The sequence below is a fragment of the Paraburkholderia silviterrae genome (assembly GCF_004353915.1).
Classification (GTDB): Bacteria; Pseudomonadota; Gammaproteobacteria; order Burkholderiales; family Burkholderiaceae; genus Paraburkholderia; species Paraburkholderia silviterrae.
On the sequence record NZ_SMRP01000040.1, the window covers coordinates 1 to 56,226 of the forward strand.

The 56,226-nt window shown below is 66.7% G+C and carries 42 protein-coding genes and 3 pseudogenes; 19 read left to right on the forward strand and 26 right to left on the reverse strand.

The genetic code is table 11. From position 1 onward, the window contains the following. A pseudogene (locus EYW47_RS41180) lies at positions 1–390 on the forward strand (hypothetical protein); the annotation flags it as partial. A gap of 16 nt (positions 391–406) precedes the next feature. Here the strand turns inward: EYW47_RS41180 and EYW47_RS36805 are convergent. Continuing rightward, on the reverse strand, positions 407–826 hold the full coding sequence (locus EYW47_RS36805) for a HypC/HybG/HupF family hydrogenase formation chaperone (RefSeq protein WP_133199726.1): 420 nt from the start codon (positions 824–826) through the stop codon (positions 407–409). 414 nt (positions 827–1,240) lie between these two features. On the opposite strand from EYW47_RS36805, the gene EYW47_RS36810 reads away from it, so the two are divergent. Next, positions 1,241–2,140, forward strand: a complete 900-nt coding sequence (locus EYW47_RS36810) for a peptidylprolyl isomerase (protein WP_165976782.1) — start codon at positions 1,241–1,243, stop codon at positions 2,138–2,140. A 145-nt stretch (positions 2,141–2,285) separates the two neighbouring features. On the opposite strand, the gene EYW47_RS36815 is transcribed toward EYW47_RS36810, so the two are convergent. Then, positions 2,286–4,970: a heavy metal translocating P-type ATPase gene (locus tag EYW47_RS36815; RefSeq protein WP_133199728.1), complete on the reverse strand. Its 2,685-nt coding sequence runs from the start codon at positions 4,968–4,970 to the stop codon at positions 2,286–2,288. A 280-nt stretch (positions 4,971–5,250) separates the two neighbouring features. Here EYW47_RS36815 and EYW47_RS36820 point away from each other — a divergent pair, with 280 nt between their 5' ends. Together EYW47_RS36820 and EYW47_RS36825 are read left to right on the forward strand one after the other, a co-directional pair. Next, positions 5,251–6,666 carry a DUF1254 domain-containing protein gene (locus EYW47_RS36820; protein WP_133199729.1) on the forward strand — a complete coding sequence of 472 codons (1,416 nt, stop codon included), beginning with the start codon at positions 5,251–5,253 and terminating at the stop codon, positions 6,664–6,666. A 355-nt stretch (positions 6,667–7,021) separates the two neighbouring features. Then, on the forward strand, positions 7,022–10,834 hold the full coding sequence (locus EYW47_RS36825; protein ID WP_133199730.1) for a DUF748 domain-containing protein: 3,813 nt from the start codon (positions 7,022–7,024) through the stop codon (positions 10,832–10,834). A 36-nt stretch (positions 10,835–10,870) separates the two neighbouring features. Here the strand turns inward: EYW47_RS36825 and pdxR are convergent, their stop codons facing one another. Beyond that, entirely contained in the window at positions 10,871–12,403 is a 1,533-nt protein-coding gene (gene pdxR, locus EYW47_RS36830) for a MocR-like pyridoxine biosynthesis transcription factor PdxR (RefSeq protein WP_377785103.1), read from the reverse strand. 149 nt (positions 12,404–12,552) lie between these two features. Here pdxR and EYW47_RS36835 point away from each other — a divergent pair, with 149 nt between their 5' ends. The 4 genes from EYW47_RS36835 (at position 12,553) to EYW47_RS36850 (ending at position 17,027) form a co-directional block, all read left to right on the forward strand. Continuing rightward, complete coding sequence (locus EYW47_RS36835) at positions 12,553–13,665, forward strand: ABC transporter ATP-binding protein (protein WP_133199732.1); 1,113 nt, start codon at positions 12,553–12,555, stop codon at positions 13,663–13,665. A gap of 50 nt (positions 13,666–13,715) precedes the next feature. Further along, positions 13,716–14,759, forward strand: coding sequence for an ABC transporter substrate-binding protein (locus tag EYW47_RS36840; RefSeq protein ID WP_133199733.1), 1,044 nt, complete (start codon positions 13,716–13,718; stop codon positions 14,757–14,759). Between the two features lie 126 nt (positions 14,760–14,885). Then, a complete protein-coding gene (locus EYW47_RS36845; protein ID WP_165976783.1) occupies positions 14,886–16,172 on the forward strand; it encodes an ABC transporter permease in 1,287 nt (428 codons plus the stop codon). A 15-nt stretch (positions 16,173–16,187) separates the two neighbouring features. Beyond that, positions 16,188–17,027 (forward strand): ABC transporter permease, encoded by an 840-nt coding sequence (locus EYW47_RS36850; protein WP_133199734.1) that lies wholly within the window; start codon positions 16,188–16,190, stop codon positions 17,025–17,027. Between the two features lie 64 nt (positions 17,028–17,091). Here EYW47_RS36850 and EYW47_RS36855 read toward each other — a convergent pair whose 3' ends face one another. The 6 genes from EYW47_RS36855 to EYW47_RS36880 all read right to left on the reverse strand — a co-directional run bounded on the left by EYW47_RS36855 (position 17,092) and on the right by EYW47_RS36880 (position 24,236). After that, positions 17,092–18,591 (reverse strand): amidase, encoded by a 1,500-nt coding sequence (locus EYW47_RS36855; RefSeq protein ID WP_133199735.1) that lies wholly within the window; start codon positions 18,589–18,591, stop codon positions 17,092–17,094. A 223-nt stretch (positions 18,592–18,814) separates the two neighbouring features. Then, the gene (locus EYW47_RS36860) at positions 18,815–20,272 is read right to left on the reverse strand and encodes an efflux transporter outer membrane subunit (protein ID WP_133199736.1); all 1,458 of its coding nucleotides are present in this window, start codon (positions 20,270–20,272) and stop codon (positions 18,815–18,817) included. Positions 20,273–20,366: 94 nt separating this feature from the next. Next, the gene (locus EYW47_RS36865) at positions 20,367–21,512 is read right to left on the reverse strand and encodes an ABC transporter permease (protein WP_205710220.1); all 1,146 of its coding nucleotides are present in this window, start codon (positions 21,510–21,512) and stop codon (positions 20,367–20,369) included. Beyond that, the gene (locus tag EYW47_RS36870) at positions 21,512–22,486 is read right to left on the reverse strand and encodes an ABC transporter ATP-binding protein (RefSeq protein WP_133199763.1); all 975 of its coding nucleotides are present in this window, start codon (positions 22,484–22,486) and stop codon (positions 21,512–21,514) included. The genes EYW47_RS36865 and EYW47_RS36870 overlap by 1 nt, the downstream gene beginning before the upstream one ends. Positions 22,487–22,503: 17 nt before the next feature. Then, complete coding sequence (locus tag EYW47_RS36875; RefSeq protein ID WP_133199737.1) at positions 22,504–23,556, reverse strand: HlyD family secretion protein; 1,053 nt, start codon at positions 23,554–23,556, stop codon at positions 22,504–22,506. Continuing rightward, a complete protein-coding gene (locus EYW47_RS36880; protein WP_133199764.1) occupies positions 23,553–24,236 on the reverse strand; it encodes a TetR/AcrR family transcriptional regulator in 684 nt (227 codons plus the stop codon). The genes EYW47_RS36875 and EYW47_RS36880 overlap by 4 nt, the downstream gene beginning before the upstream one ends. A 277-nt stretch (positions 24,237–24,513) precedes the next feature. Here EYW47_RS36880 and EYW47_RS36885 point away from each other — a divergent pair, with 277 nt between their 5' ends. Next, positions 24,514–25,116, forward strand: a complete 603-nt coding sequence (locus EYW47_RS36885) for a response regulator transcription factor (protein ID WP_028222556.1) — start codon at positions 24,514–24,516, stop codon at positions 25,114–25,116. Positions 25,117–25,461: 345 nt separating this feature from the next. On the opposite strand, the gene EYW47_RS36890 is transcribed toward EYW47_RS36885, so the two are convergent. After that, positions 25,462–25,821, reverse strand: a complete 360-nt coding sequence (locus EYW47_RS36890) for a hypothetical protein (protein WP_133199738.1) — start codon at positions 25,819–25,821, stop codon at positions 25,462–25,464. A 321-nt stretch (positions 25,822–26,142) separates the two neighbouring features. Continuing rightward, entirely contained in the window at positions 26,143–27,813 is a 1,671-nt protein-coding gene (locus EYW47_RS36895) for an acyl-CoA synthetase (RefSeq protein ID WP_133199739.1), read from the reverse strand. A 184-nt stretch (positions 27,814–27,997) separates the two neighbouring features. Between EYW47_RS36895 and EYW47_RS36900 the strand changes: the two genes are divergently transcribed. Together EYW47_RS36900 and EYW47_RS36905 are read left to right on the forward strand one after the other, a co-directional pair. Continuing rightward, complete coding sequence (locus EYW47_RS36900) at positions 27,998–28,732, forward strand: Crp/Fnr family transcriptional regulator (protein WP_133199740.1); 735 nt, start codon at positions 27,998–28,000, stop codon at positions 28,730–28,732. A 176-nt stretch (positions 28,733–28,908) separates the two neighbouring features. Then, positions 28,909–29,259 (forward strand): DUF4148 domain-containing protein, encoded by a 351-nt coding sequence (locus EYW47_RS36905; RefSeq protein ID WP_240764078.1) that lies wholly within the window; start codon positions 28,909–28,911, stop codon positions 29,257–29,259. Between the two features lie 82 nt (positions 29,260–29,341). Here the strand turns inward: EYW47_RS36905 and EYW47_RS36910 are convergent, their stop codons facing one another. The 3 genes and pseudogenes from EYW47_RS36910 to EYW47_RS42255 all read right to left on the reverse strand — a co-directional run. Then, positions 29,342–29,974, reverse strand: a complete 633-nt coding sequence (locus tag EYW47_RS36910) for a LysE family translocator (RefSeq protein ID WP_133199742.1) — start codon at positions 29,972–29,974, stop codon at positions 29,342–29,344. Between the two features lie 202 nt (positions 29,975–30,176). Continuing rightward, positions 30,177–31,904, reverse strand: a complete 1,728-nt coding sequence (locus EYW47_RS36915; protein ID WP_133199743.1) for a peptidoglycan D,D-transpeptidase FtsI family protein — start codon at positions 31,902–31,904, stop codon at positions 30,177–30,179. A gap of 181 nt (positions 31,905–32,085) precedes the next feature. After that, positions 32,086–33,288 (reverse strand): annotated as a pseudogene (locus tag EYW47_RS42255) (cache domain-containing protein); the annotation flags it as partial. A gap of 500 nt (positions 33,289–33,788) precedes the next feature. On the opposite strand from EYW47_RS42255, the gene aepX reads away from it, so the two are divergent. From aepX to EYW47_RS36935, 3 genes are all read left to right on the forward strand, one after another. Continuing rightward, positions 33,789–35,501, forward strand: a complete 1,713-nt coding sequence (gene aepX / locus EYW47_RS36925) for a phosphoenolpyruvate mutase (RefSeq protein ID WP_133199744.1) — start codon at positions 33,789–33,791, stop codon at positions 35,499–35,501. After that, entirely contained in the window at positions 35,498–36,691 is a 1,194-nt protein-coding gene (aepY, locus tag EYW47_RS36930) for a phosphonopyruvate decarboxylase (RefSeq protein ID WP_133199745.1), read from the forward strand. The genes aepX and aepY overlap by 4 nt, the downstream gene beginning before the upstream one ends. A gap of 790 nt (positions 36,692–37,481) precedes the next feature. Then, positions 37,482–38,561 (forward strand): 2-aminoethylphosphonate aminotransferase, encoded by a 1,080-nt coding sequence (locus EYW47_RS36935; RefSeq protein WP_133199746.1) that lies wholly within the window; start codon positions 37,482–37,484, stop codon positions 38,559–38,561. 19 nt (positions 38,562–38,580) lie between these two features. Here the strand turns inward: EYW47_RS36935 and EYW47_RS36940 are convergent, their stop codons facing one another. The 3 genes from EYW47_RS36940 to EYW47_RS36950 are packed head-to-tail and all read right to left on the reverse strand — an operon-like array spanning position 38,581 to position 41,751. Continuing rightward, positions 38,581–40,065, reverse strand: a complete 1,485-nt coding sequence (locus EYW47_RS36940; RefSeq protein WP_133199747.1) for a YfcC family protein — start codon at positions 40,063–40,065, stop codon at positions 38,581–38,583. 22 nt (positions 40,066–40,087) lie between these two features. Then, positions 40,088–40,855, reverse strand: a complete 768-nt coding sequence (locus tag EYW47_RS36945) for an IclR family transcriptional regulator (RefSeq protein WP_133199748.1) — start codon at positions 40,853–40,855, stop codon at positions 40,088–40,090. Positions 40,856–40,863: 8 nt separating this feature from the next. Then, on the reverse strand, positions 40,864–41,751 hold the full coding sequence (locus EYW47_RS36950; protein ID WP_133199765.1) for an N-formylglutamate amidohydrolase: 888 nt from the start codon (positions 41,749–41,751) through the stop codon (positions 40,864–40,866). Positions 41,752–42,219: 468 nt separating this feature from the next. Between EYW47_RS36950 and EYW47_RS36955 the strand changes: the two genes are divergently transcribed. Next, a complete protein-coding gene (locus tag EYW47_RS36955; RefSeq protein WP_133199749.1) occupies positions 42,220–43,320 on the forward strand; it encodes a porin in 1,101 nt (366 codons plus the stop codon). A 42-nt stretch (positions 43,321–43,362) separates the two neighbouring features. Here EYW47_RS36955 and EYW47_RS36960 read toward each other — a convergent pair whose 3' ends face one another. From EYW47_RS36960 to EYW47_RS36975, 5 genes are all read right to left on the reverse strand, one after another. Beyond that, positions 43,363–44,595: a PepSY-associated TM helix domain-containing protein gene (locus EYW47_RS36960; RefSeq protein ID WP_133199750.1), complete on the reverse strand. Its 1,233-nt coding sequence runs from the start codon at positions 44,593–44,595 to the stop codon at positions 43,363–43,365. 320 nt (positions 44,596–44,915) lie between these two features. Beyond that, positions 44,916–45,065 (reverse strand): hypothetical protein, encoded by a 150-nt coding sequence (locus EYW47_RS41185; protein WP_165976784.1) that lies wholly within the window; start codon positions 45,063–45,065, stop codon positions 44,916–44,918. Between the two features lie 139 nt (positions 45,066–45,204). Then, entirely contained in the window at positions 45,205–45,792 is a 588-nt protein-coding gene (locus tag EYW47_RS36965) for a nucleotidyltransferase family protein (RefSeq protein WP_133199751.1), read from the reverse strand. Between the two features lie 100 nt (positions 45,793–45,892). After that, positions 45,893–47,557, reverse strand: coding sequence for an FAD-dependent oxidoreductase (locus EYW47_RS36970; protein WP_133199752.1), 1,665 nt, complete (start codon positions 47,555–47,557; stop codon positions 45,893–45,895). A gap of 481 nt (positions 47,558–48,038) precedes the next feature. Next, positions 48,039–49,331: an aspartate carbamoyltransferase gene (locus tag EYW47_RS36975; RefSeq protein ID WP_133199753.1), complete on the reverse strand. Its 1,293-nt coding sequence runs from the start codon at positions 49,329–49,331 to the stop codon at positions 48,039–48,041. Positions 49,332–49,625: 294 nt separating this feature from the next. On the opposite strand from EYW47_RS36975, the gene EYW47_RS36980 reads away from it, so the two are divergent. The 4 genes from EYW47_RS36980 (at position 49,626) to dapA (ending at position 52,662) form a co-directional block, all read left to right on the forward strand. Continuing rightward, positions 49,626–50,630 carry a M23 family metallopeptidase gene (locus EYW47_RS36980; protein WP_240764080.1) on the forward strand — a complete coding sequence of 335 codons (1,005 nt, stop codon included), beginning with the start codon at positions 49,626–49,628 and terminating at the stop codon, positions 50,628–50,630. Next, positions 50,623–50,985 (forward strand): hypothetical protein, encoded by a 363-nt coding sequence (locus EYW47_RS36985; protein WP_133199754.1) that lies wholly within the window; start codon positions 50,623–50,625, stop codon positions 50,983–50,985. Before EYW47_RS36980 ends, EYW47_RS36985 begins: the two co-directional genes overlap by 8 nt. Before the next feature lie 76 nt (positions 50,986–51,061). Continuing rightward, positions 51,062–51,490, forward strand: a complete 429-nt coding sequence (locus EYW47_RS36990) for a bactofilin family protein (RefSeq protein WP_133199755.1) — start codon at positions 51,062–51,064, stop codon at positions 51,488–51,490. A gap of 317 nt (positions 51,491–51,807) precedes the next feature. Continuing rightward, complete coding sequence (dapA, locus tag EYW47_RS36995; RefSeq protein WP_133199756.1) at positions 51,808–52,662, forward strand: 4-hydroxy-tetrahydrodipicolinate synthase; 855 nt, start codon at positions 51,808–51,810, stop codon at positions 52,660–52,662. Positions 52,663–52,818: 156 nt separating this feature from the next. On the opposite strand, the pseudogene EYW47_RS37000 reads toward dapA, so the two are convergent. The 4 genes and pseudogenes from EYW47_RS37000 to EYW47_RS37015 form a co-directional block, all read right to left on the reverse strand. Then, positions 52,819–53,052, reverse strand: a pseudogene (locus tag EYW47_RS37000) (DUF2866 domain-containing protein); the annotation flags it as partial. Positions 53,053–53,289: 237 nt separating this feature from the next. Beyond that, the gene (locus EYW47_RS37005) at positions 53,290–53,487 is read right to left on the reverse strand and encodes a DUF3562 domain-containing protein (protein ID WP_133199758.1); all 198 of its coding nucleotides are present in this window, start codon (positions 53,485–53,487) and stop codon (positions 53,290–53,292) included. Between the two features lie 202 nt (positions 53,488–53,689). After that, positions 53,690–54,751, reverse strand: a complete 1,062-nt coding sequence (locus EYW47_RS37010) for an alkene reductase (protein WP_133199759.1) — start codon at positions 54,749–54,751, stop codon at positions 53,690–53,692. Between the two features lie 92 nt (positions 54,752–54,843). After that, the gene (locus EYW47_RS37015; protein WP_133199760.1) at positions 54,844–55,173 is read right to left on the reverse strand and encodes an ArsR/SmtB family transcription factor; all 330 of its coding nucleotides are present in this window, start codon (positions 55,171–55,173) and stop codon (positions 54,844–54,846) included. Positions 55,174–56,226: the final 1,053 nt, after the last annotated feature.

A 56,226-nucleotide genomic window follows, 5' to 3' on the forward strand; every position in this document is an offset into this window, starting at 1 on the left:
CCGCGCGCGCCGGCCCGCGCACCGGCGCCGCGGCCCAGCGCGCCCGCCGTGGCGCCGGCGTCCGAACCCACCGAAGTGCCGCCGACGAGCGGCGTCGCGCAAGCAGGCGCGGCTTCGGGCGCTGCCGTGCCGCCTGAGATCCAGCGCATGTTCGGCGAGCCGCCGGTGATCGGCGCTTCGGGTGCCTCCGGCGCGGCGGCGGGGCAGCCGCCGCATCAGGAGCAGGCGCCCCAGCCGGCGCCTTATCCGCCGCAGGAACCGTCGCTCGCGCCAACGCCCACGCCCGATGACTCCAATTCGGATAACGGCGCGGGCAACGGCAACGGCGCGCAATACACGCCGCCAACGCCGTCGCCCACGCCTGCGGCCACGCAGCCGCAGGGCAACTGACCCGGCGCGTGGCGGCCTAGCGGTTCTGGAATGGGCGCGCGCTGCCGCGCCCATTCACGAGCGTCAGATAGTGCGCGAGACCCGGCGACGCGTGCGCGCCGTCGAGCTCGCCGCTGGCGATGGCTTCGAGCGCATCGAGCGCCGCGTCGATGTCGCGGGCGCGTTCGGCGTCGATGACCGTACGCGCCGCGCCGCGGAACGCCAGCACCCAGGCGCCGGCCGGCAGCGGGCCGGTGCGCGCGAGATCGATCGCGCAGGCGCCGTGACGCGTCACGGCCTGGGCGGCCAGGCCCTCCGCGCAGACGATTCGGGCGGGCACGCCCACCAGCATCGGCCGTTCGGATTTTGCGGGTTGCGGCATGCGCGCGTCCGGCCACGAGCGCGGGTGCATGCCGGCGGCTGCGGGGAGGGCGGACGGGCGGATGAATCGGGTCATGGCACTCCTCTACACCGCGAATGGGCGGCTGGTCGGGCGAGAACGACGGCGCAAGGTAGCAGCATCTCGTTGGCCTGCGACTGTGCGGCAGCGGGCCGATTGATCGCGCGCAAGTGAGTATGCGCTGGGGCGGTTATCCCCAGATTTCGTGGAAAGGGCTGTGGACAACCTGTCCGCATCCGCGCCAAGGTGTTGATCCTGAAGCGAATTGTTCTCGCGGCCACGAAGCGGGCCGTTTTTTGTGCTGATATGTGTCAAGGCCAGGGCTGGTCCGCCCGCGCCTTTGACAAGAATTGACGACAGGTTAGCGAAACATCGTCTAGATTGCGCCGTTTCGGCTTTTTGGCTCACGCAGGCGATAATGCGCGGCGGGCCAGCCGGCCTGACCCATTGGAGTGAATCGAGATGTCCCGCATGTCCCCCCTGATCCGCACGCTGTGCGCGAGCGCCTTTGTTTCGGTTGCGTTGAACGCAGTGCTGCCTGCTCTCGCGCGCGCCCAGGATCTCCCGGCCGCCGCGTCCCAGGCCTTGCCCGCCGCCTCCAAAGACTTGCCCGCCGGGGCGGTGGCCGTGGTCAACGGCGTGCAGATTCCGCAGTCCGCGATGGACGACGCGGTGCGCACGGCGGTGAGCCGCGGCAGCGACGTCGATACGCCCCAGTTGCGCGCGGCGCTCAAGCAGCAGTTGATCATCCGCGAAGTGCTGCGGCAGCAGGCGGTGCGCGCGCATTACGACCAGCGCCCCGAGGTGGCTCAGGCGGCCGAAGACCAGAAGGTGGACGTCGAGATCCAGGCGTGGCTGCAAGACAATGTGCACGTGCCCGAGCCGACCGAGCGCCAGATCCGGGCGCGCTACAACAGCGTGAACACCGAGCTCGGCAAATACGAGTACAAGCCGCAGTTCGTCGTGCTCGCCGATCAAGCGGTGGCGAAGGACGTGATTGCGCAGGCCAAGGCCGGCAAGCCGTTCGACGCGCTCGCGCGCAAGTACAGCATCGTTCCCTCGAAGGAGAACGGCGGCGAAATGCCGTGGGTGAGCTTCAAGACGCCGGTGGTCGAGGGCAAGACGCGCGGCGTGCCGGTGGATGTTGCGCGGATGCTCGCGCAGTTGCCCGTGGGCGGGGTGGCGCCGCAGCCGGTGCAGTCGGGTCAGGCCTGGGTGGTCGTCAAGCTCGATGACAAGCGTGCCATGAATGTGCAGTCGTACGGCGACGTGAAGGATCAGATTCGCCGCCAGATCATTGCGGAGTCCATGGATGCCGGCGCGGCCAAGCTCGTGAAGTCGCTGGTGCAGAGCGCGAAGATCGTGCAATAGCCCATTCGCTACCGCTCGCGGGCGGGCCAGTGCTGGTACGGCAGCGCGGCCCGCGAGCCGATGAAAAAAGCCGGACGGCGCGTCATGCGCCGTCCGGCTTTTTTCATGGTGCGTCCCCCGGAGTGTGGCCGCGACCGTGGCCGGATTAACGGCGCTCGCGCCAGGTGCGCAGCAAGAGCGCGTTGGTCACCACGCTGACACTCGAAAACGCCATGGCGGCGCCCGCGAGCATGGGATTGAGCAGCCCGAAGGCGGCGAGCGGAACCCCGATCAGGTTGTAGACGAACGCCCAGAACAGGTTCTGCTGGATCTTGCGCCACGTGCGCCGCGAGATGTCGATGGCGGCGGCCACGAGCGCGGGGTCGCCGCGCATGAGCGTGATGCCGGCCGCATGCATGGCCACGTCGGTGCCCGTGGCCATGGCGATGCCGATGTCGGCGGCGGCCAGCGCGGGCGCGTCGTTGATGCCGTCGCCGGCCATCGCGACCACGGCGCCGGTGCGGATCTTGAGGTCGCGGATCGTGCGTGCCTTGTCGTCGGGCAGCACCTGCGCGTGAATCTCGTCGATGCCGAGCTGCGCCGCCACGGCGCGCGCGCTGCCCGCGTTGTCGCCGGTCACGAGCACGCTGCGGATGCCCATCGCCTTCAGGCGCGCCACGGCTTCGCGCGCGGTGGGCTTCACCGTGTCGCCGAAGGCGAGTAGCGCGAGCACCTCGTGCGTCGAATTGAGCGGCTCGCTGCGCGCGGTCTCGCCGGGTGCCTGGCCGGCTTCGCCGCCGGACGTGCTCATCAGCCAGGACACCGTGTTGCCTTCGGCTTCGAGCGCCTGCGCGCGCGCCGCGAGCGTGGGCGGCACGGCGAGTCCGAGCTCCGCGAGCCAGTGCGCGCTGCCGATCGCGAGAGGCCGCCCGTTCACCTCGGCCTGCACGCCGCGCCCGGGCACCGCGCGCGCATGCGCGGCGGTGGGCAGCGCCGCAGCGGCCACGCCTGAAGCCTGGTCTGCGAACGCTTTCACCACGGCCTTCGCGAGCGGATGGTCGCTGTGCTGCTGCACCTCGGCGGCGAGCATGAGCGCGTCGCCGCGCGCGATGCCGCCAGCCGTTTCGAACGCCGTGAGCGAGGGCTGGCCGAGCGTGAGCGTGCCGGTCTTGTCGAAGGCCACGACGCTCACATCGTGCGCCGTTTCCAGTGCTTCGGCGTCCTTGATCAGCACGCCGTGGCGCGCGGCCACGCCGGTGCCGGCCATGATCGCGGCGGGGGTGGCGAGGCCGAGCGCGCACGGGCAGGCGATCACGAGCACCGCCACCGCGTTGAGGATCGCGGTTTCGGCGCTCGCACCCGCGAGCAGCCAGCCGCCGAGCGTGATGGCCGCGATCACGAGAATCGCGGGCACGAACACGGCGCTCACGCGGTCGACGAGACGCTGGATTGGCGCTTTCTCGGCTTGAGCGCTCTCCACGAGACGGATGATGCGCGCGAGCGTCGTTTCCGCGCCAATGGCGGTGGTGCGCACGGCCACGAGCCCTTCGCCGTTGATGGAGCCGGCGGTGACGGCGTCGTCGGGGGCCTTCGGCACGGGCAGGCTTTCGCCCGTGATGAGCGATTCGTCGACGTGGCTGCGGCCTTCGATCACGACGCCGTCGGTGGGCACGCGCTCGCCCGGCCGCACCACGACCACGGCGCCCACGCGCACCTGCGCGAGCGGCACCTCGCGCTCCGTGCCGTTTGCGCGGATGCGCGCGCGATCGGGGCGCAGCGCGTTGAGCGCGCGGATGGCGTCCGTGGTCTGGCGCTTCGCGCGCGCTTCGAGCCACTTGCCGAAGCGCACCAGCGTGATGACGACGGCCGAGGCCTCGAAGTACAGGTGCGCGGCGTCGCCGGGGTGCGCGAGCATCGCGTAGACGCTCACGCCCCACGCCGCCGAGGTGCCGAGCGCGACCAGCAGGTCCATGTTGCCGGCACCCGCGCGCACGGCCTTCCACGCGGCGCGATAGAAGCGCGCGCCGAAGCCGAACTGGACGATCGAGGCGAGCACGAACTGGGCCGCGGCCGGCAGCATCCAGTGCAAACCGAGCCAGTGGCCGAACATCGGCACGACGAGCGGCGTGGTTAGGACGGCGGCCGCCAGCACCGCGCGCAACTCGCGGCGTGCGGCGTCCTGCGCCGCGGCGGCGCGCGACGGGGCGGCGCCCGTTGTGCTCGTGTTCGCTGCGCCGGTTGCATCGGTTGCATCGGTTGCATCGGTCGCGCCGGTTGTTACGTCGGCATGCACATCCTCGACGAGCGGCGTGGCCTCGTAGCCGGCCTTCTGCACGGCCGCCACAAGGCGCTCGCGCATTGCGTCATCGACGGGCGCCTCGAGCCGCACCGCGGCGTTTTCGGTGGCGAGGTTGACGGTGGCGCTCGCCACGCCCGGCACGCGCGCGAGGACTTTCTCGACACGGTTCGCGCAGGCCGCGCAGGTCATGCCGCCGATGGCGAAGCTCGCGCTCTGGTCGGCGGCGGCCGATGCACCCGCATCGGTGCTCGCATTGGCGGATGCCTCGGCGCCGGCGTCCGCAACGGGCTCGGCTTCATAGCCCGCCTTCTCGACGGCCGCCACGAGCTGGACGGTGAGCGCCTTCGCTGCATCGCCGCCGGCTTCGGCGCGGGCCTCGACGGTGGCTTTTTCCGTGGCGAGATTGACCGACGCGCGCGTCACGCCCGGCACTTTCGCGAGCGCCTTCTCGACACGCATGGCGCACGAGGCGCAGGTCATGCCGCGGATTTCGAGCTCCGCCACGCGGCGTCCGGCACGCCCGGCAATTTCGGCAACGAGGGGATCGTTCATGATGATGACGCGCAAGCGCGATAACTATTCGACGTTACGCAGTATCTACGTTCCCATCATGGGAAGGTCAAGGGCGATGCCCGATGCAATGGAGAATTACGTACAGCAGACTTTTCAGGGGCTGACGCCGGCGATACGATACCACCCGGCGGCATTGGCACCATGCTGCGCGCATTGGACCACGGCCCGGGGGGGCCGCGCGCGGCGTCGGAGGCCGGTCGACGTCAACTCATGGACCGCCCGCTTCGCACATAATCTACAAATGACAACAAAACGCCGAATGATTCCTTATTTCCGCGCCTGCGCCGCACTCGCAGGTGTCGCCCTCATTGCCGGATGCGCATCGGCGCCCGAAGGCGCCGCGCCCAAGAGCAACGGCTGGGTCAAGGACGAAGTGTCCGACTCCTATGTGTTCGGCTATCCGCTCGTGCTGATGGACATCTCGCGCGAGGCCGCCACCGGCAGCGCGCCCGGCCAGGCCGCGCCGAACACGCTGCGCCACGCGCAGTCGCTGCCGCCCGTCGGCGCCTCGAGCCCGCGTGAGCCCAATCTCGACACGCTCGGCTCGTCCGGCTGGCTCGACGTGAGCCGCGAACCGGTGCTCGTCGCGCTGCCCGACTCGCACGGCCGCTATATGGATGCGCGCGCGCTCGACATGTGGACCAACGTCCTCTGGTCGACGGCCGCGAAAGGCAACCAGCGCGTAAGCGGCCTGAAATCGCAAACGATTGCGTTCGTGCCCGCCGGCTGGAAGGGCACGCTGCCCGCGCGCGCGCAGCGCGTCGACGTGAGCACGCGCTACGTCTGGTTCCTCGCGCGCATCGAGACGCGCGGCGGCGGCGATCTCGCGAGCGCCCGCCGTCTGCAGCGCGGTATCCGCGTGGCGCCGCTTTCCGCCTGGGATGCGCGCGGCCAGCGCGTTGCGCAGGCGGACCCGCAAACGGGCGCGAGCCTCGCCGGCGACCCCGTCGCGACGGGCACGCCGGCCGCGCAGATCGCGGCGCTCGACGCCAAGGGCTTCTTCGACCGCCTCGCGCTCGCGCTGGAAGACAACGCGCCGGAGCCCGGCGACGCGCACGCGCTCAAGATTCTCGGCGACATCGGCGTGCATCCCGGCGATCCGGCGCAATTGCCGAACGGCGCGAAGGATGCCGCCGTGGTGAACGCGGGCTTCGCCGACGGCCGCACACGCGTGGCCACGCCGCCTTCGAACCTGCTGGCCGGCAACGGCTGGCTCTGGGTGGGCGACGATGCCGGCAACTACGGCGCCGACTACGCGTTGCGCGGCTACGCGGCTTATGCCTCGCCGGGCCTGCCCACCAGCCGCGACGAAGCGCGTGCGCGCGTGGCCCAGGACAGCGACGGCCACACGCTGAACGGCGCGAACCGCTACGTGATCCATTTCAGCGCGAAAGCGCTCCCGCCGGTGCGCGGCTTCTGGTCGATCACGGCCTACACGACCGACGGCGCGATCGACGACGACGCGCCTGTGCGCGTCGCCTTCGGCGACCGCAACGGCGCGCGGCGCAACCGCGACGGCTCGCTCGACGTGCAGGTGAGCGCGGAGCGGCCGCGCAGCGGCGCGAACTGGGTGCCGGTGCCGAAGGGCGACTTCCGCCTCGTGCTGCGCATGTATGCGCCGAAGCCCCAGGCCACGGACGGCACGTGGCAGCCGCCGGCGGTCGAGCGGCAGTGATGCGCGCGCGGGGCGGCGAGGCCGCCCTGCCGAAACGGTAAAACGGCGGAGCGTCCTGGGCGCTCCGCCGTTTTTTTTTGCATCGTGCGGGCGCATTTGCGTCATGCGCTGGCCGTGTCGAGTCCACTGCACGGCTCATTGCTCACCGCGTCGCGGCCATCCCCGGCCGCACCTTCTGCGCACCTTCGCGGCGGCCCCGCCCGCCGACGCAAAACCCGCACCACCCGACGTTTTACAGCCGCGCAAGAGCGCATCGGACCTATACTTCCGCCTGTCAGGCTCATCGTCAGTCGAATAGAGCCAACTCAGTCTCACTACCGCGGCGAACTTCTCTCCGCGTCACCGGCCGTCAAGCATGGCAAGCCTCAACAAAACATCGCTGACTACTTCCTTGCAATCGGTGCGCGCCGTGGCGCGCGCCCCCCGCACACGGCGCATCTTCACGGGCATCGCGATCTTCCTCGTGGTGTTCGGACTGCTCGGCTTCTTCGCCGCGCCGCCGCTCATCCGGCACGTTGCCGAACAGCAGTTGAGCAAGCTGCTCGACCGGCCCGTCACGATCGCGCGCATCGGGCTCAATCCCTACACGCTGCGTCTCGAAGCGGACCGCGTGCATATCGGCGAGCGCGGCGGCCAGGGCGACTTCGTCGATGTCGAAAAGCTCGTCGTGAAGCCTTCGTGGTCGTCGATCTTCCGCGCGGCGCCCATCGTCGATGAAGTGCGGCTCGACTCGCCGCGTGCGACCATCGTGCGGCTCGACGCACAGCGCTTCAACTTCTCGGACCTGATCGAGAAGTTCTCGAAGCCATCCGAAAAGCCGAGTAACAAGCCCGCGCAGTTCTCGGTCTCGAACATCCACGTCGAGAACGGCCAGATCACCTTCGACGATCGCCTGCTCAACGAAAAGCACGTGATCGACCGCTGGTCGCTCGGCATTCCGTTCATCGCCACGCTGGCTTCGAAGACCGATATCTTCGTCCAGCCGATGCTGCGCGCGCGCATCGACGGCGCCAGCACGCTCGCCATCGACGGCAAGACCAAGCCGTTTGCCGCGTCGCGCGAATCGGAGATCGAGCTGCGCCTCACCGATCTCGACGTGCCGAAGCTGCTCACCTATGCGCCTGCGAAGCTGCCGGTCGTGCTCAAGAGCGGCAAGCTCTCCACCAACCTCAAGCTCGACTTCGTGATGTCGGGCGAGAAGCCCACGCTGCGCGTTTCGGGAACGACCGACCTCAACGACGTCGATGCCACCGACAACGCCAACGCGCCGCTGTTCGGCGCGCGCGGCCTGCATGCGGCGGCGGCGTCGCTCGAGCCGTTCGGCAACGTCTATCGCTTCGACGCGATCCGTATCGACGCGCCCACGGCCTGGATCGTGCGCGACAAGGCGGGCGTGCTGAACGTCGAGAAGCTGGCCGGCGCCCCGGCGGCGAAGGCCGAGGCGGGCACGGCAGCGGGCGCGCAAAAGAGTGAACAGCAGGGCGAACACAAAGGCGCCGCAAGCGCTGTCGCGGCGGTCCCGCCTGCGGCGTCGGGCGCACAGGCCGAGACCGGGGCAGCGGCAAAGGCGCCGCCGCTCGACCTCTCGATCCGCCAGTTCGCGATCTCGGACGGCACGGTGCACGTGCACGACGAAGCGGCGTCCCGGCCGGTGGAGCTGGACCTGAGCAACGTCGCCACGACACTCACCAACTTCTCCACGTTGGCCAAAGCGCCCGCTGCCTACACGCTCGCGTTGAGCGCGCGCGACGGCGGCACGCTGCAGGCCTCGGGCACTTTCGGCCTCGCCGCGAAGAGCGCCGACGCGAAGATCGCCCTGAGCAACGTGACGCTGCCGCAGGCGCAGCCCTATCTCGACGGCGTGACGGCCGCGCAGATTCAGGACGGCAAGCTGAGCCTCGACTCGGCCATCAAGGCGGACTGGGCGCAGCAGCCGGCCGCCGTGCAGGTGGGCGCGAGCACGCTGAGTCTCGATGGGCTCAAGCTCGCCGAACGCGGCTCGAAGACGACGGCCGTGGCGCTCGCGAAGGGCACGGTGCAGGTGACCCAGGTCGATCTCGCGGCGCGCACGGCGCAGATCGCCTCGGTGGACACGAATGGCCTCGCCATCAACGTCGAGCGCACGAAGGACGGCAAGATCGACCTCATGCAGCTCGCGGCCGGCCACGAGGCCGCGCCCGAGCGCACGGCGATTCACGCGGCGCAGAAGTCGGTGAAGGAAGGCCCGGCGTGGCACTACAAGATCGACTCCGTGAGCGTGAGCGGCGGCTCAGTCAACTTCACGGACAGCACGACGCCGCACCCGGTCAAGCTTGCCGTCGCGCCGCTCGACCTGAAGGTCCAGCAAATCAGCGACGACATGAAGCACGCGTTGCCCATCGACCTGAAGGCCACCGTCAACAAGAAGGGCACGCTCGCGCTCAATGGCGACGTGAACCCCACGCCGCTGAAGGCGCAGTTGAAGATCGACGCGAACCGGCTCGATGCCGCCGCGTTCGAGCCGTACTTCGGCAGCCAGCTGAACGCGGTGATCGCCAGCGCGCTGCTCAACATGAAGGGGCAGCTTGCCGTCGAGCAGGGCAAGGCGTTCAAGGCGAACTATCGCGGCGATGCGGCGCTCGTGGACGTGCGCATGCTCGACAAGGCGACGTCCGACCCGTTCGCGGGCTGGCGCTCGCTGGCGTTCTCGAACCTGAAGGCGAGCTACGACGACGTGCGCGGCACCGACGTGGACGCGAGCCGCGTGACCTTCGCCGGCTTCTATGGGCGCGTGCTGCTCGACGCGCAAGGCAAGCTCAATCTCAAGGACGTGGTGGCGCACGAGAGCGGGCAAGCGCAGTCGCTCACGCGCGACACGAGCGGCCACGAGCCGGTGCCGCTCTCGCCGCAGGCGGCGAGCGCGCCGGTGCAGACGGCCTCGGCGCCCGCGCCGGCCTCCGCTCCCGCGACGGTGACCGCCGCGCAGCCGCCGAAGCATCCGGTGCGCCTGCACTTCGGCGAGCTCGTGCTGCAGAGCGGCCGCGTGACCTATACCGATAACTTCATCAAGCCGAACTACAGCGCCGACCTCGTGCAGATCCAGGGCACGGTGGGCGCGTTCGGCACCGAGTCGACCGCGCCCGCGCCCGTCGACGTTTCGGCCAAGCTCGCGGCGAACGGGCCCATCACGATCAAGGGCAATGTAAATCCGCTCATCGAGAAGCCTGCGCTCGACATCACCGCGAGCGCGCACGACATCGAGCTGACCAATCTCACGCCGTACTCGGCCAAGTACGCGGGTTATCCGATCACGAAGGGCAAGCTCAACGTCGACTTGCACTACCAGCTCGCGAACGACCAGCTCTCGGCGAACAACCATATTTTCATCGACCAGCTCACGTTCGGCGATCACGTGCAAAACGACACCGCAACGAAGCTGCCCGTGCGTCTCGCGATCTCACTGCTCAAAAACCGGCGCGGCGAGATCGACGTGAACATTCCGGTGTCGGGCTCGCTCTCGAACCCGGAGTTCAGCCTGGGCGGCCTGATCTGGAAGGCAGTGCTCAACCTGATCGCGAAGGCCGTGACCGCGCCGTTCTCGCTGCTCGCGAACGCATTCGGCGGCGGTGGCGAGGAGCTCGGCTACGTGGAATTCGCGCCGGGCTCGGCCACGCTCTCCGACGCCGACAACAAGAAGCTCGACACGATCGCGAAGGCGCTCGACGACAAGCCCTCGATCAAGATCGACCTGATCGGCCGCGTCGATCCGGCCGTGGACACGCCCGCGCTGCGCGAGAACTACGTGGACCGCCTCGTGCGCCAGCAGAAGGTGAAGGACACGGTGGGCAACGGCGAGAGCGTGGACACCTCGCAGGTGCAGGTCGATCAGAAGGAATACGAAAAATATCTGACGAAGGCCTATAAGGATGCCGACTTCAAGAAGCCGCGCAACATGATCGGCCTGACGAAGACGCTGCCCGACGACGACATGAAGCAGGCGCTCGCTGAGCACGCGCCCGTGGACGACGCCACGCTGCGCGATCTCGCGCAACGGCGTGCCCAGGCCGTGCAGCAGTACTTCGAAGGCAAGGTCGACCCGAGCCGCGTGTTCGTGGTGGCGCCCAAGCTCGACGCGAAGGGCATCGACGATAAAGGTGCGACGACGCGCGTCGACTTCGGGCTCAAATGACGGTGCGCATGCGGGCCGGCACCGCATGCTCCTGTGTCACGCCACGCGTTCGCGTGGCGTGCTGGCGGTTCCAGCGGTTCTTCGAGTGCCAAACGCATGCGTCTCGATCACGCGCGCGAGCGTGGAGAACGCGGGGCCGATTTCCTCGTGCGGCACGCACGCATAACCCGTTAGCAATCCTTTGCGTTGCTGCTTGCCGAAGTAATAGGCCGCAAGCGGCCGCACGATCACGCCGGCTTCGTACGAGGCCGCGGTCACCGCGCGGTCGTCGCAGTGCTCCGGCAGGCCCAGCACGAAGTGCAGCCCGGCCTCGTCGCCCATGACCGGAAGCGCGTCGCCGAAATGCCGGGTCACGGCGTCGATCAGCAATTGCCGCCGTTCACCGTAGAGCGTGCGCATGCGGCGCACGTGCGTGGTGAGATAGCCGTCCATGATGAATTCGGCGAGCACGGCTTGCTGCATGAGCTGGCCTTCGCGATAGAGCTCGGCCACGCCGGTGCGGAACGCGCCCACGAGCCGCTCGGGAACGACCATATAGCCCACGCGCAAGCCCGGAAACAGCAGCTTGCCGAGGCTGCCCACGTAGATCACCTGGCCCGAATCGTCGAGCCCCTGCAGCGAGGCGATCGGGCGGCTGCCGTAGCGGAACTCGCTGTCGTAGTCGTCCTCGATGATCCACACCTTGTGCTGGCGCGCGTATTCGAGCAGCGTGCGGCGCCTCGCGAGACTCATCACCATGCCGAGCGGATATTGATGCGAAGGCGTGACGAGCGCGATGCGCGGCGGATGGCGCAAGTCCGATTCGCGCGGATCGAGCCCTTCGTCGTCCACGGGAATGGGCGCGAGCTTGAGGCCCGAGGCCTGCAGCACGCTGCGCGCGCCCCAGTAGCAGGGCTCCTCCACCCATGCGCGGTCGCCGGTGTCGGCGAGCAGGCGCACCGCGAGATCGATCGACTGATGGATGCCGGTCGTGATGATGATCTGGTCGGGCGTGCAGCGCACGGAGCGCGCCACGCGCAAATAGTCCGAGAGCGCCCGCCGCAAAGGCCGGTAGCCGCCGCCCGGTGCGTACGTGAGCAGGTCGGGGCTCACCGACTTCCAGAGCCGCGACTGCAGGCGGCTCCATGTGCGCGCGGGAAACTCGGCCACGTCGGGCACGCCGGGCATGAACGCGCCCCATTGCCTCGCGGAAACGCCGGCTTCGTCGATCAGACGCTGCCCGCGCACCGACATGTCGCCGCGTGGGCTGGGCTCGGGCACGGCGCGCGTCGCGGCGTCCAGGCGCGGGCCCACGGCGGCTGAGTCGGGGCGCGTGTCCGCGACGTAGGTGCCGCTGCCGGTGCTCGAGAGCACGTAGCCTTCGGCGCCCAACTGGTCGTACACATGGAGTACCGTGTTGCGCGCGATGCCGAGGTCTCCCGCGAGCAGGCGCGAGCTGGGCAGCTTCGTGCCGGGCGCGAGCTGGCCGGTCAGGATGGCCTGCTGCATCAGTTGCAGCAACTGGCGGTAGACCGGTTCCACCGAGGTTTTGTCGAGTTGAGCGGCAAGCCAGTCGGACAGGATGACCATGGCCAAGTGGTTCCATCGAGAATAATGAAATGGCTCCATTCAATAGAGCCGTGAGCGTCTATAGTAATTCGCACGTCAGATCCGGCGAAGGTCTGTGTCAGAATAAATTAATGGTGCCGGATCTGGTTGGACGGCAAGGAGACAGGGCGATGAAGACCTCAGACGTGATCGTCAGCTTTCGCGGCGTGCGCAAGACGTACGACGGCGAGACGCTGGTGGTGAAGCAACTCGATCTGGACATCTATCAGGGCGAGTTCTTGACGCTGCTCGGGCCGTCCGGCTCCGGCAAGACCACCTGCCTGATGATGCTGGCGGGCTTCGAGTTTCCCACCGGCGGCGAGATCCGCCTCGAAGGCAAGCTGCTCAACAACGTGCCGCCGCACAAGCGCGACATCGGCATGGTGTTTCAGAACTACGCGCTCTTTCCGCACATGACCGTCGAGCAGAACGTAGCCTATCCGCTCGGCGTGCGCAGGGTGCCGGCGGCCGAGCGCGCCGCGCGCGTGCACGACGCGCTCAAGATGGTGCGCATGGAAAGCTTTGGCAAACGCTATCCCGCCCAGCTTTCGGGCGGCCAGCAGCAGCGCATCGCGCTGGCCCGCGCGCTCGTGTTCCAGCCCAAGCTCGTGCTCATGGACGAGCCGCTCGGTGCGCTCGACAAGCAATTGCGTGAACATATGCAGTACGAACTGAAGTCGCTGCACGAGAAGCTCGGCGTCACGTTCGTCTATGTCACGCATGACCAGGGCGAGGCGCTCACCATGTCGGACCGCGTGGCGGTGTTCGACAAGGGCATCGTGCAGCAGCTCGATAGCGTGGACCGCCTCTACGAATCGCCGTGCAACGAGTTCGTGGCGAACTTCATCGGCGACAGCAACCGGCTGCGCGGCAAGATCGCGGCTGTGGACGGCGAATTCTGCGAGATCCATCTCGCCGACGGCACGCGCCTGAAAGGCCGCAACGTGGCGGGCGCGCAGGAGGGCGCCGATGCCATCGCCTGCATCCGGCCCGAGCGCATGAAGCTCGCCGCACACAGCGCTAACGGTGGCCAGGCGAGGGTGCTAAACGGTGCGAACGCGCTGGCGGGCGAGGCGCGCGGCCTCATCTATTTCGGCGACCACGTGCGCATGCGCTGCGGTTTGCCCCATCAGGACGAGTGCTTCGTGAAGGTGCCGCTCGGCACCGAGGCGCTCAAAGCCTTCGTGCCCGGCCAGCCGGTCGCGCTCGAGTTCGCGCCGGAGCATCTGCGCGTCTTCGCATGACGCACTTCAAGCGCGCGAAAACATACCACCAAGGAGAAGGGGACTACACCATGAAGCAGATTGGCAACTTGCGCGTTGTGGCGGCCGCGGCAGCGCTCGCACTCTCGTGTGGCGTGGCGCACGCCGCGGAACTGACGGTCGTGAATTTCGGCGGCGCGAATGGCGACGCACAGAAGGCCGCGTTCAACGAACCGTTCCAGGCGCAGACCGGCACGAAAGTGACGGTTGTCGAGTACAACGGCGAGCAGGCCAAGGTCAAGGCCATGGTCGAGGCGAAGCACGTGAACTGGGACGTGGTCGAAGTGGAGACCGGCGACATCGCGCGCGGCTGCGACGAAGGCATGTACGAAAAGCTCGACTGGTCGAAGCTCGGCAACAAGGCCGACTTCCTCAAGGCGGCGCAGCAGCCTTGCGGTGCGGGCTTTTTCGTGTGGTCGACGGCGTTGGCCTATAACGCGGACAAGCTGAAGGCCGCGCCCGCAAGCTGGGCCGACTTCTGGGACACGAAGAAATTCCCGGGCAAGCGCGGCATGCGCAAGGGCGCGCGCTACAACCTCGAATTCGCGCTGATGGCCGATGGTGTTGCGCCGCAGGACGTCTACAAGGTGCTCGCGACGAAGGCGGGCCAGGACCGCGCGTTCAAGAAGCTCGACGAGCTGAAGCCGAACATCCAGTGGTGGGAAGCGGGCGCACAACCGCCGCAATTCCTCGTGGCGGGCGACGTGGTGATGTCGACGGCCTATAACGGCCGCATCGACGCCGCGCAGCGCGAAGGCAAGAACCTCAAGGTCGTGTGGAACGGCAGCATTTACGACCTCGACTACTGGGCGATTCCGAAGGGCTCGCCGAATAAGGCGCTGGCGACGCAGTACATCGCGTACACGCTTTCGTCGAAGCCTCAACAGGACTACGCCAAGCATATCGCCTATGGCCCGGTGAACGAGACGGCGATCAAGGCGCTCGACGAGAAGACGCTCGAAAACCTGCCGAACTCGCCGAAGAACGGCAAGACGGCGATCCAGGAGAACCTCACGTTCTGGACCGACCACGGCGACGAGCTGGAGCAGCGCTTCGCCTCGTGGGCAGCGAAGTAAGCGAGCGCAGCGTCAGGCACGCGAGCGCGCATCATCCGATGCCCGCCCGCGTGTGAACGGAGGAGGGCCGCGTGCGCCGCGCTTCGGGCGTGGAGCGCGCGGTTCGCAGGTTTGCAGGAGACCGGGTTGACAACAACGACGACCACGACACAGGCAGCCGACGCCGCAGGCGAATCGGGGGCGCGCCTCAAACGCGAGCTGCGGCTCGCACAGGCCAGGAAGCGCACGATGGCGCTCTTGCTGATCGCGCCGCTGGCGATCTTTCTGCTGCTGATTTTCGTCGTGCCGATCGCGGCGCTGCTCACGCGCGCCGTGCAGAATCCCGAGGTGGCGACCGCGCTGCCGCATACCGTTGCGGCGTTGAGCAGCTGGGACCGCAAGAGCGCGCCGCCCGATGCGGCTTTTGCTGCGCTCGCGCAGGATCTCACTGCCGTGCAGGACGGCGACGCCATGGGCGCGCTAGCACGCCGCCTGAACGTGGAGATCGCGGGCTATCGCTCGCTCGTGGCCAAGACCGCGCGCGCGATGCCGCTCGCCGACGACGACGGCCATCCGCTGAAGCTGACGCCCGCGCAAACGCGCGCCAAAATCGTCGAGCTCGACGACCGCTGGAACGACGTGACGTACTGGCAGGCCATCGCGAAGAACAGCGGCCGCTACTCGCCGTTTTACCTGCTCGCCTCGCTCGATCACAGGCAGGACGCCTTCGGCAGCATCATTCCCGCCGATCCCGACCAGCAGATCTATCTCGCCGTGTTCGGGCGCACCTTCGTGATCAGCGTAGTCGTCACGCTGTTCGCGCTCGCGCTCGGCTATCCGCTCGCGTACTGGATTTCGACGCTCCCGGAGCGCCGCGCCAATCTCGTGATGATCCTGGTGCTGATCCCGTTCTGGACCTCGATTCTCGTGCGCGTGGCCGCTTGGATCGTTATTTTGCAGAGCGAAGGATTGCTCAACAAGGCGCTGATCGGCACGGGCATCATCTCCTCGCCGCTCGCGCTGCTGTTCAACCGCGTGGGCGTCTACATCTCCATGACGCACATCCTGCTGCCGTTCATGGTGCTGCCGCTCTACAGCGTGATGAAGTCGATCCCGCCCACCTACCAGCGCGCGGCCGTCTCGCTCGGCAGTCATCCGTTCGCGGCCTTCTGGCGCGTGTACGTGCCGCAGACGTATCCGGGCATCGGCGCGGGCGTGCTGCTCGTTTTCATCCTCTCGATCGGCTACTACATCACGCCCGCGCTGCTGGGCGGCCCCGCCGACCAGATGGTGAGCTACTACGTGGCGTACTTCACGAACGTGTCGATCAACTGGGGCATGGCGTGCTCGCTCGGCGCGCTGCTGCTCGTGGCGACCACCGTGCTGTACTTCGTCTACGGGCGCTTCACGCGCACCCAACTGAGCCTCGGCTAAACGGAGGCACTGCACATGAAATTCGCCAAGCCGCTTTTTGCGCCGCATACCTCGGGCATCGAACGCATCTGGTATTTCGTGCTGCGCGCGCTCGTCGTGCTCACGTTGCTCTATCTGGTCCTGCCCGTGCTGGCGATCGTGCCGCTCTCGTTTTCGTCGAGCACGTTCCTCGTCTACCCGATTCCGGGCTGGTCGCTGCGCTGGTATCAGAACCTCGTGATGTCCGACGAGTGGCGCATGGCCGCGAAAAACAGCTTTATCGTCGGGCCGGCGGCCACGCTCGTGGCAACGGTGCTGGGCACGCTCGCGGCCATCGGCATCACGAAGGCCGATTTCCGCGGCAAGGCGCTGCTCATGGCGGTGCTCATTTCTCCGATGATCGTGCCCGTGGTCGTGGTGGGCGTGGGCATGTATCTGTTCTTCGCGCCGCTCGGGCTCGCCAACACGTATCTGGGCCTGATCCTCGCGCACGCGGCATTGGGCGTGCCTTTCGTGGTGACCACGGTGTCGGCCACGCTGCAGGGCTTCAACTACAACCTCGTGCGCGCGAGCCTCTCGTTAGGCGCGAATCCGGTTTCGACGTTCTTTCACATCACGCTGCCCGTGATCGCGCCCGGCGTGATCTCGGGAGCGCTGTTTGCGTTTGCGACATCGTTCGACGAGGTGGTGGTGACGCTGTTTCTCGCGGGCGCCGATCAGACGACGCTGCCGCGCCAGATGTTCACGGGCATCCGCGAGAACATCAGTCCGACGATAGCTGCGCTCGCAACGATCCTGATTGTGTTCTCCACCTGCCTGCTGCTCGCGCTCGAATGGCTGCGCGGCAGGAATGCGGCACGCGCGGTGAGGGCTTGAAACGCAAAGCGGCGCATGCGCGCCGCTTTTGCTTCGAGTGCCGCTCAAGCGCCGGCGCAGCCCATCACGCGGCGAGTACCGCGGGCAGGCGCCGCTTCACCCACTGCGTGGCCTGATCGTAGGCATGCGCCAACTGCAGCACGGAGAGATCGGCGTGCGGCTTGCCGATCACCTGCAGGCCCATCGGCAGCCCTTGCGCGTTAAAGCCAGCCGGCACGCACATCACGGGCAGGCCCGCGAGCGTGCCGCCGATCACCACTTCCATCCAGCGGTGATAGGTATCCATCGCGCGGCCCGCGACGGACTTCGGCCAGTGCTCCTTCGCATCGAACGGGAAGATCTGCGCGCTCGGCAGCACGAGATAGTCGTAGTGCTCGAACAGCGCGAGCAGCGCGTTATACCACTGCGTGCGCGCGACCGTTGCGTTCCACACGTCCTCGCCCGAGAGCTTCAACCCGCCTTCCACTTCCCATTGCGCCTCGGGCTTGAGCAGCGCGCGCTTCGCGGGATCGCGATACAGCGCGCCCAGCGTGCCCGCTACCGAGAAGTGGCGCAGCGTGCGCCAGCAGTCCCAGAGCTTTTCCATCGGATAGTCGGGGCGTGCGGCCTCGACCTTGCCGCCGATGGTTTCGAAGTCCTTGAGCGCGGTCTCGCAGAGCGCGAGCACGCCGTCTTCCATCGGCAGATAGCCGTCGTAGTTGCCGAGCCAGCCGATGCGTGCCCCACTGAAATCGCGCGCGAGCGGGCCCGTGAACTGCGCCGGATCTTCGGCGATGGAGAGCGGCGCGCGCGCGTCGTAGCCCGCCTGGGTGGAGAGCAGCATGGCCACGTCGGGCACGCTGCGGCCCATCGGTCCGGCACAGCCGAGCTGGTTGTAGAACACGTCGACGGCGGGCACCGAAGGCACGCGCCCTTGCGAAGGCCGGAAGCCGAAGATGTTGTTCCAGCCCGCCGGATTGCGCAGCGACCCCATCATGTCGCTGCCGTCCGCCACCGGCAGCATGCGCAGCGCGAGCGCCACGGCCGTGCCGCCGCTGCTGCCGCCCGCGCTGCGCGTGGGGTCGTAAGCGTTGAGGGTGGTGCCGAACACCGTGTTGTAGGTGTGCGAGCCCAGGCCGAACTCCGGCGAATTGGTCTTGCCGATGAAGACAGCGCCTTGCGCACGCATGCGCGCGGCCACGAGCGCGTCGGCCTTCGGCACTTCGTCGCGGAAGATCGGCGAGCATTGCGTGGAGGGGATGCCCGCCGTTGCCGTGAGGTCCTTGGGCGCTTGCGGGATGCCGTGCAGCCAGCCGAGATATTCCCCGCGCGCGAGCTGGGCATCGCGTTCACCGGCCTCGGCCAGCAGCGCAGCGCGCTCGCGCAACGAGACGATGGCGTTGGCCGGCGTGTTCACGCGCTCGATGTGGTCGAGGAAGGCGCTCATCACTTCGCGGCAGGAGACCTTGCGAAGCCGGATCCATTGCGAGAGCTCGAGCGCGTTGGCCGCGACGATCTCGTTCGGCGTGGGTGCTTGCGTGCCCTGTTGCGTAGCGTGGGCGTGCGAATGCGATGCCTGATTCATGCGTGACTCTCGTGGACGGATGATTGCGGATGGAACAGGGGGAGCTTCATTGTCGCGCAGCGCGCGTGCAAGCGAAAGCAAACGGCCAGTTGCCGCGTGAATCAATGGTTGCCGCCTGGCGAGGGTGCTTTTTGCGCATGGACGGGTGCCGGCGGGTGTGTGGCTCACGTGCCGTTGGTCATTTGTAATGCCGCGATCGGCACTCCGACGCGAGTGCGCCTCGCTAGCGCGCCGCTTCGTCGGGCAATGCCGCGCCGCCCAGTGCCTGATAGAGCGCCGCCGTGTCGGTGAGCCGCGTGGCCAGCGCGCGCGTGCGGTCGAGAGCGCTTTGCAGCGCCTGGCGTTGCGCGTCGATCAGATCGAATTCGCTTACGCCGCCTGCCGCGTAACGATGCTGGGAGATCGCCGCGCTGGCTTGCGCTTCGCGCGCGGCGTCGTCGCGGGTCTGCAATTCCAGCGCGTCGTCCTGCAAGGCGTGCAGCGTATCGGCGACCTGCTGGAGCGCTTGCAGCACCGTCTGCTTGTAGTCCGCGAACGCGGCGTCATAGGCGGCCTGCGCCGCGCGCCGCTTCGCGCGCAACTCGCCGCCGTGAAAGACCGGCTGCGTGAGGCCGAGGCCCACGTTCCAGATGTTCAGGCCGCTGACCACGTCTTCGATGTGCGTGCGCTCCGAGCCCACGCCCGCCGAAATCGAAATCTGCGGAAAGAGGTTGGCCGTTGCCACGCCGACGTTCGCGCTCGCCTGATGCAGCAGCGCCTCGGCCGCGCGAATGTCGGGCCGCTCGCGCGCGAGCGTGGAGGGCAGCGTGAGCGCGAGCGTATCGGGCAGCGGCAGCGCATCGAGCGTGAGCGCATCGATTTGCGCCGCGTAGGCCGTGCTGGAGGGCTGCGCGCCCAGCAGGATCGCGAGCTGGTGGTCGGCCTGCGCGAGCTGCGTGGTGAGCGGCGGCAGCGTGGCGCGCGTTTGCGCGAGCAGCGTGCGCTGGCTGTGCACGTCGAGCCGCGCGATGCCTCCGGCTTTGAGCCGTGCCTCCATGATCGAGAGCTGTTGCGTCTGCGCGGCGATCAGGCGTTGCGTGAGGTCGATCTCGCTCTTCAGCGCGGCACGGCGGATCGCCGTGGCAACCATATTGCCCGCCACGGTGAGCCGTGCCGCTTCCAGTTCGTATTCCTGATAATCGACTTGCGCGAGCGTGGCCTCGAGTGCGCGCCGATTGGCGCCGAACAGGTCGAACACATACGAGACGCTAACCGAGGCATCGTAAAGCGTGAACGGCGCCGGATTCGGCACCTGGGTAATGCCGAATGCGGCCAGATCGACCTTCTGGCGCGTGCCGGAGAGCTTCAGGTCGACGGAAGGGAAGAGCGTCGCGCCTGCCTGCGCGTTGTAGTTCTCGCGCGCCTCGACGAGCTTCGCGCGCGCGGAATCGAGCGTCGGGCTGGAACGCAGCGCTTCGTCCACGAGCGCGTCGAGCGCCGGGCTGTCGAACTGCTTCCACCACGCGCGTGGCGCTTGCGCGGCTGCCGCGAAGGTCTGTGCGGCGCCACCCGGCCCTGGCGCCGAGGCCGTGGCGTCGGGCAGCGGCGCACGCGTGTAGCTTGACGCCTGCGGCGCGGCCGGCGCATGGAAGTCCGGGCCGACGGTGCAGCCCGCTAGCGCCGTGGTTAGCGACAGCGTCATCCACCGCGTCAGCGCCAAGGTTCGCGGTTGTGCCCGCAAGGCGGCGGATATGCGGGGCACGGGCGGCGATGCATCGCGTTTCATGATCGCGGCCCTAATCCAGCGTGCGCCGGTAGAAGCGCACCGCGATCGCCATCACGACCGCCGCGAAGACGGCGAGCGGCCACACGGAAGGCCACAGATCGGCCCAGCCGTTGCCCTTGAGCAGGACGCCGCGCACGAGCCGGTTGAAATAGGTGAGCGGCAGCAAGTCGCCGATCCGTTGCGCCCAGACCGGCATGCCCGCGAACGGAAACATGAAGCCCGAGAGCAGCAGGTTCGGCAGGAAATAAAACACGGCGAGCTGCATGGCCTGCAACTGGTTCTGCGCGAGCGAGGATAGCGTGATGCCCACCGTGAGATTCGCGGCGATGAACAGCAGCGCCGAGAGATAGAGCGCCACGAGGCTGCCCGCGAACGGCACATCGAACACGAAGCGCGCGGCGAGCACGATGATGGTCGCCTGCACGAGGCCGATCGCCACGTAGGGCACGATCTTGCCCGTCATGACCTCGATGGGCAGCACGGGCATGGCGAGCAGGTTTTCCATCGTGCCCCGTTCGCGTTCGCGCGTGATCGCGAGGCCGGTCATCATCACCATCGTCAGCGTGAGGATCACGCCCATGAGACCCGGCACGACGTTGTACTGCGTAATGCCTTCGGGGTTGTAGAGGCGGTGGACCTGCACGTCGAAGGCGGCGGGCGCGCCGTTCAGATGCGCGAGCGGCCCGGTCAGGTCCTTCGCGGCCGCGGGTGCGATGAGGCCCGGCAGTGCGGCAAGCGCCGTGGTGATGGCGGTGGGATCCGTCGCGTCCGCCTCGACCAGCAGCGAAGGCCGTTCGCCACGCAAGAGGCGCCGCGAGAAGTCCACGGGGATGCTGAGCACGAACTGCACGCTGCCGCGTGCGAGTGCATGCCGCGCCGAGGCTTCATCGGGCAGGGTTTCGACCACGTCGAAATAGTCCGAGTTCTTCATGCCCGCCACGAAGCTGCGCGAGAAGGGGCTGTCGTCGCTCACGACGATGGCCGTGGGCAGATGCTTCGGATCGGTGTTGATCGCGTAGCCGAACAGCGTGAGCTGGATGATCGGCAGCCCGACGATCATCGCGAACGTCACGCGGTCGCGCTTGAGCTGCAAGAACTCCTTGAGCACGATGCTCCACCAGCGCGATACGGAGAACGCGAGACTCAGCTTGAGCATCAGGCGGCGCCTCCGTAGTTGTCGCGGGTATGGCTCATCAGATAGATAAAGACATCCTCAAGGCCCGTGTCTATACGTTGCGCACGCAACGATGTGCCGAAGACCACGCGATCGACCGCGGCCGCGAGTGCTGCGTGATCGCGGCCGCTCGCGTGCAGCACGGTGCCGAACACCACGGTTTGATCGACGCCCGGCACGGCACGCAGCTGTGTCGAGAGCGCAGTGAGCTGCTCGCCGTGGATCGCCCATGTTTCGAGGTTTTGCGAGGCAATCACCTCGGCGGCGGTGCCCTGCGCGAGCAGCTTGCCGTAAGCGATATACGCGAGCTTGTGGCAGCGCTCGGCCTCGTCCATGTAGTGCGTGCTCACGAGCACGGAGATGCCGCGCGCGGCGAGCCGGTGCAGCTCCTCCCAGAAGTCGCGCCGCGCGTTGGGATCGACGCCCGCCGTGGGCTCGTCGAGCAACAGCAGCCGCGGCTCGTGCAGCATGCAGGCGGCGAGCGCGAGACGCTGCTTCCATCCGCCCGAGAGTGCGCCCGTCATCTGGTTCGCGCGGCTCGCGAGGCCGAGCGATTCGAGCGCGCGATCGACGCACTCGCGCCGTCTGGGCATGCGGTAGATGCGCGCGACGAAGTCGAGATTCTCGCGGATCGTGAGATCGTCCCAGTACGAGAAGCGCTGTGTCATGTAGCCCACGCTTCGCTTGATCTGTGCGCTCTCGCGCACGATGTCGTAGCCAAGACAGGTGCCCGAGCCCGAATCGGGCGTGAGCAGGCCGCACATGAGGCGGATCGAAGTGGTCTTGCCGCTGCCGTTCGGCCCGAGAAAGCCGAAGATCTCGCCGGGCGCGACTTGCAGCGAGACGTCGTTGACCACGTGCTTGTCGCCGAAATGCTTGTTGAGATTGCGCACGTCGATGGCGTAGCGCGGCCCGTCGTGCCGCGCGGTGCTGTCGTTGCCCGCGTCGTTGCCCATATCGGCGCCCGTTGCGCTCATTGCAGCCGCACCTCCACCGGCTGGCCTGGATGGAGCTTCGCGGCGTCCTGCGCGGCCGGGTGCGCCTCGATCATGAAGACGAGCTTCGCGCGTTGCTCGTTGCTGTAGATGACGGGTGGCGTGTACTCGGCGGCGTTCGAGACCCACGTGATGGTGGCGGGCACGTCCGCTGCGCAGCCGTCGCAGTGCACGAGTATTTTGCGCCCCGGCGCGAGCGAGCCCACGACGGTCTCGGGCACGAAAAAGCGCAGCTTGACGTTCTGTGGCGGCAGCATCTGCACGACCGGGCTGCCGGCCTGGACCCATTCGCCCACGCGATACAGCGTGTCGTAGACGAGCCCCGTGGCCGGCGCGGCCACGCGCTTCTGATCGAGCTTCCATTGCGCCTGGGCGAGCGTCGCCTGGGCCGCGTCGACTTCGGCAGCCTGGGCCGCGATCTGCGCCACGCGCCCGGGCAGATTCGCGACGCGCACCTGATTCTGCAACTCGCGCACCTGCGCGGCGCTCGATGCGGCCTGCGCGCGCGAGTCGTCGAGCTGCGCCTGCGCGATGCCGCCCGCGCGCAGCTGCGCTTCGTCGCGCGTGAGCTGGAGTGCCGCCTTGCGCGCGGTGGCCTCGGCCTGCACGAGCTGCGCTTCGGTCACGCGGACCTCGGGCGGGCGCTTGCCGGTCTGCAGGTCGGCGAGCTGCGCCTGCGCGGCGGTGAGACGGTGGCGCGCTTCGTCGCGCGCGGCGGTCTCGTCGACGGCTTCGAGCGCGAAGACGGGGGCCGAGGCGGCGACCGTCTGACCGCGCTGGACGTCGAGCTCGGCGAGCGTGCCGGATTGCGACGAGGCCAGATAGACGTATTCGCCTTCGACATAGCCTTGCCAGACGGCTGGCTGCTGGCGCGAGCACGCGCTGAGCGCGCTCAGAAAAGCGAGGGCGACGAGCGCGGACCGGGCGCCGGAGCCGATCGCGCGCACGGCGGCGCGCTTCGGCGGCGCGCCACGGTGCGCATGGCCATGGCCTCGGCGCGATTCGCGTGCATGCCGGATCTGCCCGCTCATGGCGCGCTCCCGGGAGCGGAACGCTTGCGCGCCTGCCCCGGCGTGCTCACCGGCGCGGGCGTGGCGTCGCGCGCAACGCCCGCTGAGAGCACCGGCGAGCGCATGGCGCCGGCGAGCAGCGCGGTGACATGGCGGCGCAGCGCGTCGCGTTCGATCTTCGGCAGGCCGCGCGTGTTCTGCCAGAGCTTCGAGGTTGCGAGCGGCAGCATGACGAGCGCGAGGATCGACATGAAGAGCAGTGGCGCTTCCAGATCGGGATTGACCGTGCCCTCGCGTTGTGCGGAACCGATATGGAGAACGAATCGTTGCAATTGCTCGATGGGCAGGCGCTTGAGCATGCGCTCGCGCAGCAGGCCGCCTTCGTTGACGATTTCGCGCAGCCACAGCGGCGGCAGCCACGGCAACTGCCCGGTGACTTCGAAGAGCCGCGCGATGAGCTCCTGCACGAGCGCATGCGGGTCGGCGGCGGCCTCGCTGTCCGCGCTGGCCCACACATAGGCGATGGAGCGCGCGATGCGCTCCTCGACGACGGCGTCGAGCAATCTTTCGCGATTGGTGAAGTAGTAGTGGACCATCGCCGACGTGACGCCTGCGGCGGCGGCGATCTGCGCCATGGTCGTGGCGGCTATGCCCTGCTCGGCGAAGAGCTGGGTCGCGCACGCCAGCAGCCGCTCGCGCATGTCGAGATCGGCGCCGGCACGGCGGCGCCCGCGCGGCGTGCGGGTCCCGGTCGCGGCGGGTGGGGGCGGCGGTGCAGCGGTGGCGCGGCGTGCATTCATTGATCCAGTCTAATTCACGCGTTAGTTAGGCCCAAATTTGTAGGGAAAGGGTTAACCCCTGTCAATTGAATGGGATCGTTTCAGAACTTTCCTATACACAAAGGTAGGGGGGTCATTCAGGCTGTCATTCTCGTGCCGCAAGGCACATCGGATCACGCCCCTAACAATGGAACAAAAAATGAAGCGCATCGTGGTAATCGATGATCACCCCATCGTCCTCAAGATGCTTGCCAACGTCCTGCATACCGAGTACGAACTGGTGGGCGAATGCAGCGACGGCGAAGAAGGCCTGCGCGTCGTGCACGAATTGCAACCCGATCTCGTTATTCTGGATCTCGAATTACCGAAGCTGGACGGCCTCTCGGTCATTCGCGGCATCCGCGCTAGGCAATCCGCCACGCGCATCCTCGTGCTCTCGGCGAAGCCGGAGCAGGTCATGGCGAATCACACCCGTATCGCGGGCGCAAACGGCTACGTGAGCAAGAGCCGCGGCGTGGAAGAGCTGTGCGGCGTGGTGAAGGCGGTGCTGCTCGGTTACGACTGCTTCCCGGCGGGCAGCTGCGGCGGCGGTCGCGACGTGGCGCTCAACGGGCTCTCGCCGCGCGAGGTGGAGGTGCTGCAATATCTCGCGCGCGGCATGAGCAACAAGGGCGTGGCCGCGCGGCTCGGCCTCTCCGACAAGACGGTCAGCACCTACAAGACGCGCGTGCTCGACAAGCTCGGCGTTTCTTCGCTGGCGGCACTCATCGAGTTCGCTACGCTCAACAAGCTCATCGACTGAAACCGGGTCGTAAAAAAGCCCCAGCCGTAACCGGCCGGGGCAATGAGAATACACCGTGCGCTCCGGGGAACGAAACGCCCCCTAACGTTACCTCCCCGCGGCGCGCGAGGCAACGCGCCCGCATTACGCAGCATTACTGTCGGCCCGCTTTCGGCGCGGTTTCGGGGGCTTCCGATGGCTTTCCATCGAGACCCATGGCGCGGACTTTCCAGGCATCCGTTCAGGTGCATATTGATTCGGATATCGAATCAATATGCACTTAATGCAGCGAGGCCGTTTTCCCTGCGGGGGAAAACGGCCTTGGCTAAGCCGCCGCGATGGGCGGCGTGGTCCCGCGTCGATCGATCAGTAACGGGCCGAGGGCGGCGGGGGCGGCGGACGATGGTCGTCGTAACGCATGTCGTGACGATCGTCATGATGATCGCCGTGCCAGCCCGGGGGGCCCGGATCGTGCGGATGATGGTGCATCCACTCGTCGTGTTCCCAGTAGCGGTGGCCATCCCAGTAACGGTTGTCGTGCCAGCCGATCGACAGTTGCACGTCCACCGGAACCATGTGCGCTTCGCCGTATTGCGGCGCCGAGTCGGCGCGCAGTGCGAACGGCGCGGACTGGGCGAAGGCGCTCGAGGCACCCATCAGCGCGCCGCCTGCGAGCAGCGCAGCGACAAGCGCGCGTGCGGGGGTCTTCCAGCTCTTCGTATTCATATTCGTTCCTCCTCTTCGAGTTCGTCGTCACAGCGCATTGCGTTGCGTCCGACCACGAGACCTAGCTTAGCGAGAGCAAGGCAATGAATACGTGAGCACTTGTAATCGTTCATTTCGAACCAGGCGCCGGCAGAAAATTACGCATTTGACAGTCGGTCCTTGATGCATAACGGATTACGCGAGCTTTCTGAATATTTCCAATGAAATCTAAAGGGTCGGGTTGTCAGAAGCCGTAACATTAGCGGGCCGGCGGTCCCGCGAGACCACCGACTGTCACAGACGAGTCTTTCATTGGTCATTCATGATTCATTCAAAAACCCTTCATTTAGGGGCTTTTGACGCATCCTGCGATTTGCCCAGATCGATCGCGCTTTGCGAACCCACTTGCGCGCGCAATTCGTATTTCTGGATCTTGCCAGTTGCCGTGCGCGGCAATTCGCCGAATCTCACGACGCGCGGCACCTTGTAGCTCGCAAGAAAGAGCCGGCAATGCGCGATGATCTCCTCGGCCGTTGCGTTCGCACCTTCACGCAGCTCGACGAATGCGCACGGCACTTCGCCCCACTTCGCGTCGGGCATCGCCACGACCGCCGCGAGCGCGACCGCGGGATGGCGATACAGCGTGTCTTCCACTTCGATGCTCGAAATGTTCTCGCCGCCGGAGATGATGATGTCCTTGCTGCGATCGGTGATGCGCACGTAGCCGTCGGGCGTCATCACGCCGAGATCGCCGGTATGGAACCAGCCGCCGCGAAACGCCTCTTCCGTCGCGCGCTCGTTCTTCAGATAGCCCTTCATGCAGATGTTGCCGCGGAACATGATCTCGCCGAGCGTTTCGCCGTCGTTCGGCACGGGCTCCATCGTCGAGGGATTGCGCACGCTGATGCCGCTCTGCAGGTGATAGCGCACACCCTGGCGCGCGGCGAGGCGCGCCTGTTCGTCCTCGGGCAGGGTCTTCCAGCTCTCCTGAAGCGCGCACACCGAAGCCGGGCCATAGACCTCGGTGAGCCCATAGACGTGCGTGAGCTCGATGCCGATGGTCTTCATCTTCGCGATCACGGCGGGCGCGGGCGGCGCGCCCGCGACCATCGTGCGCACCGTGTGCGCGATGCCCTCGCGATATTCGGCGGGTGCGTCGGCGAGCGCACCCTGCACGATGGGCGCGCCGCAATAGTGCGTGACGCCTTCGGTGCGGATCAGCTCGAACACGAGCTTTGCGTCGAATTTGCGCAGGCAGACGTTCACGCCCGCGCGCGCCGCCACGGTCCACGCAAAGCACCAGCCGTTGCAATGAAAGAGCGGCAGCGTCCACAGGTACACCGCGTGCTTGGGCAGATCCCACTCGAGGATATTGCTCACCGCGTTCAGATACGCGCCGCGATGGTGATAGACGACGCCCTTCGGGTCGCCGGTGGTGCCCGAGGTGTAATTCAGCGCGATGGCGTCCCACTCGTTCGCGGGCGGCTGCCAGGCGAACTCGGGGTCGCCCTGCTCGAGAAAGGCCTCGTAGTCGATGCCGCGCGGGAAGTGCTCAGGATCCGCAGGCGCGACGTCGGCCACGGTGATGATCTTCAGCTCTGGAAATTCGAGCGCCGCGCGTTGCGCGAGCGCGGCGAATTCGGTGTCGACGATGAGCGCCTTCGCTTCTCCGTGGCGCAGCATGAACAGTACGGTCGCGACGTCGAGCCGCGTGTTGAGCGTGTTGAGGACGGCGCCCGCCATCGGCACGCCGAAATGCGCCTCGACCATGGCCGGAATGTTGGGGAGCAGCACCGCGACGGTGTCGCCGCGCCCGATGCCGGCGCGCGCGAGTGCGCTCGCGAGGCGGCGCGTGCGCGCGTAAGTCTCGCGCCAGTTGCGGCGCACCTTGCCGTAGACCATGGCGGGGCGCTCGCCGTAGACTTCGGCGGCGCGCGCGATGAAGTCGATGGGCGTGAGCGGGACGTAATTGGCTTCGCGTTGCGCGAGCCCTTCTTCGTACGCGTGCGACATGGTGCTGTCTCCTGATACGTTTCCCATGCAGGGCCCGTGGGGCAGGCCGGATGCCGGTTTGTCGGTATGATTCGCGCTACCGTATCAGGACGGCGTGCGCGAGTCTGTCGTCGGCGCGACAGAGCACGTCTTCCCTACGCCACGGACGCCCCATTTCGAGGTAAGCGCGATGACGCAGCCCATTATGCCCCTGGACAAAGACCCGTTTGCCACAGGCCGGATCGATGCGCGCGACGCGGCACGGCTCGCGGCGCTCTACGAGCGCTGCGCGTGGTTCCGCGCGCTCGCGCCCGAGCATCGCGCATGGGTGCTCGAGACCTCGCATGCGCAGGCGTGGGCCGCGGGCGCGACGGTGGCCGCGCGCGAGGCGCCGTCCGCGTACTGGCTGGGCGTGAGCAGCGGGCTCGTGAAGCTCGCCATCTTCAACGCGTCGGGGCGCGGCTGCACCTTCTCGGGCGTGCCGCACGGCGGCTGGTTCGGCGAGGGCAGCGTGATCAAGCGCGAGCCGCGCAAGTACGACGTGATCGCGCTGCAGCCCTCGCTCGTGATGGCCGTGCCCGCCGATACGTTTCATCGACTCATGGACAGCAGCCTGCCGTTCAACCGCTTCGTGATCCATCAGCTGAACAACCGCATGGGCGAGTTCATTGCGCTGATCCAGAACAGCCGTCTGCTCGATGTCGATGCGCGCGTGGCCCAGGCGCTCGCGCAGATGTTCAATCCCGACCTGTATCCGGAGACGGGCAGCGCGCTCGAGATTTCGCAGGAGGAGATCGGCATGCTTGCGGGGGCGTCGCGGCAGCGCGTCAACCAGGCGCTGCAGACGCTCGAGCGCGAAGGGCTCGTCACGCTCTCGTATAACCGCGTGGATGTGGTGGATCTCGGCGCGCTGCGGGCGTTCGGGCGCGAGCAGATTTGAGGTGCTGCGCGTCCTGCGCAGAAGTCCTCACCAATCTTCCACAGTCAGCAAAGATCCTTCCCTCCGAGGCCCATTTTTACGCGCCGGCGTGCTGCGTAGACTGATCGCATCGACTCGCCGGCCGCTCGTGAAAGGCGGCCCACGCAGCGAGTCTGCTCAGACCCTCGGAGAATATGGTGAAAAACGCAATCCTACGCACGGCACTGGTTTCGATGATCGCGATAGTGCCCGCAATCTCGTTCGCCCAGTCCATCCACAACGGCCCGGTCACGCGCGCGCAAGTGCTGCAGGAACTGGCCGATCTGGAATCGGTGGGCTATAACCCCGCGATGGGCAACGAGGTCAACTATCCAGAGAACGTGCAGGCCGCGATGCGCCGCCTCGATGCCAAGCGCGCCAGCGAGGCCCGGGTGGCGCAGCAGGATCTCACGCAATCGGGCTACGGCGCCCAGCCCGTGCAGACGGGCGAGGCCGGCGGCCCCGCAGCAGCGGGCAGCGGAGAACCGGCGGCTTATCTGCACCACTAAAGATGTTTTTGGGTGCGCCGCGAACCGTGGCGCAGCGGCAAGCGTTGGCCTTGCCGCCCAATTGAGTTGAGCTTCGCTCAGCTCAATGATCGAGCGCGAGCCGCGCGCCAAGCGCGATCAGCACGCCGCCCATCACCGCATCGACGGGACGGCGCAGCTTCTGATAGCCGCGCTGCACGCGGCCAGTCGAGAACAGCAGCGCCATGCCGCTGAACCACGTGATCGACACGGCCGCGACCGTGGCCACTGTTGCGGCGTGCACCCACATCGGCGCATGTCCGGGCAGCAGCGTGACGAACAGGCTGCCGAAGAACGCCGCCGCCTTCGGATTCGTGAGCCCGACCAGCAAGCCGCGCCGATACGCCTGAGCGCCGCTCGCGGTTTTCGCCGCCGAAAGGGCCGCCGGCGCTGCCGCCGCGCCCGACGCTTGCCGCAGGCTCATGAGCGTGCGCGCACCGAGATACAGCAGATAGACCGCGCCCGCGATGCGGATGCCTTCATAGAGCCACGCCAGCTGTGCGAGGATCAGCCCGAGCCCGAACACCGCGAGCGTGGCCCAGAGCGCGTGCGACGTCGAAATGCCAGCGGCCACGAACAGCCCCGCGCGGCGGCGCGCAAACGCGTGCGAGGTCACGGCGAGCATGTCGGGGCCAGGGCTCGCGCAGGCGAGCAGCATGACGCCGGCAATGCCGGCCAGTTGGGGCAAGTAGCTCATGGCGATGTCCAGGTGAGAGGGGCTGGCGGGCGGCGCGCGCGCTTCGCAGCCGTCGCAGCAAAGCTGCGAGCATACCGTGAAAGCATGCGCCGCGCTGGCGTGTGCCTCGCGTCGGCGCATGCTGGTGCGCCACGCGTGAGGCCTGGCGAGCGCCCGGTCAATCAGGCGCCATCGAGCTTGATCAAGCGTCGTGAACAGCCCGTCAAGCGTCCGGCGGCACGCCGAGCAATTGCAGCGAGCCCTGCATCACGCCCGAGAACACGGGGCCCGCGACGGTGCCGCCATAGAACGAGCCGCCGGCGGGGTCGTCGATCATCACCGCGACGATCACGCGCGGCGCGCTCATCGGCGCCATGCCGACGAATAGCGCGCGATAGCGGTTTTTCGCGTAACCCGAGCCGATCTGCTTGCGCGCGGTGCCGGTCTTCCCGCCGATCCGGTAGCCCTCGACGTTCGCCGCGCGGCCGGTGCCGCCATCGCTCGTGGCCATTTCCAGCATCTTGCGCATGGACGCCGCCGTGGCGGGCGTGGTCACGGCGCGCGGCGCGACCCCCGCAGCGATGGTGCCCTGCGGGCCCGGCGCTTCGCTCAGCAGCTTCGCGGGGTACATCGTGCCGTCGCCGGCATAGGCGGTGTAGACCTGCGCGATCTGCAGGAGCGAGGTCGAGAGGCCATAGCCGTAAGCCATGGTCGCCTGCTCGATCGGACGCCAGCGGGCCCACGGCCGAACGCGGCCCGCGGCGGCGCCCGGGAAGGTCACTTCGGGCCGCATGCCGAGCCCGTAGTCCTGATACTTGTTCCAGATGGTTTGCGCGGGCAGGTTCAGCGCCAACTTCGCGAGCGCGATGTTGCTCGACTTCTGGATGGCTTCCGCCACCGTCATGCGGCCGTGGTTCGAGGTGTCGTGGATCACGGCCGGGCCGATGCGCCAGGTGCCCGGCGACGTGTCGATGATCGTGTTCGCGTTGACCTTGCGCAGGTCCATCGAGAGCGCCGCGACCACGGGCTTGATGGTCGAGCCCGGCTCGAAGGTGTCGATCACGGCGCGGTTGCGCAACTGGCGGCCCGTGAGGCGCGCGCGGTTGTTGGGATCGTACGACGGCCAGTTGGCGAGCGCGAGGATGTCGCCGTTCTGGGCGTCGAGCACCACGACGCTGCCGGCTTCCGCACGATTCTTCGTCACGGCGGCTTTCAACTGCGTATAGGCAAGCTGCTGGATGCGGCGGTCGACGGTGAGCTGCACCGTGTCGCCGTTCTTCGGCAGCACGCGCTCGCTCGGCTCCAAAACCACGCGGCCGAGCCGGTCGCGGATCACTTCGCGCTGGCCGGGCGTGCCGCGCAGGCGCGCGTTGGCTGCGAGCTCGACGCCTTCCTGGCCGTTGTCCTCGATGTCGGTGAAGCCCACCACGTGCGCCGCCGATTCGCCTTCGGGATAGAAGCGCTTCGAGTCGGCGATCAGCGTGATGCCTCCGGTGGCCATTTCGTCGATATGGGCCGCGGTCTCGGCGTCGACCTGGCGCTTGAGCAGGACGAACGAGCGCTCGCGCGGCAGGCGCCGGCGCAGCTCGGCGAGCGGCATGCCGAGCAGCTTCGCGAGCGGTGCGTACGCGGCTTCGTCGAGCTGCTTGGGATTGGCCCAGATCTCGAAGGTTCCGAGGCTCACGGCGAGCAGCGCGCCATTGCGGTCGACGATGCGCCCGCGCATGGCATCGAGCTCGAACGTGCGCTGATAGCGCTTTTGCCCTTGCTTCAGGTAGAAGTCGTGATTGATGACCTGCACCCAGAGCGCGCGGCCCGCGAGCGCGGCGAACGCCGCGAACGTGACGAACACGATGAACTTCGAGCGCCATGCGGGCAGCTTCGGCGACAGCATCGGATGACGGGTCGCGGCGGCGTGCGGGTCGCGCGGCGGTTTGCTGGAGCGGATCATCGGGTTGGTGCAGGGGGATTCAATGATTCATTATTGTAAACTCAGTGTAATTGAATTGAAATTTATAGTGCCGTGAGGGTTGCTTGCGCGCAGCCCACGGCCTCCCCAAGAAGCGGCCTCAAACCTGCGCCGGCAGCCTGAAGCTCGCGATCGACTCGCGCAGGCCCGTCACCTGGTCCTTGAGCGAATGCGCTGCCGCCGCGACCACCGCGAAGCCGCGGCCCTGCTCGCGCGCGCGGCTTCCACGGCCGCGTTGAGCGCGAGAATATTGGTCTGGAAGGCGATGCCGTCGATCACGCCGATGATGTCGCCGATCTGCTGCGAGCTCGTCGAGATGTCGCCTATCGTGCGCACCACGTCGCCCACGACGGCATTGCCGCGCGTGGCGACTTCGGCGGCCTCGCTCGCGAGCGTGGCAGCGTGCTGGGCGCTGTCCGCTGTCCGCGTTCTGGCGCACGTTGGCGGTCATCTGGTCCATGCTCGAGGCGGTCTGCACGAGCGCTGCCGCCTGTTCCTCGGTGCGCTGCGAAAGATCGGTGTTGCCCGCGGCAATTTCGTTGGCCCCCACGTTGATGTTCTCCGCGCCGCTGCGCACCCGCGAGACCGTTTGCACGAGCGCACCCTGCATGGTTGCGAGCGCACGCATCAGGCTTAGCGCATTGGCGCCCTGAGCGTCCACGTGCGAGGTGAGGTCGCCATGAGCGATGCGGTTGGCCGTCTCGACGGCCACCTCGAGCTCGCCGCCGATGCTGCCGCGCACGCTGCGCACCACGAGCACCATCACGACTGTTGCCGCGCCGCCGAGCACGAGAGTCACGAGGAGCCAGCGCATGAGATTCGCGTAGAACGCGGTGCTCACGTCGTCCATGTACATGCCGGTCACGATCACCCAGTCCCACGGCGCGAAGCGCCTCGCGTAGCTCAGCTTGGGCACGGGCTGGGTGTGGCCTGGCTTGGACCACAGATAGTCGACGAAGCCGCCGTCCGCCTGGCTGCCGATCTGCGAGAGCTCGGCGAAGAGGTGCTTGCCCGCAGGGTCGGTGAAGTCGGCGAGCATCTTGCCGATCAGCTCGGGCTTGATCGGATGCATCAGCATCACCGACTGGGAGTTGTTGATGCTCAGGTAGCCGTCGGTGCGGTAGCGGATGGAGCCGAGCACGGCGAGCGTCTGCTTTTGCGCATCGGCTTCGCTCATGACGTTGTGCTGAGAAAGTGTGTAGTAGTACTGGGTGATGCTGGTGGCTTCGTCGATGAGCGTGATGAGCTGCGCGCGCCGCTCGCGGATCATGCCATCGCGGCTTTGCCACGCGCCGAAGGCTACGATCAGGAGCAGGCCGATCCAGAGGATCGCGATCATCGAGCGGAGTTTCTGGTTGAGGGCCATCGTCTGAATGGTCGGTCGAGGGATTTTTTTTGGAGGGGCTGCAAATCGAGCTGTAAATTGGCTTGAAAACGCGGTGAAAAAACGCTTCGCCCACTTGCGTTTACGGTGCTGGCAAACGTGTGCGCGAGCCAGGACGAACCCAGTGGGCAAGGACCCTCCTCAGAAGAAACGAAGTCTCATGAGCGTGGCGCGACGTCGGCAGCAGGCGCGTGTCGCGGTGCGCTGGCCACGATCGGCCATGCGTGAAAAATAAGCCGAAAAGCGCCATTCAAAGCCACAAATTTCACAGCAACTCCATGATTTGCCACTTCTTGCGGTAGCTGAAGGCGGATACGAATCGTTTCCGTTATAGTCGCCGCTTTGGCCCCATGCCGCCGCGCAGGACCATCGGCGGCACGACGCATCTTTGCGACCCGCGGGCCAGCAACGCTTTCCCAACGATGCGACGCGCGCGGCGCAGCCACGGCTGCCGACGTGACGACGTCCACTGGAGTGACAAGATGAACGCACGCGAACCCGCCATTGTTCTCACATCCCGCAGCGCACGGCTGCGCCAGATGCTGGTGAGCAACGAACTCGAATTCCTGATGGAAGCGCACAACGGTTTGTCCGCGCGTATCGCGCGCGAGGCGGGCTTCAAGGCGATCTGGGGCTCGGGCCTCTCGATCTCCGCGCAGTTCGGCGTGCGCGACAACAACGAGGCGAGCTGGACCCAGGTGGTCGATAACCTCGAATTCATGGCGGACGCGAGCGATCTGCCGATCCTGCTCGATGGCGACACCGGTTACGGCAACTTCAACAATGTGCGCCGCCTCGTGCGCAAGCTCGAGCAGCGCGGCATCGCGGGCGTGTGCATCGAAGACAAGCAGTTCCCGAAGACCAATAGCTTCATCAAGGGCGAGGCGCAGCCGCTTGCCGACATCGACGAGTTCTGCGGCAAGATCAAGGCCGGCAAGGACTCGCAGATCGATGAGGACTTTTCGATCGTCGCGCGCGTCGAGGCGTTGATCGCGGGCTGGGGCATGGACGAGGCACTCAAGCGCGCCGAGGCCTACCGGCTCGCGGGCGCCGATGCGATCCTCATCCACAGCAAGCTCTCCAGGCCCGACGAGATCCTCACGTTCGCGCGCGAGTGGGCGGGCCGTGGTCCGCTCGTGATCGTGCCGACCAAGTACTACAGCACGCCCACCGATGTGTTCCGCAAGGCCGGCGTCAGCGTCGTGATCTGGGCGAACCATCTCGTGCGTGCGTCGGTTTCGGCGATGCAGGCCGTCGCGCGGACGATTCACGAGACGCAGACGCTCGTCGACGTTGAGGACCGCATCGCGCCCGTCAACGAGATCTTCCGTCTTCAGGACGCCGATGAATATTCTGAAGCGGAAAACCGCTACCTGTCGGCTTCGCGCACGGCGGCCTCGGCGATCGTGCTGGCGGCGAGCCGCGGCTCGGGTCTCGACGCGTTCACCGAGGACAAGCCCAAGGTCATGCTGCCGGTGGCGGGCAAGCCGCTGCTGCGCTGGCTTGTCGACGCGTTCAAGAAGCAGTCGGTCAACGACATCACGGTGGTAGGCGGCTATCGCGCTGACGCCATCGACACCGCGGGCGTCAAGCTCGTGCGCAACGAGCGCTACGCAGAGACCAACGAGCTCGCCTCGCTCGCGTGCGCTATCGGCACGCTCGAGAACGACACCGTGATTTCGTATGGAGACCTGCTGTTCCGCAGCTACATCTTGAGCGATCTGGTGGAAAGCGAAGCGGATTTCAGCGTGGTGATCGATTCGTCGCCGGAGTCGGAAAACAGCAGCACGCGCGATTTCGCGTGGTGTTCGGCGGGCGACGACCGGGGACTCTTTGGCAACAAGGTGCTGCTCGAGCGCATCTCGAGCGAGCCGGCCGTGAACGGCGTGGCGCCGCACGGGCGCTGGATCGGCCTCATGAACGTGCGCGGCGCGGGCCGCGAGAAGCTTGCGAAGAAGCTCGCGCAACTGCAGACGCGCGCCGACTTCGACACGCTCGACATGCCCGCGCTCCTCAATGCGCTGATCGCCGACGGCGAGCAGGTCGAGGTGCAATACGTGCGTGGCCACTGGCGCGGCGTGAACGATATCGAAGACTTCCGCAGCGCGGGCGAGTTCGCGCAGGGCGTCTATACGCGGGGCGCCCTTGCGCAGGGCGTCTTTACGGCGAGCGGCGCCACGGGGGGCAAGGCATGATCGAAGCCGCTCAGTTTGTCGAAGCGGCGCGCTCGCGTGGCTTCGAATGGTATGCGGGCGTGCCGTGCTCGTTCCTCACGCCGTTCATCAATTACGTGCTGCAGGACGAATCGCTTCATTATGTGTCGGCGGCGAACGAAGGCGATGCGGTCGCGCTGATCGCGGGCGTGGCGCTCGCGGGCAAGCGCGGGATCGCGATGATGCAGAATTCCGGGCTCGGCAACGCCGTGAGCCCGCTCACTTCGCTCACGTGGACTTTCCGTCTGCCGCAACTGTTGATCGTGACGTGGCGCGGCCAGCCGGGCGTCGCCGACGAGCCGCAGCACGCGCTGATGGGCCCGGTCACGCCGCAGATGCTCGAGACGATGGAGATTCCGTGGGAGTTGTTTCCTGTGGAAGCCGAGGCCATTGGCCCGGTGCTCGAGCGTGCGATCAAGCATATGGATGAAACGGGCCGTCCCTATGCGCTCGTGATGCAGAAAGGTAGCGTGGCGCCGTATGAGCTGAAGGGCGGCGGCGCGATGCCCGAGAGGCATGCGCTGCCTGTCGCGCAGGTCAAATGGACGGGGCGCAGTCCTGATCAATTGCCGACGCGCCAGCAGGCGCTCGAGCGCGTGATTGCGGCGACGCCCGCCGAGTCGACTGTCGTGGTGGCATCGACGGGCTTCTGCGGGCGTGAGCTCTACGCGCTTGAGGACCGTTCCAATCAGCTCTACATGGTGGGCTCGATGGGCTGCGTCACGCCGTTTGCGCTTGGTCTCGCGCTTGCGCGCCCGGACCTGAACGTGGTGGCGCTCGACGGCGACGGCGCGGCGCTCATGAGGATGGGCGCTTTTGCTACGCTTGGTGCGTATGGGCCGTCGAATCTCACGCATGTGCTGCTCGATAATGGCGTGCATGATTCGACGGGGGGGCAGGCGACGGTTTCGGCGCAGGTGTCGTTTGCGAATGTGGCTGCCGCCTGCGGTTATGCGGATGCGGTGGAGAGCGATGATCTCGAGGTGCTTGATAGCGTGCTTGCCGCTGCGCGCGAACGCGAGAGGGGTTCATCTGGCGTTGCCGGGACACGATTCGTAGGCCTGACGATCGGACGTGGCGCGCCCGATGAACTGCCGCGCCCGACCATCACGCCGCACGAGGTGAAGGCGCGTCTCATGCGCCACATCGGTGTGCCCGTTCATGGAGTCTGAGTGCTTTAAGCGCGTTTGAGATTTGCTCTGGTTGATGTCGTGGGAGCAGTATGGTGTTTTTGTTGCGAGGTGTCGGGCCGTTGGGATCTGGCCGTTGGCCTTTTGGCATTGGCCTTTCCTTGTTTTCATGTCGGTATATTAGTGTTGCCCCTGTGCGGGGCGGCACCTACTTTTCTTTGCAGCGGCAAAGAAAAGTAGGCAAAAGAAAGCCGCTCAAACCGCCAGTGTGACGCAGTGGACCACTCGCCTTATATCGAAGTGGCTCCGGGGCGTCTGACATCACGCGCCGTCACCCGGAGTGACTAAGGGCTCATCCATCCGGCGGCGCTGCGCGCGCCGTGGGGTATAACTAAAACCAGTCGGGTGCACAGGTTTTCGTAGGACTCCAGCGTATTCGCTCGGCGTTAGTTCCGCGCATTCGCCGGGCAGCACGCCCGGTTTTCCTTGCAGACCCTTCCGCCCGCGCGTAGCGCGCGGCGGGAAGAATGAGCCCTTTGTCACTAAAGCGGAGTGTGCGAGGAGACGGATGCCCCGGAGCCGCTCCGATACGAAGGGCAGTGGTGGACTGCGTCACACTGGCGGTTTGAGCCGCTTTCTTTTGCCTACTTTTCTTTGCGGCTGCAAAGAAAAGTAGGTGCCGCCCCGCACAGGGGCAACACCAATATACCGACATGAAAACAAGGAAAGGCCAACCCCCCAAAGCCCGCGACAAGAAACCAGACCAAAAACCAGACCAAAAACCAGAAATACCAGAAATCAACCTCCCAAAACACTCACTAAGGAAAAGCCGATGCTATTACTCAACCCCGGCCCCGTAACGCTCACGGCGCGCGTGCGCCGCAGCCTGCTACAAGAAGACCTATGCCACCGCGAAAGCGAATTCTTCGACATACAGGAAGAGGCGCGCACGCGCCTCGTCGGCGTCTACAATCTCGACCCCACACAGTGGCAAGCAGTGCTCATGACCGGCTCCGGCACGGCGGCAGTGGAGAGCATGATCGCCGCGCTCGTCCCCGCCAACGGCAAGCTCCTGATCATCGAGAACGGCGTCTATGGCGAGCGAATCACGCAGATCGCCACCCAGTACAACATCGCGCACGAACTGGTGAAGCACGAGTGGATGCAGGCGCCCGACCTCGCGCGCATCTGCGCCGCGCTCGACGCCGACCGCACGATCACCCATGTCGCGATCATCCACCACGAAACCACCACGGGCAGGCTGAACGATCTGCGCGCGCTAGGCGAGGCGTGCCGCGCTCGCGGCGTGCAGATGCTCGTGGACGGCGTAAGCAGCTTCGGCGCCGAAGCCATCGATTTTGCCGACACGAGCATTGCCGCCGTGGCCGCGACCGCGAACAAGTGCCTGCACGGCGTGCCTGGCGCGGCCTTCGTGGTGGTGCGCCGCGCGGCGCTCGCGCATGCATCGAGCCGCACTTACTACCTCGACCTCAAGCGCCTCGCTACGCTCCAGGATCAGCGCAACACGCCGTTCACGCCTTCGGTGCACGCGTACTACGCGCTCGTCGAAGCGCTGCGCGAACTCGCCGACGAAGGCGGCTGGCAAGCGCGTCATGCGCGCTATGCGGCGCTTTCGGAGCAGGTGCGCGCGGGGCTCGCCGCGCGCGGCATGGCAAGCGTGCTGCCGAAGGATGAATCATCGGTGGTGCTGCGCGCGTTCCGCCGGCCGGCCGGCGTCGATTATCCGTTGCTGCACGACACGCTCAAGGCGCGCGGCTTCGTGATTTATGCGGGCCAGGGCGGCTTGTCGAAGGAGCTGTTCCGCATCTCGACGATGGGCGACATTCACGCCGCCGATGTCGAGCGTTTGCTCGCGGCGTTCGACGAAGTCGCGAAGCAAGGCGTCGCGTGAAGCCACGCAGGACGCGCGCTCAATACCCGGTGAGCACCGCGAACGCAAGCGTTGCCATCGAAAGCACGAGCAGCGTCGCGAAGAGCGGCAGGATGAAGCGCAGCCATTCGCCGAACCCCACGCGCGCGGTGGCCAGATAGGCAAGCAGCATGCCGGAGGTGGGCGTGATCATATTGGTCAGGCCGCCTCCGAGGACGAAGGCGAGCACCGAGGTCTGGCCGCTCACGCCGGAAATCTGGGCGATCGGTCCGATGATCGGCATGCTCACCGCAGCCTTGCCCGATACCGAGGGAATGAAGACATCGAGCAGCATCTGCACGGCCATAAGCCCGTTGGCCACGATCACGGCCGACTGGCCGCGCGCCAGTTGCGTGAAGGCGTGGATCAGCGTGTCCAGCACGAGACTGTTCTGCAAGATGAGCTCGACCGAAGCGGCGAGCCCGATCAGCAAGCCGGCGAGCACCATGCCCTTCATGCCGTCGACGAAGGCTTCGGAGGCGCTGCGCGAATCGAGCCGGCCCACCAGCGCGGTCACGATGCTGATGGCCACGTAGAACGCCGATAGCTCGACGTTGCCCCACTTGAGCTCGCGTGTGCCGAAGACGAGCGCCGCGGCGGCGATGGCGAGCACGACGAGCGTGGCCATGTGGCGGCGGGAGAGCCGCGTCTGGGTCTCCATCGCCGTGACGGCAGCCTCGCGCCGGTAGCCGCTGCGCCGCACGTAAAGCAGCAGATACGCGATGCCGAGCGTGAGAAAGACGACGAACACGCCGAGCCGCAACGCGATGCCGCTAAAGAGCGGTACGCCGACGATGGGCTGCGCAACGGCGAGCGAAAGCGGGTTGGTGACCGAGGCGATATAGCCGACCTTCGCCGCAATCGCGACGAGCGCGACCGCGAACAGGTTGGACAGGCCGAGCCGCTTCGCGAGCAGCATCACCATCGGAATGATGACCAGGTACTCCGAAATAAAACCGAGCAGCGTGCTGCCGAGGCCGATCAGGATCATCAGCAGTGGGGCGAGCACGTAGACGTTGCCGGCCGTCAGCTGCAAAAGCCGGTCGATACCGGCGTCCACCACGCCGGTGCGCCGCATCACGCCGAACATCCCGCCGACGAACATCACCATGAAGATGAGCGGCGCGTTCTTGATGAGCCCATTGGGCACCGCCACGAAGACCGAGACGAGGCTCGCGGGCGCGGCGTGCTCCGGCGTGCTCCGCGTCACCGCTGGCGCGGCGAGCGTGGCGATGCCGCCGCTTTTGGGGACCACGTGGTAGGTGCCGGGAATCACGAGCTTGCCCTGGCGCTCGAACTGCCCGGCATCGACGAACCAGGTCATGGCCAGCGCCGCGGCGAGCACCCAGAGCATCATCACGACCGGATGCAGCATCTTGCCGTGCGGTTTCTTTTCCTGGCCGGCGCTCCCGGCGTTCTCGGCATTCTCGGCATTTTCGGCGGACGGTGCTTCGTCGTGCTGGGAAGAGGGCGGGGCGGCGAGCATGTGCGGCTTCCTCGGTGCGGTGTCAGGCGGGCAGCGCGACACGCGCGCCGGTATAGCCGAGCTCGGCGGAGATCGTCGCGGCGCAGGCTTGCAGGCGCTCGAGATAGTCGGGTATCTCGGCCCGGCCGATACGCATCTCCGGGCCGGAGACGGCCACGGCCGCCACCGTGGCGCCCGACATGTCGCGCACCGGCACCGAGATCGCGACCGCGCCCGGCGTCACTTCGCCGAGGCTGACCGCGTAGCCCTTGCGTGCGATCGCGTCGAGCTCTTCGAGCAGGGCGATCAGATCGGGCGCGTCGGGCATCTTCTTCACGCGCGCGAGATATTCGGTGCGCACCGCGTCGGGGGCGAAGGCGAGCAGCACTTTGCCCGAGGCGCCATGGTTGATCGGCCGACGATTGCCGACCGCGCCCACCGCGCGCATCGGGTGCGTGGTTTCGCAGCGCGCCACGCAGACCGTTTCGAGTCCCTCGCGCACGCGCAGCACGATCGTCTCGTTGATCGCCTGGTTGAGCGCGAGCATGTGGCGCGAGGCTGCTCGCACGAGCGTGTTCTGCTGCGCCGCGGCCACGCCCAGCACGAAGGCCTGCGGGCCGAGCGCGTAAGTGGCGCTCTGCGCGTCCTGCACGACATAGCGATGCAGCTCGAGCGTGCACAGCATGCGATAGGTGCGCGATTTGTTGATGCCGAGCTGCGTGGACAGCTCCGTCACGCCAAGGCCGGGGTGCTCGGCCACATAGCTCAGCAGTTTGAGCGCGTTGTCGACTGCATCGACGATATAGGTCATGTCGGGCCTCACAGTGCTTCGAGTTGCGCGCGAACGTAAGCGGCTAGCGCTTGTGCGAAGGCGTCGAGGTCGCGCTTGAGCGCGTCGAAACCCGCGTGCTTCGCGAAGGCCGCTTCGTCCATATAGAGCGCGCGATTCAGCTCGATCTGGATACTATGGCACTTGCGCGCGGGATCGCTCACGGCGCGCAACAAGTCGCCGCCTTGATAGGGCTCGTTGATCTGCACGCGATAGCCGGCCGCGGCAAAGTGGTCGGCGACCCATTGTGTGAAAGCGGGATCCGACGTGGTGCCGCGCCGGTCGCTGACGACGAGATCGGGGCGCGCTTCACCGGCGTCGACGTTCATGGCGTTGCCGCGCGATTTCATTGAATGGCAGTTCACGTGCCATAGCGCGCCGTGACGCGCATACGCGGCATCGGCCGCCTCGCGCAGTGCCGCGCGATAGGGGCGGTAGTACGCGTCGATGCGATGCCGCACCTCGGCAATCGGCAGCTTGCGGTCGTAGAGCGGCACGCCTGGCAGTGCGTAGCGACGGATCAGGCCCATCCCGCGCAACGTGTAGGGCTCCGGCACGAGGGACTCGGGCCAGGGCTCGGCGAGCAGCTCGGCGTCGATGTCGGTGACGGCGCGGTTGGGGTCGATATAGGCGCGCGGAAAGTGCGCGCCGATCAGTGCGCCGCCGTGCGCGGGCACGCCGGACCATAGCTCGTCGACGAATGCGTCCCACGAAGTGAGGATCGCCTCGCGCGGCGCGACCGTGCCGAAATCGTCCGGCAGCGCAATGCCGCTGTGCGGCGAATCGAACACGATCGGCAACGGTGCGGCCTGGGCAGCAACCGTGAAGCACGGTGCGGGCTCGTCTGCCTGAGAGGAGAGGGGGCTTGGGGCCGCCATGGATGTCTTCGTCATTGCTCGTCGATCAATGGGATCGTGTTTTAAACAATAAAACAGCGTTTTAAATTTAATCGAAAGCGTACCGCTACCCATGGAATGAGCGGATTGGGGTTTCCCCTGGCGTGAGGCCGTAAAGCTGGCGCAATCTCACAGCCATCAAGCGTTTAATGGATTTTTTGGGACGCCGCGACGGCCCGTGATGCGTCGCGGGTTATTGACAGCTTCTTGACGGGGCGGAAACGATGCCCGAATAATAAATAATACGTTGTTTTAAACAATAAAACAAGCGATTCGACGGGACGCGGAGCCGCTTATCCGGAAGCTGCGCGAGCGGCGGCGCACGCAACGGTGCTTTGCTTGATCCGCGATTCGATTTAATCAGTAATGCAGAGAATATGCCGCGCCAGCAGAGGCGGCCATCCAGACTATCAATACACGGCATCTCGCATGCCAGAAGGAGAAAAAAACATGCAGCAGACCTACCGGCGCACCCTCGCACTCGTCCTCGGCGGGATGGGCCTCGCGGCCTCTCACGCCCACGCGCAGTCGAGCGTGACGCTGTACGGCATTGTCGATGGCGGCTTCACCTATACGAGCAACCAGGGTGGCAAGGCGAACTACCAGGCGACGGCCGGCAGCGAGCAGGGTTCGCGCTGGGGCCTGCTAGGCAGCGAGGATCTGGGTGGCGGCAACCACGCAATCTTTCGTCTCGAGAACGGCTTCAATCTGATGACGGGCACGGCAAGCGCGAACGGGCGCATCTTCGGCCGCCAGGCCTGGGTGGGGCTCGCGAACGACCGCTGGGGCTCCCTGACGTTCGGCCGCCAGTACAACGCGGCGCAAGACTCGCTCGAGCCGCTGCAGATGGCGGTGGTGACTTCGCAGTACGGCACGCACCCGTTCGATACCGACGACCTGAACAACACCTTCCGCACCGACAACGCCGTCAAATACGTGACGCCGGTGTATCGCGGTCTCTCGGTCAACTCGATGTACGGCTTCAGCAACAATGCGGGCTCGTTCGGGACCAATCGCTCGTGGAGCGTGGGCGCGAGCTACGCGGGCGGGCCGCTGCAGTTCGGCGCGGCCTACGTTCAACTCGACAATCCGGCCACGGATACGACCGGCGCGATTCCTTCGGACAACTACTTCACGTTCCTGAAGGGCATCACGCAGCAGCGCATCTGGGGCGCGGGCGGCATCTACAGCTTCGGCAAACTGGGCGTGGGTGCGATGTACACCAACGTCGCGTTCGAGCTGACGCCGCAAAGCCAGCACCAGAACTACCAGAATGCGGAACTGAGCCTGCGCTACGAGATCACGCCGGCCGTCCATGCGGCGATCGGCGAGACCTGGACGGGCGTGACGTCGAACGGCAAGAAGGATAGTTGGCACTACTGGCAGACGACGAGCGCGCTCCAGTATTTTCTCTCGAAGCGTACCGACGTCTACCTCGACCTGATCTATCAGCGTGCGACGAACGCGGTGGCGCAGATCGAGGGCACCTCGGGCGCATCGAGCAGCGGCAGTCAGTTCCTCGTGGTGACGGGCATTCGCCACAAGTTTTGAGCACGGCGGCGGCGGGGACTGCGCGGCGTTGCGCCTGCAGGGTCAACCCGCCGCGCGTTCTCTCGTGCGCACGGGCCTGGCCTCAGTCTCGTCCTTGCGTGCGCTCTTGCGGCGGGCCCGCGCCTTCTTCAGCCAGATCAGCATGCCCGTCACGCTGAGCATTGCAACGGCCACGCCCGTGAAGCTGATTGCGATGCGGCCCGGCAATCCGGCGATCCGCCCGGAGTGCAGCGGAAACTGCGCCTGAATGAAGAGGTCGCCCGCGCTGCCCCGCCCGGGAATCTGTCTGGCGATCACCTCGCCGGTGCGCGCATTCATGACGAGCCACGGATTGCCGAGGCCCGCGTCGCCGTGATCGTTGCCCGCTGCGTAGTAGCCCACGCCATAGGCACTCAGCGCCGGCATCGCGAACAGGCCGCCCGGCGGCGCGGCGATGCCTTCGCGGCGTCCCAGCGCGCTCGCCGCGGCCACGATGCGCGTGCGCGCCGCGGCGGCCTCGGCGGCCGTGAGCGCGGGACCGGGCGCGGCGGTGCGGAACGGGTCCGGCGCGAGCGTCGAGAACAGCGACACGACGGGGCGCACGACCTGCGTGCCCAGGTTCATCGAAATCGACGTGAGCGCGATCACCAGCAGCAGGCCCCAGAGCCAGACGCCGCCCGAACGGTGCAGGTCGAACGTGAGCGCGTAGCCGCCGCGCTTCACGCGAAACGCGAGCGACTTGCGCCAGCTCTTGAGGTTCGGAAAGGCGAGCACGATGGCGATGAAGCCGTCGAGCAGCCAGGCCATGCCCACGATGCCCATCGTCCAGACGCCGAAGTCGATGCCCACCTTCGTCGGCAGGAATAGCGTGTAGTGGAGCTGGTAGAGGAACGGAATCAGGTTCAGGCGCGAGAGCGAGGGCGCACCCCACATGCGGCGGCCTTGAATGACGCCGGTGGCCGGGTCCATCGCGACCTGGTTGTAAGCAAGCGCGAACGGCTCGCCGGTGCTCGGGTCGAGGCGCGGCTCGACGCGCACGACGAAGGTGTGGCCCGGCTCGACCGAGAGCGGCATGTAGCTGACTTGCGCGCGCGGATCGGCGGCTTCGAGGCGTTGGGCGAGCGTTAGCGCCGGTAGCGGAGCGCCCGCCGTGGACGCACGATAGAAAGACGGATTGAGCGCGGCGTCGAGTTCGTGGTCCCAGGCGATCACCGCGCCCGTGAGGCCGGCGAGAAACAGGAAAGCCGCTGTGCCGAGGCCGAGCCAGCGGTGCAGGCGCACCAGCAGGGCTCTCATGCGGCGGCGCCGGGCGTGCGGCGGGCGCGGTGGCCGGCACGGACGGGCGCGGTCTGGAAGGCGGTCACGTTGATGGCGTCGGATCGAATTTGAGGTTAAACAAGAACTTTATTGTAAATGCGAATCGTTTGCATTCTAGGGGCGCGCGCACGCCGATGCAAGCTTCGCGAAAGCAGAGGAAATCGGCGGTGCGTGGGAAGGTCGGCGTAGCCGCGCGAGTCGTGCGCTATGCCGCATGCCTGGCGAGCGCCATATTCAATGAGCCGGAATGTGCCGACGCGCGGCCGCGATTGACGCGGCCGGCGAGCGGTGGCGCCTCGCTACACCGGATCCTTGTTAGGCGGACCGTCCGGGCGCTGCGGTTCCTCGCCGTGATGTCCGGGCGGCGGGGGCGTGAGCGGATCGCGCTCGGGGTCGCGCGTCGGATCGGCGAGCGGATCGGGCAGCGGATTGGTGTGCGAGCAGATCATCGCGGGTACCTCGTGCGCAGGCGTGGCCAATCGGGCACGACGTGTGGATGGTCCTTATAGCGTAGGCGATAGGCGCTCTTCGTGCGGAATTTCGCGTGCGCACGGGAGACGTCAGCCGCACGCACGGGACCCGCAGAGATTAGAGGCCGTCCAGGTCGGCGGGTGTATCGACGTCGCGCAGGATGCCGGGGTCGTCCACGTCGATGCGGGTGAGCGCGGGCGAATTCAGCAGCGCGCGGGCGCCCGTGTCGCCGTCGAGCGCGAGCAATGCCGCGCGGTGCGCGAGGCCGAAACCGACCGGATGGCCGCGCTGCTCGCGATAGAACGGCGCGACGAGCGGCTTGCCTGCGTCGAGTTCGCGCGCGACGGCCTCGATGGTCGCGTGCGCGATGCGCGGCATGTCCGCGAGCGCGACGATCCAGCTTTCTCCCTCGGTGTCCGCTTCGACGGCTGCGGCGAGACTCGCGCCCATGCCCCTCACAGCGGCGGCCGCGAACACCACGTCGCAGCCCGCGTTGTTCAAGACGTGGGCGAGCGCTTCCGCGCCCGGACGCACGACGGCAATCACCTTCGGCGTGGTCATCAAGAGCCTGTGCGCGGCTTCCTGGGCAACGCTGACGCCGTTGGGCAGCGGCGCGAGGAGCTTGTTGCGCAAACCGTTGGGATCGAAGCGTGATCCTGTGCCGGCGGCGAGCAGTACGCCGGTGGCGAGCGATGCGTAGGCCATTGGGGAGTACCGCGCGAGAGGGGAACGCGTTGATTGTGCGGTGCAACTGCGCCCGAGGCAAGCCCGGGAAGACGCGCGCCGCGCCTTTGAACGCGCCACGCTACCCACGCACCTGCTCAGGCACTTCATCGAGGTAGCGGTGCACGAAGGCGATCGCCATGCTGCCCTCGCCCACGGCCGAGGCCACGCGCTTGACCGGGCTCAGGCGCACATCGCCGCAGGCGAAGATGCCGGGCACGCTCGATTCGAGCAGCCAGGGATCGCGCCGGTGCGACCAGCGCCCTGCTTTCACGATGTCGTCGCCGGTCAGCACGTAGCCGCGCTTGTCGCAGGCGATCTCGGGCGGCAGCCAGTCCGTTTGCGCATCGGCGCCGATGAAGACGAACAGGCCGCCACATTCGCGCCGGCTCACATTGCCGTTCGTCGTATTGAGCATGTCGATGCCGGTGAGATGCGTGTCCCCATGCACGCCGACCACTTCGGTGTTCAACTCGACGGACACGTTCGATTGTGCGGCGATCTGTTCGACGAGATAGCGCGACATCTTCCTTTCGAGCGAGTCGCCGCGCAGGACCAGCGTGACGCTGCGCGCGTGGCTCGCGAAATACAGCGCCGCCTGACCCGACGAATTGCCGCCGCCGATCAGATACACGTCGAGCCCGTGCGTGCCGCTGGCTTCGCTGCGCGCCGCGCCGTAGTAGATGCCTTTGCCGATGAAGCGGTCGAAACCTTCGATCTCGAGGCGTCGCCACGCGACGCCCGTGGCGAGGATCACGGTGCGCGCGCGCACCACGTCGCCGCCGTCGAGATGGACTGCGTGCGCGGCCGTATCGATGCGCGCGACGGCGCGCGTGACCAGGATCTCGGCGCCCAGCCGTTTTGCCTGCTGCAAGGCGCGGCTCGCCAGTTCGTCGCCGGAAATGCCACCGGGAAAGCCCAGATAATTTTCGATGCGCGACGAGGTGCCGGCTTGGCCGCCGGGCGCTTCGCGCTCGACCACAATGGTACGGAGTCCTTCTGATGCGCCGTAGACGGCCGCCGCGAGCCCGGCCGGCCCGCCGCCGATGATGAGCGTGTCGTATTCGTCGCGTCCCGGTTGGGTCTGCAAGCCGAGACGCTCCGCGACCTCGCGCGTGGTGGGGCGGGTGAGCAGCGTGCCGTCGGCCAGGCGCAAGGCAGGGCAGGCGTGGTCCTCCGGGCAGGTGCCATTCCAGCGGCTTTTGAGCTCCGGCGCGTCGGGCGTGAGCCATTCGCAACTGATCTGGTTGCGCGCGAGGAACTGCCGCAGGTCCGCGCAGGCGGGGTCCCAGCGTGCGCCTATCATGGTCACGCGCGTCTTCGGCGGCTCGGCGGAGAGGCCCTGCAATCCGCCGATGCGTTCGCGCGCGAGCGCGCCCATGCGGGTGGCGACGTCGGACGAAACGGCGGCCATCGAATAGTAGTGCTGAGCGTCCACGCGCATGACGCGCGAGGGCTCGGCCGCGCGATAGGCGCCCGGAAACGGCGAGCTGAGTGCGAGCGGCACCTCGCCGAAGATCGTCCCGGGCATGCGCCAGCCGAGCGTACGCTCGACGCCGTCGAACAGCTTGACGACCTCCATCTTGCCGGACAGCACGGCATAGAGCGCACGCTCGCCGCCTTCGTGCACGGCGTATTCGCCGGGGCTCAGATGCAGATCCGCAGAGGTATGGGCGAGGCGTTCGAGTTCGGTGTCGGGCAGCGTGGAGAAGAGAGGGATCGCGCGAATTTCGTCTATGGTCAGCATGGCATCGCCAATAAGCGGGCAAGCAGGAAACGACGATGGGAGAACGACGCGGCACGGCGCCCGGGCCTTGCGGCGCGGACGTTTCATGCAGTATAGGCGGCGCGCTGGCCGGCGTTGATCGAATCAATCGACTGAGGAATCGCGCGTTTTCAATCGTGACGGCGGTGCGCAATGTAGCGTTTGGCGGAGCCTGGCGGCGGGTGCGTCGCGACCGTGGCGCTCAGTGGCGACACCGCGCGCGACAGCGAGGACATCCGGGCCGCGGCGGGCGGCGGCGCCGATTGGAGGCCGCGATCGACGCTGCTGCGAAGGCGCAGGGGCTCACGTGCGTGACGGTTTGCATGCCCTGAGTCGCTGAAAAAGCCGTTGAAAAAACGCTTCGGCCCGCAGGCGCGGTGTGCGCGTGCGGGCCGATGGTCAATGGCCGATAGCCGATGAGCCCGGCGGCGCGTGCAGGCAAGCCGCGCGCCGCTCGAGCGCCTCAGTCGATGCCGTGGAACACGGCGTCATCCGGGCCGAGGTACGCAGGCGGGCGCCACGCGGCATCGCGCATCGAGTGCTGCACGAGGTTCTCGACGCCCAGCAGCGTCGCAAAGATCGCCATGCGCACCGGAATGCCGTTGTCGGTCTGGCGGAAGATCGCGAGGCGCGGATCGTGGTTCAGATCGGTCGAGAGATCGTTCGCGCCCGGGCGGCTGTCGCGCGGCAGCGGATGCATCACGAGCGTCTCGGGGCTGCAGCACTCGTCCATCAGCGCCTGATTGATCTGGAAGTCGGGCGTGTAGCCTTCGAACGACTCGTCGGTGAAGCGCTCCTTCTGGATGCGCGTGGCGTACACGACGTCGGCGCCGCGCAGGCCTTCGCGCAGGTCGTGCGTCTGCTCGACCACGTGGCCGTTGGTCGAGATCTTGTCGACGATGTAAGCCGGCATTTCGAGCATCGGCGGCGAGATCAGCGTGAACTTGATGCCGCGATAGAGCGCGAGCAGCTTCACGAGCGAGTGCACCGTGCGGCCGTACTTGAGGTCGCCCACGAGCGCGATGTGCGCGCCGTCGACGATCTTGCCCAGACGCGAGAACTCGCGCTGGATCGTGTAGAGGTCGAGCAGCGCCTGGCTCGGGTGCTCGCCGGGGCCGTCGCCGCCGTTGATCACGGGAATGTTCACAGCGCGCGCGAATTCGGCCACCGAGCCTTGCTCAGGATGCCGAATTACCATCGCATCCACGTAGCCGGCCATCACGCGGCTCGTGTCGTAGATCGATTCGCCCTTGGCCATCGACGAGAACGTGAAGCCCGTCGTGTCGCACACCGATCCGCCCAGCCGGCAGAACGCGGCGCCAAAGCTCACGCGCGTGCGCGTGCTGGCCTCGAAGAACAGGTTGCCGAGCACCGCGCCTTCGAGCACGCGCGAGATTTTCCGGCGGCGCGCGATGGGCTGCATGATGTCGGCCACGCGAAAGAGCGCTTCCACGGAGTCGCGTGAGAACTGGTCGACCGACAGCAGTTGCGGCTTGCCTTCGAATGGCATCTGGCTGGCCAGCGACCGCGGATCTACGCTTTGCGTATAGACTTCGCGCGTCTCGCCGTTGCCGACGATCTCCGAGACGAAGCGCTCGACGATCTCCGGCATGGCGCGCGACTCCTGCGACTCTTCGGGCAGCAGCCAGGTGTCGAGCGCCCGGCGCGACACGCCGATGCGGCTCGCGAAGGCGTCGCGGGTCATGTTCAGACGCCGCATGGCGTCGCGGAGGAAGGCTTGTTGCGGAACGCTCATGCTGGGCACCCGTGATGGCTGGTTGATGTACGCGGTGCGTATATTAGTGTGCCTGCGTGAGAAGTCAAGCGCTTTTGCGGCTCGCCGCGGTTGCGACGCGCGCGCGTTTGCCGCGCCCGCGAGCCCGCTTTTATCGGGATGGGCATTTTTGAGGCGCCGGGATAATCGCGGTTTTGATTAAGGAAGGGCCGGCGCTCGCCGGCCCTGGCAGCCTGAGATGTACGCATTGTTCTGTACCCTGGTGTCCTGCGCAACGCTCGTGCGCGCGAAACGGCGCCGCCGCCGGAGCCGGCCATGAAGATGCCATGGTCGAGCTCGGTGGACGAGCTTTCGAGCGGCGAGACCCGCTTTGTCACCCACCGCGCCGCGCGCCGCACGGCGGTGGTTGCCGCGTGCGCGGCCGCTGTGCTTGCGCTCGCGGGCGGCGTCGCCATCGGCCGCTACGGCGGCATGGCGCTGGCGCCCTCGGCGCCCGGCCCGGCCGGCGCGGAGATGCATCACTATGTGGTGGGCGAGATCGGCCGCATGAACGCCTCGATCGCGCTGCTCGATCCGCGCATCGAGCGGCTTGCCGCCCAGCTTGCCGAGCTGCGCCAGTTCGACCAGCGCTTGCGCGCGCAGCCGCCGCGTGGGGCGGCGGTGGCGCCCGCCGCGCCCGCCACGCGCTCCGGCGACGACGACGGCGGCGAGGGTGGCCCCGCGCTCGCGCCGCGGCACTGTGTCGAGGCGTCCGCCGCGCGTGCCAACGCCCACGCCGTCAATGGCGAAGTCGACTGCATGGCCGCCACGCTCGGCGCGCTCGAGCAGGCCGTGGCGCAGCACGAGGCGGCATGGGACGCGTTTCCCGGCCGCCGCCCCACCGGGGCGGGCCGGCCCGGCTCGCCGTTCGGCAACCGCATCGATCCGTTCACGCAGCGCCTGAGCTTTCATCCGGGGCTCGATATTGTCGCGTCCACGGGCACGCCGATTCTCGCCGCAGCGGGCGGCCGCGTCATCTTCGCGGGGCAGAAGTCGGGCTATGGCAACGCGGTGGAGATCGATCACGGCAACGGCTTCGTGACGCGTTACGGGCACGCCTCGAAGATCGACGTGCAGGTGGGGCAGGTCGTGCTGCCGCGCGAGCATATCGCCGACGTCGGCTCGACCGGGCGCTCGACCGGCCCGCACTTGCACTTCGAGGTGATCGTGAAGGGCGTGCAGGTCGATCCCGCGGACTATCTCGAGCTCTTCAGCGCGTACCAGAGCGCAAGCGAAGCTGCCAACCGCGCCGCAAGCGGCGCTGGAGGCGCCAATGGCTGACCCACGGCGTTCCGCGCGCCAGCGCCGCGACGCGCAGCGCGCCTTCGAACTGCAGCCCGTGCGCTCGCGCGCATGGCGCTGGGGCGTGGCGCTCACATGGACCGCTGCTGCGGCGGCGGCCGGCGCGGGGCTCACCGCGTGGGCACTGTATGCCGATGACGCCGGGCGTTGCCCGGTCGTCGCGCCCGATTTGCTGCAGACGCGGCTCTCCAACACCGAGCTCGCGCTGGAGCAGGAGCGCGCGGCGCGCTCGGCCTTGCAGAAGGCGGCGGACGCGGCGCAGGCCGAGGCCGCGAAGCTGCAAGCCGAGCTGGTGTTCCTGCGCGGCCATGGCGCACGCCCGAACGCGCACTGATCTCACGCGCGTGCTTAAACGCGAGATCGACACAACCCATTCAGACCAAACGCAACGAAACGCAACGGTGTCACCCATGTTCAACAAGAAGAAACCCCAGCCGGGCATCGCCCAAACCAAGCTCGCGACCTTGATTGCCGAGGATGTCCGCATCACGGGCAATCTGGAATTCGCCGATGGGCTGCGGCTCGACGGCCAGGTCAACGGCAATGTCAGCAGCAAGGCAGGCGCACAGACGCTGCTCGTGCTGAGCGAGCGCAGCACCGTGCAGGGCAACGTGCACGGCTACGACATCGTGGTCAACGGGCGCATCGTCGGCGACGTGATCGCCGATCATTTCGTCGAGTTGCAGGCGAACGCGCACGTGGTCGGCAACATCTACTACCAGCAATTGCAGATGGATTGCGGCGCGAGCGTGGACGGCAAGCTCACGAAGCGCGACCCGGGCGAGGCGCCGAGCCTGCTGCTCGATACGTCCGTCGTGGACGTAGAGGTACACAGCTGATTCTTGCCGCTGCGCGCGCAGGCTCGCGCGGTTTCGCGCGTTTTCCGTTACACTTCCCGGCATGTCACGTCAGCCGAATCCCTTCGCCACGCCATTGATCGTCGCCGCTTCGCGCGCGACGCGTGCGTGCGCGCAGGCCTCGTGCGCGTGCGTGAAAGCCAAAAAACAGCCGCTCATCTGACCGGAGCTCGCTGTTCCGTCGGATGTGCGATGGAACGGCCTGCCGGCGGCGCCCCGCCTCTTTCTCTCTCCTGGCTTGCCCGATTTCCGCGTACGGATCGACGGACCTTCCATACGGTCGCGTTCAAGGGAAAGTCATGTCTTCGTTTTCGGGTATCTGGATTCCGCTCGTCACGCCGTTCAATCGCGGCGCCGTCGATCACGAGGCGCTCGACGCGCTCGTGCGCCACTATGCGCAGGCGGGCGTAGCGGGTTTTGTTGCGCTCGGCACGACGGGCGAGCCGGCCGCGCTCGACGATCGCGAGCAGGACGCCGTGCTTGCCACCGTGCTCGCGAGCGCGGGCGGCTTGCCGGTGGTCGCGGGCGTGAGCGGTAATCACACGCAGTCGGTATGCGAGCGCGTCGCCGCGCTCAACGAGACGCCGGTTGCGGGTGTGCTGGCGGCGGCGCCGTATTACATCCGTCCGTCGCAGGCGGGTGTGATCGGCCATTTCATGGCGCTCGCCGACGCGAGCCGCAAGCCCGTGATCCTCTACGACATTCCCGCGCGCACCGGCGTGCAGCTCGAATTGCCGACCTTGCTCGAGCTGGCGGGCCATGCGCGCATCGTCGCGGTGAAGGATTGCGGCGGCTCGCTCGAGAAGACGCTCGCGCTGATCCTCGACGGCCGCCTGCAGGTGCTCTGCGGCGAGGACATCGAAATGTTCGGCGTGCTGTGCGCGGGCGCGAGCGGTGCGATTGCGGCGTCGGCGCATCTGTTGCCGGAGCGTTTCGTGGCGATGGAGCGGGCGCTGCGCGAGGGACGTCTCGCCGAAGCGCGCGCGCTCTGGCACGCACTCGTGCCGCTCGTGCGCGCGGCGTTCGCGGAGCCGAATCCGGGGCCGGTGAAGGCGGCGCTGGCACGGCGCGGGCTCATTCGCAACGAGCTGCGCGCACCGATGACGTGTGCGAGCGAGGCGCTGGAAGAAACGTTGGGAAGGATGGTGGCGTGAAACTGCGGGGAGAATCGCTGCGCGAGCGGCGCGTCCCGAACTATGGGACGCGCCGCAGAGCCCCTAGCTCGTGGCGCGCGCGCTGGCGGTGCTGCGCGCGCGGCGCCGCGTGCGCGGGCGTTCGGCGTCCACCGCTTCGCCATTGAGCAGGATGCGGCGGCCTGGCACGTGCTCCGCCACGAGGCGCGCGATGTCGAGCGCCGAGCTCTCGGCGGGCACGACCTGGCGGCGCGCGCCGTCGTCGAGCGGCGTGGTCCATTCGACCAGCCGATAAGCACGGCCCCATGGATTCTGCAGCGGCATGGAGACACGGCACGACGCAACGCGTGTAGTCGAGCCGTCGCGCAGCAGGGACTGCAAGTGCATCAGCACATCGTCGTCTTCAACCATGACCTTGCTCCTCCTCGGCTAACCGCACAAAAAAACGCCGCCGATGCTCCGGCGGCTCAACAGGGGTGAGCGTATGTTTGCAGCGAAGAATTAAACCAGGCTTAAGAGGCGGTGCTGGCCGCGCGCGAGCGACACGCGAGTCGGGCGCATGCAGCCGTGACAGGCGCGCGAAAGCCCGCCGCGCGAACCGCGGTTCGCGCGGGAGAGGCAACGAGCTGGCAGGAGTGGGGCGAGCGATCAGTGCGGTTTCGCGCTGTTTTGTCGCAGGGTTGCGCGGACCTTGCGCGCGGCGAAGAGCGGGAGAAAGTCGAGGATGCGTGCGTCGGCGCGATAGTTGTCGAGCGCGTCGGCGTAGATGCGGGCTACCGTTTCCTCGGGTGTATTGGTCTCTTCGGCGATGCTGTGGACGATTTGCTCGGCGTCGACTTGGGGCATGGTGGTTCTCCAGTCAGCCAGTGGGCGGGGCAGGCGGAACTGCAATTCAAGGACAAACTCGCGCGCGGCGCCAATTGAATCGGCCTATCGGGAACCGAGCGACGCTGCGAGAAAGCGCGCCCATGTGCATCGTCCCCGGCCCGGGCATGGCGCCCTGGCCGGGGACGAGTGAGCGAAGCTGCGCGCCATGCGCGCTCGCCGCTTACGCCACGCTTTCGAGCGACGGATAGTCCGTGTAGCCGGTTTCTCCGCGTGCGTAGTAGGTCGACGGATTTGGCGCATTGAGCGGCGCGTTCATTTCGAAGCGGCGCGGCAGATCCGGGTTCGCGATGAAGAGCTGGCCCCAGGCGACGGCGTCGGCTTCGCCATCCGCGAGCACGCGTTGCGCCGCCTCCAGCGTGAACTTCTCATTTGCAATGTACGGGCCGCCGAATTCGGCCTTCAATTGCGGACCGAGACGGTTTTCGCCGAGCGACTCGCGCGCGAACAGGAACGCAATCTTGCGCTTGCCGAGCTCGCGTGCGACGTAGCCGAAGGTTGCTGCGGGGTTCGAATCGCCCATCGTGTGGGCGTCGCCGCGCGGAGCGATATGGACGCCCACGCGATTCGGCCCCCAGACGTCGATGCACGCGTCGGTAATCTCCAGCAGCAGGCGCGCACGATTTTCAATCGAGCCGCCGTAGGCGTCGGTGCGCTCGTTGGTGCTGTCCTGCAGGAACTGGTCGAGCAGATAGCCGTTCGCGCCGTGAATCTCTACGCCATCGAAGCCTGCGGCCTTCGCATTGAGCGCGCCCTGGCGGAATGCGGCAATGACGCCGGCAATCTCGTCGGTGTCGAGCGCGCGGGGCGTGACGTAGGCGCGCTGCGGTCGCACGAGGCTCACGTTGCCCTGCGCCGCGATGGCGCTCGGCGCGACGGGTAGCGCGCCGTCGAGGAAGAGCGGGTCCGAGATGCGGCCCACGTGCCACAGCTGCAGGAAGATGCGCCCGCCCGCTGCATGCACGGCCTCGGTCACGAGCTTCCAGCCCTCGACCTGTTCCTGCGACCAGACGCCCGGCGTTTCCGCGTAGCCCACGCCCTGCGGCGTGACCGAGGTCGCCTCGCTGATGATGAGGCCCGCCGAGGCGCGCTCCGCGTAGTACTTCGCCATCAGCGCATTGGGCACGCGCGCCTCGCCTGAGCGCTGGCGCGTGAGCGGCGCCATGATGATGCGGTTGGGCAGCGTGAGGTCGCCGATTTGAATGGGGTCGAAAAGCGTTGCCATGTGTTCACCTTGTTGCGGGCGCGGCCCGCGGCCTTGATTCGATACGGGAAAAGAAGCCGACCTTGCCGATCGGCTTGCGACGATGCTCGCCGTCACAACTGCTTGCTCACGAGGGCCAGAAACGCCTCGATAACCGGCTCGTTGCGCTTGAAGAACACCCATTGGCCGACGCGTTTGGACGTGACGAGTCCCGCCTTCTGCAGCGCGGCCAGATGCGCCGACACGGTGGATTGCGAGAGCGCGCAGTGCGCGTCGATCCGGCCCGCGCAGACGCCGTGCTCGAGCGGGAGCTCCTGATCGGCGAAATGGACCTTCGGCTCGCGCAGGCACGCAAGGATCTCGCGCCGCACGGGATTGGCCAGCGCCTTGTAGATCGCGTCGACGTCGATGTCGAGTGTTGGGGTCGGTTGGGATTTCTTCATCGGGGTTGCATCGTAACTGTGCGAATCATATATCGCATTTTAACGATATGGGCGATGACACTGATTTCAAGAGGGTTGTCGATATCGACATACAAAAAAGTGTGCACTTCGGAGAAAGGGGCCGAAAGAGACAAAAGAGAACGCGCCTGACATTTCATATAACGGGATGTCATCGTATGTCTATGAATTGTTGTGGTATTTTTCGTTGATCGTGCATCTATGGTCCACTTCGTTCTCGCGGCTCTTACGAATTCTTCTGAGTCAAAATACTTCGTATAACTAATCTAATGTGCGCACTTCGCAATACTGGTGGGCTCTCCAGAGAACCTTTCGTCTTTATTTCAGATCCCGCCGCTGTTCGCATCAAGCTCTCAATGATGGCTGACGGGGCCAGCGTTCCACTGTGGCACCACGTTTGGCCGGCAGAAGTGCTGTTGATGGCTGTGCGTGTCGCAGAAGTAGCGAATTGGTCGCGAGCGGGGGTACGGAATGGGGCAAGAGCTTTTCAAACTCCAGGTGAAAGACTTTTGAGCGGGATTGCGATCCCGACTTAGGGTGGGCGGTGACGGATATGGTTGTTTGGGGGGAAATGTTGGATCCAGTGTGACCGTTTCCGGGTACGTTTGAGCGGCTGTGTGCGCAGTTTGACGTCTCAGAAGCGGATCGTTCGTGCTTTGTGTTGAACGGAACGATCGTCGTCAGATGGAGGGCCGGCGATCGGGGACTATTCAATTCGATCCGAGATCTCGGGAGGGCGAGTGGTGAGCCCTCGCATCTACCGTTCGCGATATTTTTATTAAATATCCGAATTTCGCTTGACGGGAGATTCTCGTCCGCGCATAATTCGCCTCCCTGTTGATGCAGGGCGCAAAAAAAACAGCGGATTTAGCTGATTTTTGAGCGATCGATCTTTAAAAATTTACAGCCGATAAGTGTGGGCGCTTGATTCGATCTAGCTCCTCGCCGTGATTTTTTATCCGGTGAGAAAAGCACAAGTATCAAGAGTCTCACACTAAAGTAAGTCAGGTTTTTGAATTTATTCAAATTCCTGTC

What these genes read in the sequence shown, in the direction of transcription:
- EYW47_RS36805 (WP_133199726.1), bottom strand. Translation starts at nt 826, where the DNA reads ATGACCCGATTCATCCGCCCGTCCGCCCTCCCCGCAGCCGCCGGCATG.
- EYW47_RS36810 (WP_165976782.1), top strand. Translation starts at nt 1,241, where the DNA reads ATGTCCCCCCTGATCCGCACGCTGTGCGCGAGCGCCTTTGTTTCGGTT.
- EYW47_RS36815 (WP_133199728.1), bottom strand. Translation starts at nt 4,970, where the DNA reads ATGAACGATCCCCTCGTTGCCGAAATTGCCGGGCGTGCCGGACGCCGC.
- EYW47_RS36820 (WP_133199729.1), top strand. Translation starts at nt 5,251, where the DNA reads ATGATTCCTTATTTCCGCGCCTGCGCCGCACTCGCAGGTGTCGCCCTC.
- EYW47_RS36825 (WP_133199730.1), top strand. Translation starts at nt 7,022, where the DNA reads ATGGCAAGCCTCAACAAAACATCGCTGACTACTTCCTTGCAATCGGTG.
- pdxR (WP_377785103.1), bottom strand. Translation starts at nt 12,403, where the DNA reads ATGGTCATCCTGTCCGACTGGCTTGCCGCTCAACTCGACAAAACCTCG.
- EYW47_RS36835 (WP_133199732.1), top strand. Translation starts at nt 12,553, where the DNA reads ATGAAGACCTCAGACGTGATCGTCAGCTTTCGCGGCGTGCGCAAGACG.
- EYW47_RS36840 (WP_133199733.1), top strand. Translation starts at nt 13,716, where the DNA reads ATGAAGCAGATTGGCAACTTGCGCGTTGTGGCGGCCGCGGCAGCGCTC.
- EYW47_RS36850 (WP_133199734.1), top strand. Translation starts at nt 16,188, where the DNA reads ATGAAATTCGCCAAGCCGCTTTTTGCGCCGCATACCTCGGGCATCGAA.
- EYW47_RS36855 (WP_133199735.1), bottom strand. Translation starts at nt 18,591, where the DNA reads ATGAATCAGGCATCGCATTCGCACGCCCACGCTACGCAACAGGGCACG.
- EYW47_RS36860 (WP_133199736.1), bottom strand. Translation starts at nt 20,272, where the DNA reads ATGACGCTGTCGCTAACCACGGCGCTAGCGGGCTGCACCGTCGGCCCG.
- EYW47_RS36865 (WP_205710220.1), bottom strand. Translation starts at nt 21,512, where the DNA reads ATGCTCAAGCTGAGTCTCGCGTTCTCCGTATCGCGCTGGTGGAGCATC.
- EYW47_RS36870 (WP_133199763.1), bottom strand. Translation starts at nt 22,486, where the DNA reads ATGGGCAACGACGCGGGCAACGACAGCACCGCGCGGCACGACGGGCCG.
- EYW47_RS36875 (WP_133199737.1), bottom strand. Translation starts at nt 23,556, where the DNA reads ATGAGCGGGCAGATCCGGCATGCACGCGAATCGCGCCGAGGCCATGGC.
- EYW47_RS36880 (WP_133199764.1), bottom strand. Translation starts at nt 24,236, where the DNA reads ATGCGCGAGCGGCTGCTGGCGTGCGCGACCCAGCTCTTCGCCGAGCAG.
- EYW47_RS36885 (WP_028222556.1), top strand. Translation starts at nt 24,514, where the DNA reads ATGAAGCGCATCGTGGTAATCGATGATCACCCCATCGTCCTCAAGATG.
- EYW47_RS36890 (WP_133199738.1), bottom strand. Translation starts at nt 25,821, where the DNA reads ATGAATACGAAGAGCTGGAAGACCCCCGCACGCGCGCTTGTCGCTGCG.
- EYW47_RS36895 (WP_133199739.1), bottom strand. Translation starts at nt 27,813, where the DNA reads ATGTCGCACGCGTACGAAGAAGGGCTCGCGCAACGCGAAGCCAATTAC.
- EYW47_RS36900 (WP_133199740.1), top strand. Translation starts at nt 27,998, where the DNA reads ATGCCCCTGGACAAAGACCCGTTTGCCACAGGCCGGATCGATGCGCGC.
- EYW47_RS36910 (WP_133199742.1), bottom strand. Translation starts at nt 29,974, where the DNA reads ATGAGCTACTTGCCCCAACTGGCCGGCATTGCCGGCGTCATGCTGCTC.
- EYW47_RS36915 (WP_133199743.1), bottom strand. Translation starts at nt 31,904, where the DNA reads ATGATCCGCTCCAGCAAACCGCCGCGCGACCCGCACGCCGCCGCGACC.
- aepX (WP_133199744.1), top strand. Translation starts at nt 33,789, where the DNA reads ATGAACGCACGCGAACCCGCCATTGTTCTCACATCCCGCAGCGCACGG.
- aepY (WP_133199745.1), top strand. Translation starts at nt 35,498, where the DNA reads ATGATCGAAGCCGCTCAGTTTGTCGAAGCGGCGCGCTCGCGTGGCTTC.
- EYW47_RS36935 (WP_133199746.1), top strand. Translation starts at nt 37,482, where the DNA reads ATGCTATTACTCAACCCCGGCCCCGTAACGCTCACGGCGCGCGTGCGC.
- EYW47_RS36940 (WP_133199747.1), bottom strand. Translation starts at nt 40,065, where the DNA reads ATGCTCGCCGCCCCGCCCTCTTCCCAGCACGACGAAGCACCGTCCGCC.
- EYW47_RS36945 (WP_133199748.1), bottom strand. Translation starts at nt 40,855, where the DNA reads ATGACCTATATCGTCGATGCAGTCGACAACGCGCTCAAACTGCTGAGC.
- EYW47_RS36950 (WP_133199765.1), bottom strand. Translation starts at nt 41,751, where the DNA reads ATGGCGGCCCCAAGCCCCCTCTCCTCTCAGGCAGACGAGCCCGCACCG.
- EYW47_RS36955 (WP_133199749.1), top strand. Translation starts at nt 42,220, where the DNA reads ATGCAGCAGACCTACCGGCGCACCCTCGCACTCGTCCTCGGCGGGATG.
- EYW47_RS36960 (WP_133199750.1), bottom strand. Translation starts at nt 44,595, where the DNA reads ATGAGAGCCCTGCTGGTGCGCCTGCACCGCTGGCTCGGCCTCGGCACA.
- EYW47_RS41185 (WP_165976784.1), bottom strand. Translation starts at nt 45,065, where the DNA reads ATGATCTGCTCGCACACCAATCCGCTGCCCGATCCGCTCGCCGATCCG.
- EYW47_RS36965 (WP_133199751.1), bottom strand. Translation starts at nt 45,792, where the DNA reads ATGGCCTACGCATCGCTCGCCACCGGCGTACTGCTCGCCGCCGGCACA.
- EYW47_RS36970 (WP_133199752.1), bottom strand. Translation starts at nt 47,557, where the DNA reads ATGCTGACCATAGACGAAATTCGCGCGATCCCTCTCTTCTCCACGCTG.
- EYW47_RS36975 (WP_133199753.1), bottom strand. Translation starts at nt 49,331, where the DNA reads ATGAGCGTTCCGCAACAAGCCTTCCTCCGCGACGCCATGCGGCGTCTG.
- EYW47_RS36980 (WP_240764080.1), top strand. Translation starts at nt 49,626, where the DNA reads ATGAAGATGCCATGGTCGAGCTCGGTGGACGAGCTTTCGAGCGGCGAG.
- EYW47_RS36985 (WP_133199754.1), top strand. Translation starts at nt 50,623, where the DNA reads ATGGCTGACCCACGGCGTTCCGCGCGCCAGCGCCGCGACGCGCAGCGC.
- EYW47_RS36990 (WP_133199755.1), top strand. Translation starts at nt 51,062, where the DNA reads ATGTTCAACAAGAAGAAACCCCAGCCGGGCATCGCCCAAACCAAGCTC.
- dapA (WP_133199756.1), top strand. Translation starts at nt 51,808, where the DNA reads ATGTCTTCGTTTTCGGGTATCTGGATTCCGCTCGTCACGCCGTTCAAT.
- EYW47_RS37005 (WP_133199758.1), bottom strand. Translation starts at nt 53,487, where the DNA reads ATGCCCCAAGTCGACGCCGAGCAAATCGTCCACAGCATCGCCGAAGAG.
- EYW47_RS37010 (WP_133199759.1), bottom strand. Translation starts at nt 54,751, where the DNA reads ATGGCAACGCTTTTCGACCCCATTCAAATCGGCGACCTCACGCTGCCC.
- EYW47_RS37015 (WP_133199760.1), bottom strand. Translation starts at nt 55,173, where the DNA reads ATGAAGAAATCCCAACCGACCCCAACACTCGACATCGACGTCGACGCG.